This is a genomic window from Streptomyces sp. NPDC087270, assembly GCF_044744625.1.
In the GTDB taxonomy this organism is placed as follows: domain Bacteria; phylum Actinomycetota; class Actinomycetes; order Streptomycetales; family Streptomycetaceae; genus Actinacidiphila.
On record NZ_JBIUYR010000027.1, the window covers coordinates 1 to 56,749 of the forward strand.

Annotated in this window: 48 protein-coding genes and 1 pseudogene (1 of these 49 cut by a window edge); 25 read left to right on the plus strand and 24 right to left on the minus strand. The window is 73.9% G+C overall.

Annotated features, from left to right (window positions below):
* Window positions 1-284: 284 nt before the first annotated feature.
* From ACIPAE_RS36325 to ACIPAE_RS36350, 6 genes are all read left to right on the plus strand, one after another.
* A complete protein-coding gene (locus ACIPAE_RS36325) occupies window positions 285-740 on the plus strand; it encodes a MarR family winged helix-turn-helix transcriptional regulator (protein WP_328465342.1) in 456 nt (151 codons plus the stop codon).
* Between the two features lie 109 nt (window positions 741-849).
* Window positions 850-2,253: a glutamate decarboxylase gene (locus ACIPAE_RS36330; protein WP_329368086.1), complete on the plus strand. Its 1,404-nt coding sequence runs from the start codon at window positions 850-852 to the stop codon at window positions 2,251-2,253.
* Between the two features lie 35 nt (window positions 2,254-2,288).
* Window positions 2,289-2,504 carry a dodecin gene (locus ACIPAE_RS36335; RefSeq protein WP_328465346.1) on the plus strand — a complete coding sequence of 72 codons (216 nt, stop codon included), beginning with the start codon at window positions 2,289-2,291 and terminating at the stop codon, window positions 2,502-2,504.
* A 335-nt stretch (window positions 2,505-2,839) separates the two neighbouring features.
* Window positions 2,840-3,322 carry a hypothetical protein gene (locus ACIPAE_RS36340; RefSeq protein ID WP_329368082.1) on the plus strand — a complete coding sequence of 161 codons (483 nt, stop codon included), beginning with the start codon at window positions 2,840-2,842 and terminating at the stop codon, window positions 3,320-3,322.
* Between the two features lie 11 nt (window positions 3,323-3,333).
* The gene (locus ACIPAE_RS36345) at window positions 3,334-4,374 is read left to right on the plus strand and encodes a rod shape-determining protein (RefSeq protein WP_329374204.1); all 1,041 of its coding nucleotides are present in this window, start codon (window positions 3,334-3,336) and stop codon (window positions 4,372-4,374) included.
* A 142-nt stretch (window positions 4,375-4,516) separates the two neighbouring features.
* Window positions 4,517-4,885 (plus strand): VOC family protein, encoded by a 369-nt coding sequence (locus ACIPAE_RS36350; protein WP_329368080.1) that lies wholly within the window; start codon window positions 4,517-4,519, stop codon window positions 4,883-4,885.
* A 210-nt stretch (window positions 4,886-5,095) separates the two neighbouring features.
* Here the strand turns inward: ACIPAE_RS36350 and ACIPAE_RS36355 are convergent, their stop codons facing one another.
* Together ACIPAE_RS36355 and ACIPAE_RS36360 are read right to left on the minus strand one after the other, a co-directional pair.
* A complete protein-coding gene (locus tag ACIPAE_RS36355) occupies window positions 5,096-6,124 on the minus strand; it encodes a DUF2786 domain-containing protein (RefSeq protein ID WP_402451241.1) in 1,029 nt (342 codons plus the stop codon).
* An 82-nt stretch (window positions 6,125-6,206) separates the two neighbouring features.
* A complete protein-coding gene (locus tag ACIPAE_RS36360; RefSeq protein ID WP_329368076.1) occupies window positions 6,207-6,728 on the minus strand; it encodes a hypothetical protein in 522 nt (173 codons plus the stop codon).
* 261 nt (window positions 6,729-6,989) lie between these two features.
* Here ACIPAE_RS36360 and ACIPAE_RS36365 point away from each other — a divergent pair, with 261 nt between their 5' ends.
* Complete coding sequence (locus tag ACIPAE_RS36365) at window positions 6,990-9,911, plus strand: BTAD domain-containing putative transcriptional regulator (protein ID WP_402451244.1); 2,922 nt, start codon at window positions 6,990-6,992, stop codon at window positions 9,909-9,911.
* A gap of 591 nt (window positions 9,912-10,502) precedes the next feature.
* Here the strand turns inward: ACIPAE_RS36365 and ACIPAE_RS36370 are convergent.
* Window positions 10,503-11,423, minus strand: a complete 921-nt coding sequence (locus ACIPAE_RS36370) for a M56 family metallopeptidase (protein WP_329368072.1) — start codon at window positions 11,421-11,423, stop codon at window positions 10,503-10,505.
* Between the two features lie 122 nt (window positions 11,424-11,545).
* Window positions 11,546-11,923, minus strand: a pseudogene (locus ACIPAE_RS36375) (BlaI/MecI/CopY family transcriptional regulator); the annotation flags it as partial.
* 117 nt (window positions 11,924-12,040) lie between these two features.
* Between ACIPAE_RS36375 and ACIPAE_RS36380 the strand changes: the two are divergent.
* Window positions 12,041-12,754 (plus strand): DedA family protein, encoded by a 714-nt coding sequence (locus tag ACIPAE_RS36380; protein ID WP_402451248.1) that lies wholly within the window; start codon window positions 12,041-12,043, stop codon window positions 12,752-12,754.
* The gene (locus tag ACIPAE_RS36385; RefSeq protein ID WP_329368065.1) at window positions 12,751-13,353 is read left to right on the plus strand and encodes a phosphatase PAP2 family protein; all 603 of its coding nucleotides are present in this window, start codon (window positions 12,751-12,753) and stop codon (window positions 13,351-13,353) included. Before ACIPAE_RS36380 ends, ACIPAE_RS36385 begins: the two co-directional genes overlap by 4 nt.
* A gap of 512 nt (window positions 13,354-13,865) precedes the next feature.
* Here ACIPAE_RS36385 and ACIPAE_RS36390 read toward each other — a convergent pair.
* From ACIPAE_RS36390 to ACIPAE_RS36405, 4 genes are all read right to left on the minus strand, one after another.
* The gene (locus tag ACIPAE_RS36390; protein WP_402451251.1) at window positions 13,866-18,809 is read right to left on the minus strand and encodes a DNA repair ATPase; all 4,944 of its coding nucleotides are present in this window, start codon (window positions 18,807-18,809) and stop codon (window positions 13,866-13,868) included.
* A complete protein-coding gene (locus ACIPAE_RS36395) occupies window positions 18,806-21,001 on the minus strand; it encodes an SPFH domain-containing protein (RefSeq protein WP_402451253.1) in 2,196 nt (731 codons plus the stop codon). Before ACIPAE_RS36395 ends, ACIPAE_RS36390 begins: the two co-directional genes overlap by 4 nt.
* Window positions 21,002-21,100: 99 nt before the next feature.
* Window positions 21,101-21,910 (minus strand): hypothetical protein, encoded by an 810-nt coding sequence (locus tag ACIPAE_RS36400; protein ID WP_402451255.1) that lies wholly within the window; start codon window positions 21,908-21,910, stop codon window positions 21,101-21,103.
* Between the two features lie 344 nt (window positions 21,911-22,254).
* On the minus strand, window positions 22,255-22,806 hold the full coding sequence (locus ACIPAE_RS36405) for a YceI family protein (RefSeq protein ID WP_329368057.1): 552 nt from the start codon (window positions 22,804-22,806) through the stop codon (window positions 22,255-22,257).
* A 106-nt stretch (window positions 22,807-22,912) separates the two neighbouring features.
* Here ACIPAE_RS36405 and ACIPAE_RS36410 point away from each other — a divergent pair, with 106 nt between their 5' ends.
* The gene (locus ACIPAE_RS36410) at window positions 22,913-23,464 is read left to right on the plus strand and encodes a MarR family winged helix-turn-helix transcriptional regulator (RefSeq protein WP_402451258.1); all 552 of its coding nucleotides are present in this window, start codon (window positions 22,913-22,915) and stop codon (window positions 23,462-23,464) included.
* Window positions 23,465-24,331: 867 nt separating this feature from the next.
* On the opposite strand, the gene ACIPAE_RS36415 is transcribed toward ACIPAE_RS36410, so the two are convergent.
* The 3 genes from ACIPAE_RS36415 to ACIPAE_RS36425 all read right to left on the minus strand — a co-directional run bounded on the left by ACIPAE_RS36415 (window position 24,332) and on the right by ACIPAE_RS36425 (window position 26,847).
* On the minus strand, window positions 24,332-25,390 hold the full coding sequence (locus tag ACIPAE_RS36415; protein ID WP_329368054.1) for a helix-turn-helix domain-containing protein: 1,059 nt from the start codon (window positions 25,388-25,390) through the stop codon (window positions 24,332-24,334).
* A gap of 311 nt (window positions 25,391-25,701) precedes the next feature.
* On the minus strand, window positions 25,702-25,983 hold the full coding sequence (tatA, locus tag ACIPAE_RS36420; RefSeq protein ID WP_329368053.1) for a Sec-independent protein translocase subunit TatA: 282 nt from the start codon (window positions 25,981-25,983) through the stop codon (window positions 25,702-25,704).
* Between the two features lie 531 nt (window positions 25,984-26,514).
* Window positions 26,515-26,847, minus strand: a complete 333-nt coding sequence (locus tag ACIPAE_RS36425; RefSeq protein WP_329368051.1) for a cupin domain-containing protein — start codon at window positions 26,845-26,847, stop codon at window positions 26,515-26,517.
* Between the two features lie 531 nt (window positions 26,848-27,378).
* Between ACIPAE_RS36425 and ACIPAE_RS36430 the strand changes: the two genes are divergently transcribed.
* The gene (locus tag ACIPAE_RS36430; RefSeq protein ID WP_402451261.1) at window positions 27,379-30,780 is read left to right on the plus strand and encodes an AfsR/SARP family transcriptional regulator; all 3,402 of its coding nucleotides are present in this window, start codon (window positions 27,379-27,381) and stop codon (window positions 30,778-30,780) included.
* A 16-nt stretch (window positions 30,781-30,796) separates the two neighbouring features.
* Here ACIPAE_RS36430 and ACIPAE_RS36435 read toward each other — a convergent pair whose 3' ends face one another.
* The 3 genes from ACIPAE_RS36435 to ACIPAE_RS36445 all read right to left on the minus strand — a co-directional run bounded on the left by ACIPAE_RS36435 (window position 30,797) and on the right by ACIPAE_RS36445 (window position 32,829).
* Window positions 30,797-31,477 (minus strand): hypothetical protein, encoded by a 681-nt coding sequence (locus ACIPAE_RS36435; protein WP_402451263.1) that lies wholly within the window; start codon window positions 31,475-31,477, stop codon window positions 30,797-30,799.
* A gap of 298 nt (window positions 31,478-31,775) precedes the next feature.
* Window positions 31,776-32,042: a DUF6295 family protein gene (locus ACIPAE_RS36440; RefSeq protein WP_329368047.1), complete on the minus strand. Its 267-nt coding sequence runs from the start codon at window positions 32,040-32,042 to the stop codon at window positions 31,776-31,778.
* Window positions 32,043-32,049: 7 nt separating this feature from the next.
* Window positions 32,050-32,829 carry a dienelactone hydrolase family protein gene (locus ACIPAE_RS36445; RefSeq protein WP_402451266.1) on the minus strand — a complete coding sequence of 260 codons (780 nt, stop codon included), beginning with the start codon at window positions 32,827-32,829 and terminating at the stop codon, window positions 32,050-32,052.
* Between the two features lie 50 nt (window positions 32,830-32,879).
* On the opposite strand from ACIPAE_RS36445, the gene ACIPAE_RS36450 reads away from it, so the two are divergent.
* Window positions 32,880-33,434: a MarR family winged helix-turn-helix transcriptional regulator gene (locus tag ACIPAE_RS36450; protein ID WP_402451268.1), complete on the plus strand. Its 555-nt coding sequence runs from the start codon at window positions 32,880-32,882 to the stop codon at window positions 33,432-33,434.
* Between the two features lie 232 nt (window positions 33,435-33,666).
* A complete protein-coding gene (locus ACIPAE_RS36455; RefSeq protein ID WP_329368042.1) occupies window positions 33,667-35,331 on the plus strand; it encodes an MFS transporter in 1,665 nt (554 codons plus the stop codon).
* Window positions 35,332-35,458: 127 nt separating this feature from the next.
* On the opposite strand, the gene ACIPAE_RS36460 is transcribed toward ACIPAE_RS36455, so the two are convergent.
* Both ACIPAE_RS36460 and ACIPAE_RS36465 read right to left on the minus strand, forming a co-directional pair.
* Window positions 35,459-36,355, minus strand: coding sequence for a sigma-70 family RNA polymerase sigma factor (locus ACIPAE_RS36460; protein WP_402451270.1), 897 nt, complete (start codon window positions 36,353-36,355; stop codon window positions 35,459-35,461).
* Window positions 36,356-36,564: 209 nt separating this feature from the next.
* The gene (locus ACIPAE_RS36465) at window positions 36,565-37,101 is read right to left on the minus strand and encodes a hypothetical protein (protein ID WP_402451273.1); all 537 of its coding nucleotides are present in this window, start codon (window positions 37,099-37,101) and stop codon (window positions 36,565-36,567) included.
* A gap of 382 nt (window positions 37,102-37,483) precedes the next feature.
* Between ACIPAE_RS36465 and ACIPAE_RS36470 the strand changes: the two genes are divergently transcribed.
* The 3 genes from ACIPAE_RS36470 (at window position 37,484) to ACIPAE_RS36480 (ending at window position 40,304) form a co-directional block, all read left to right on the plus strand.
* Window positions 37,484-38,227, plus strand: a complete 744-nt coding sequence (locus ACIPAE_RS36470; RefSeq protein WP_402451275.1) for a hypothetical protein — start codon at window positions 37,484-37,486, stop codon at window positions 38,225-38,227.
* Between the two features lie 110 nt (window positions 38,228-38,337).
* Window positions 38,338-39,567 carry a sensor histidine kinase gene (locus ACIPAE_RS36475; RefSeq protein ID WP_402451277.1) on the plus strand — a complete coding sequence of 410 codons (1,230 nt, stop codon included), beginning with the start codon at window positions 38,338-38,340 and terminating at the stop codon, window positions 39,565-39,567.
* Window positions 39,564-40,304 carry a response regulator transcription factor gene (locus ACIPAE_RS36480; protein WP_366412789.1) on the plus strand — a complete coding sequence of 247 codons (741 nt, stop codon included), beginning with the start codon at window positions 39,564-39,566 and terminating at the stop codon, window positions 40,302-40,304. Before ACIPAE_RS36475 ends, ACIPAE_RS36480 begins: the two co-directional genes overlap by 4 nt.
* Window positions 40,305-40,495: 191 nt before the next feature.
* Here ACIPAE_RS36480 and ACIPAE_RS36485 read toward each other — a convergent pair whose 3' ends face one another.
* The 3 genes from ACIPAE_RS36485 to ACIPAE_RS36495 form a co-directional block, all read right to left on the minus strand.
* Window positions 40,496-40,960, minus strand: coding sequence for an SPW repeat protein (locus ACIPAE_RS36485; protein WP_329368030.1), 465 nt, complete (start codon window positions 40,958-40,960; stop codon window positions 40,496-40,498).
* Between the two features lie 163 nt (window positions 40,961-41,123).
* Entirely contained in the window at window positions 41,124-41,840 is a 717-nt protein-coding gene (locus ACIPAE_RS36490; RefSeq protein WP_402451280.1) for a TetR/AcrR family transcriptional regulator, read from the minus strand.
* Between the two features lie 105 nt (window positions 41,841-41,945).
* Window positions 41,946-43,277 carry an MFS transporter gene (locus ACIPAE_RS36495; protein ID WP_402451282.1) on the minus strand — a complete coding sequence of 444 codons (1,332 nt, stop codon included), beginning with the start codon at window positions 43,275-43,277 and terminating at the stop codon, window positions 41,946-41,948.
* 192 nt (window positions 43,278-43,469) lie between these two features.
* On the opposite strand from ACIPAE_RS36495, the gene ACIPAE_RS36500 reads away from it, so the two are divergent.
* The 6 genes from ACIPAE_RS36500 (at window position 43,470) to ACIPAE_RS36525 (ending at window position 49,931) form a co-directional block, all read left to right on the plus strand.
* Window positions 43,470-44,432 (plus strand): DNA polymerase ligase N-terminal domain-containing protein, encoded by a 963-nt coding sequence (locus ACIPAE_RS36500; protein ID WP_402451285.1) that lies wholly within the window; start codon window positions 43,470-43,472, stop codon window positions 44,430-44,432.
* Between the two features lie 197 nt (window positions 44,433-44,629).
* Window positions 44,630-45,562, plus strand: coding sequence for a non-homologous end-joining DNA ligase (ligD, locus tag ACIPAE_RS36505; RefSeq protein ID WP_366412794.1), 933 nt, complete (start codon window positions 44,630-44,632; stop codon window positions 45,560-45,562).
* Between the two features lie 37 nt (window positions 45,563-45,599).
* Window positions 45,600-46,319, plus strand: coding sequence for an MgtC/SapB family protein (locus ACIPAE_RS36510; RefSeq protein ID WP_328465403.1), 720 nt, complete (start codon window positions 45,600-45,602; stop codon window positions 46,317-46,319).
* Between the two features lie 286 nt (window positions 46,320-46,605).
* Entirely contained in the window at window positions 46,606-47,238 is a 633-nt protein-coding gene (locus ACIPAE_RS36515; protein WP_329368023.1) for a MarR family winged helix-turn-helix transcriptional regulator, read from the plus strand.
* A complete protein-coding gene (locus ACIPAE_RS36520; RefSeq protein ID WP_329368022.1) occupies window positions 47,239-48,927 on the plus strand; it encodes an MDR family MFS transporter in 1,689 nt (562 codons plus the stop codon). It begins immediately after the preceding gene.
* Between the two features lie 176 nt (window positions 48,928-49,103).
* The gene (locus ACIPAE_RS36525; RefSeq protein WP_402451288.1) at window positions 49,104-49,931 is read left to right on the plus strand and encodes an SDR family NAD(P)-dependent oxidoreductase; all 828 of its coding nucleotides are present in this window, start codon (window positions 49,104-49,106) and stop codon (window positions 49,929-49,931) included.
* 74 nt (window positions 49,932-50,005) lie between these two features.
* Here ACIPAE_RS36525 and ACIPAE_RS36530 read toward each other — a convergent pair whose 3' ends face one another.
* Both ACIPAE_RS36530 and ACIPAE_RS36535 read right to left on the minus strand, forming a co-directional pair.
* Complete coding sequence (locus ACIPAE_RS36530; RefSeq protein WP_329368019.1) at window positions 50,006-50,791, minus strand: hypothetical protein; 786 nt, start codon at window positions 50,789-50,791, stop codon at window positions 50,006-50,008.
* A gap of 248 nt (window positions 50,792-51,039) precedes the next feature.
* A complete protein-coding gene (locus tag ACIPAE_RS36535) occupies window positions 51,040-51,564 on the minus strand; it encodes a hypothetical protein (RefSeq protein WP_328465408.1) in 525 nt (174 codons plus the stop codon).
* Between the two features lie 190 nt (window positions 51,565-51,754).
* On the opposite strand from ACIPAE_RS36535, the gene ACIPAE_RS36540 reads away from it, so the two are divergent.
* The gene (locus ACIPAE_RS36540; RefSeq protein WP_329368017.1) at window positions 51,755-52,408 is read left to right on the plus strand and encodes a TMEM175 family protein; all 654 of its coding nucleotides are present in this window, start codon (window positions 51,755-51,757) and stop codon (window positions 52,406-52,408) included.
* A gap of 37 nt (window positions 52,409-52,445) precedes the next feature.
* On the opposite strand, the gene ACIPAE_RS36545 is transcribed toward ACIPAE_RS36540, so the two are convergent.
* Window positions 52,446-53,090 carry an RDD family protein gene (locus tag ACIPAE_RS36545; protein WP_402451292.1) on the minus strand — a complete coding sequence of 215 codons (645 nt, stop codon included), beginning with the start codon at window positions 53,088-53,090 and terminating at the stop codon, window positions 52,446-52,448.
* Between the two features lie 398 nt (window positions 53,091-53,488).
* Here ACIPAE_RS36545 and ACIPAE_RS36550 point away from each other — a divergent pair, with 398 nt between their 5' ends.
* Complete coding sequence (locus ACIPAE_RS36550; protein ID WP_402451358.1) at window positions 53,489-53,563, plus strand: putative leader peptide; 75 nt, start codon at window positions 53,489-53,491, stop codon at window positions 53,561-53,563.
* A 235-nt stretch (window positions 53,564-53,798) separates the two neighbouring features.
* The gene (locus ACIPAE_RS36555) at window positions 53,799-54,869 is read left to right on the plus strand and encodes an LLM class flavin-dependent oxidoreductase (protein WP_402451295.1); all 1,071 of its coding nucleotides are present in this window, start codon (window positions 53,799-53,801) and stop codon (window positions 54,867-54,869) included.
* Window positions 54,870-54,930: 61 nt separating this feature from the next.
* Here ACIPAE_RS36555 and ACIPAE_RS36560 read toward each other — a convergent pair whose 3' ends face one another.
* Together ACIPAE_RS36560 and ACIPAE_RS36565 are read right to left on the minus strand one after the other, a co-directional pair.
* Window positions 54,931-55,563, minus strand: coding sequence for a response regulator transcription factor (locus tag ACIPAE_RS36560; protein WP_366412793.1), 633 nt, complete (start codon window positions 55,561-55,563; stop codon window positions 54,931-54,933).
* Window positions 55,563-56,749: the 3' portion of a sensor histidine kinase gene (locus ACIPAE_RS36565; protein ID WP_402451297.1), read on the minus strand. It continues 112 nt past the right edge of the window; 1,187 of the gene's 1,299 nt are visible here — the last part of the coding sequence; the start codon falls outside the window, past its right edge; its stop codon occupies window positions 55,563-55,565. Before ACIPAE_RS36565 ends, ACIPAE_RS36560 begins: the two co-directional genes overlap by 1 nt.

Genomic DNA, 56,749 nt, shown 5'->3' on the forward strand with positions numbered 1-56,749 from the left:
CCCCAACAGGGGCGCGGGGAACTGCGCGCCCCATCACAGACGGACCGACAGACAAACACGCACCGCAAGGGGCACCCACCCAGGGGCGCGGGGAAATGCGCGAGCAACCGGCCACTGGGCAGCACCCGGGGACGAAACGGCACCCCCACGGCGGGGAGCCGTAAGGACACCGCACCCTGTTGAAAGGGAGGGTCCCGGGGCGGGAAGGAGAGGGGCACCCGGGGGGGTCAGGGGCGGCCACTCCGCAGGAGGTACGTGCGGGATGCACGGGCTAAGCTGAGGGGATGACCGAATCCACCGCCGGAGAGCAGATCGCCGAGGACTTCGGGGACATCGTCCGCCGGGAATCGCGCGCCGTGGTCTACGGCGAACTCACCGCGGGCCTGGGCCCGGCCCTGGACGAGGCCACCTACCCCGTGCTGAGCGGCCTCGCCAGGGGCGGCCCCCGCAGCGCCGCCCGCCTGGGCCACGCCATCGGTCTGGACCGCTCCGTGGTCAGCCGGCACGCCGACCGGCTCCAGGGCGCGGGCCTGCTCCGGCGCGAACCCGACCCCTCCGACCGCCGCGCCAGCCTGCTCGTCCTGACCGCCGAGGGCGAGCGCGTCGTGGCCCGGATGCGCGCCCGTCTGGCCGAGCGGTTCGACGCCTACCTCGCGCACTGGCCGCCCGCCGAGGCCGAGGCGTTCGCCCGCGCCCTGCACCGCTTCACCCAGGAAGCCCTGCTTCCACGGGAGTCGTAGGGCCTGCGGGCCGCGCGGATAGCCCGTAACGTCGTGCGCGTACGGCGGTAGGACCGTACGGGCCGGACGGCCCGACCGGTCACCGCTCCGCTGCCGGGAAGGTCCCCGCATGTCGCTGCACAAAGGTTCGGGCTCCCCCCACGAGGTCTCCGTCAATCCGTTCTACCTCGGCGCCGCCGATCCGATCGGCGCCATGCAGACCGCCCCGCCCAAGCACCGCCTGCCGGACGGTCCGATGACGCCCACCGCGGCGTACCAGCTCGTGCACGACGAGCTGATGCTCGACGGCAACTCCCGGCTCAACCTCGCCACGTTCGTGACCACGTGGATGGAGCCGCAGGCCAACGTGCTGATGGCCGAGTGCGTCGACAAGAACATGATCGACAAGGACGAGTACCCGCGCACGGCCGAGCTGGAGCGGCGCTGCGTGTCGATGCTCGCCGACCTGTGGAACGCCCCCGACCCCGGCTCGGTCGTCGGCTGCTCGACCACCGGTTCCTCCGAAGCCTGCATGCTCGCCGGGATGGCGCTCAAGCGCCGCTGGTCCAAGCGCACCCCGGGCTACCCGGCCACCGCCCGGCCGAACCTGGTGATGGGTGCCAACGTCCAGGTGTGCTGGGAGAAGTTCTGCACCTTCTGGGAGGTCGAACCGCGGCTCGCGCCGATGAGCGGCGACCGGCTGCACCTGGACGCCGAGGCCGCGCTGGCGCTGTGCGACGAGAACACCATCGGCGTGGTGGCGATCCTCGGCTCCACCTTCGACGGGTCGTACGAACCGGTCGCCGAGATCTGCGCGGCCCTGGACGACTACGAGCAGCGCACCGGCACCCACATCCCGGTCCACGTGGACGGCGCCTCCGGCGGCATGATCGCGCCGTTCCTCGACCCGGACCTGGAGTGGGACTTCCGGCTGCCGCGGGTCGCCTCGATCAACACCTCCGGCCACAAGTACGGGCTGGTCTACCCCGGCGTCGGCTGGGCGCTGTGGCGCGACACCGAGGCGCTGCCGGAGGAGCTGGTCTTCCGGGTGAACTACCTCGGCGGCGACATGCCCACCTTCGCGCTGAACTTCTCCCGCCCGGGCGCCCAAGTGGTCGCGCAGTACTACTCTTTCCTGCGGCTGGGCCACGACGGCTACCGCGCGGTGCAGCAGTCCAGCCGGGACGTGGCCACCACCGTCGCGAAGCGCTTCGAGTCGCTGGACGACTTCCGGCTCATCACCAGGGGCGACCAGCTCCCGGTGTTCGCGGTCACCACCACGCCGGAGGTGACGGCGTACGACGTGTTCGACGTCTCGCGGCGGCTGCGCGAACGCGGCTGGCTGGTCCCCGCGTACACCTACCCGGCGAACCGGCAGGACCTGGCGGTGCTGCGGGTGGTGTGCCGCAACGGCTTCTCCGAGGACCTGGCCGACCTGCTGATGGACGACGTGGCCTCGCTGCTGCCCGAACTGCGCCGCCAGGCGCACCCGTTGAACCGCCCCGAGTCGGTGGCCACCGCGTTCCACCACTGAGCGGGGCCGCTCCCCCACACGAAAGGGACATCGTCATGGCTGACCACACGTACCGCGTCACGGAGATCGTCGGCACCTCGACCGAGGGCGTCGACGCCGCCGTCCGCAACGGCGTCCGGCGCGCCTCGCGCACCCTGCGCGGTCTGGACTGGTTCGAGATCACCCAGGTGCGCGGGCACATCGTCGACGGCGAGATCGACCACTACCAGGTCGGCCTGAAGGTGGGCTTCCGCCTGGAGGACGCGGAGTAGCCCGGCGGATCGTTTCCCCCGCCCGTCTCCCCGGCCGTCTCCCCACCTGTCTCGGCGCACGTCTCCGCGCCCGTATCCGTATCCGCCTCCGGGCCCCCTCCGTATCCGCCTCCGCGCCGATTTCCCTCGCGCCCCCGTACCGCGCCGCGTTGCGCCGTACGGGGGCGTTTGCCCGTACGGCCGCTGCCCGTTCGGCGCAACATCTCTCGCCAAGACCGACAATCCGGCAAATCCTTTTGTCATGAAGGCAGGTTTTCGCCCGGTTCGTGCGGTTGGGCCGCATACTCGGCCGGGTGGGCCCGCCGTGGACGCCGACGCATTCTCGGGAGCCCGCCATGAGCCAATCCACCGCAGCCACCCCGCCTCCCGGATCGAACCCGCCAGGCTCCACCGGCGGCCGCGACCCCCGCGACGACTCGCGCAGCGCCTGGGCGGCCGGCGGCGCCGTCTTCGCCGGGCTGATGCTGATGATCAACGGCGTGCTGGCGATCCTCGAAGGAATCGTCGGCATCGCCAAGGACTCCGTCTACGTGCGCACCCGCGGCGACTACGTCTACAAGTTCGACGTGACCGCGTGGGGCTGGATTCACCTGGTCCTGGGCGTCATCGCCCTGCTGGTCGGCTACTTCCTGCTGCGGGGCCTGGCGTGGGCACGGTTCATCGGCATCTTCATCGCCGGCCTGAACCTGATCGCGAACTTCATGTTCCTGCCCTACCAGCCGATCTGGGCGATCATCATGATCGCGATCGACACGTTCGTGATCTGGGCGCTGGCCACCTACCACCCGCGGAAGCTGCCGTACGGGAGCGCGCTGTGAACCCCAACGTGCTGTCCCCCAGCCTCGACCAACTGCGGCGCTGCACCATCGCGGTGGACATCGGCGCCGCCCGCACCCGGGTCCACCTGCGCGGCAGCGGCCTCGTGGTCGACGAGCCGAGCGTCGCCGCGGTGGACATCCGCACCGGGGCGCTGATCGCCGTCGGCAGGCAGGCGGAGACGATGTCCGGCCGCACCCCCGACCACATCCGGGTGGCCCGCCCGGTGGCCGGCGGCGCGGTCGTCGACATCGAGATGGCCCAGCGGATGCTGCGGCACGTCCTCGGCGACAAGCTCGGCCGGCGCTGGCTGCGGCTGCGCGGCACCCCCGTGATGCGCGCGGCGGTGTGCATGCCGCACGGCAGCGCCCCGATCGCCCGCCGCGCCGCCGTCGAGACGATGTACGGGCTCGGCGCGCGCCGGGTGGAGATGGTGGACACGCTGATCTCCGCGGCGGTCGGCTGCGGGCTGCCCGTGGAGCACCCCGAGGCCACGATGATCGTGGTGTGCGGGGCGGGGACGACCCAGGTCGCGGTGCTCTCGCTCGGCTCCATCGTGGCCGCGGAGACCGTACCGGTCGGCGGCGACGCGATCGACCGGGCGGTGGTGGACCACCTGCGCAGCAACCACGCGCTGATGCTGCCGAGCCAGGCGGTGCGGCCGCTGCACAAGGTGCTCGGCACGGCCGAGTCCGGCGGCACCACCACCACCGAGGTCTACGGGCGGGACGTGGCCAGCGGGCTGGCCCGCTCGGTCCTGGTCGAGACCGAGGTGGTGCGCAGCGCGATGCGCACCCCGCTCAACGCGGTGCTCGACGCCATCACGAACGTGTTGCGCCGCTGCGCCCCCGACCTCGTCTCCGACCTGGCCGACCGCGGGATCATGCTGGCCGGCGGCAGCGCGCACATGCCCGGGCTCGACCTGATGCTCCGCGAGGCCACGAACATGCCGGTGAACGTGGCGCCCAACCCCGACACGGTCGCCGTCCGCGGGCTCGGCGCGATGATCGAGGGGAAGGTCAGGCCGATGGTGCTCAGCCCGCTCACCGCGTGAGGCGGCCGGCTCGACCCACGGGCGGCCCCGGAGCTCTCGGCTCCGGGGCCGCCCGCATGTTCCGGGCCTGCCCGCGCGTTCCTGGCCTGCCCGCATGTTCCGGGTACGCCCGCGCGTTCCGGGGCCGTGGAGAATGCGGGGCATGCTGAGAATCGGTTCGGTGGTGATGGGCGTCGGCGACGTGGCGCGGGCGTCGGCGTTCTGGATGCGAGCGCTGGACTACGTGCCGCGGGAGGAGCCGGAGGACGACTGGGTCGTGCTGGTGCCCGCCGCCGGGAGTGGGCCGCAGCTGTCGCTGGGGCTGAGCGAGACCCCGGTGCAGGAGTACCCCCGGGTGCACCTGGACCTGTACGCGGGGGACGCGGCCGACCAGGCCGCGGAGGTGGAGCGGCTGCTGGCACTGGGCGCGCGGCGGGTGGACTGGCACGACTATCCCGAGGACGCCGACTTCGTGGTGCTCGCGGACACCGAGGGAAACCGCTTCTGCGTGATCGACACCGGCCAGGGCTGAGGCACGATCACGCCGGCTGACGGCCGCCGGCTCCTAGGCCGTGTTTTGGAAGTAGCGCCGTCCGCCCAAAGGGCGGGGCCCGTGGCGTCTGGTGCGTGCGATCGCAAGGCGGAGGGTTGTCCTCGTAGTGGGCCTACTCGGACAAGCCCGACAACGAAGCGAGCGTGCGTGCCAGGCGCCACGGGCCAGGCGGGACTTCCAAAACACGGCCTACCCGTCGCGGAGTCGGGCGCGGTCGGCGGCGGTACGGCCGTGCCGCCAGCCGTCCGGGTCGCGGCCCTTGAGCCGGGTGGCGGTGGTCCGGGGGAACAGGCGCCGCGTGGTGTCGCGCACGGCGAGGTCGCGGGCGGCCAGGGCCGGCAGCAGTGCGGGGCCGGCCTCGCGGGCGGCCTCGGCGACCTCCGCGTCGGTGGCGGCGGTGAGGCGTTCCCTGACCCGGGCGGCGTACGCGATCAGGAAGGACTCGCGGAAGTCGCGGGAGCGGGAGGAGCGGCCGCGGTGCAGGGCGCGGTCGGCCTGCACCAGGAGCGAGGTGAACATCACCTCGACCGCTTCCAGGTCCGCGGGGTGCCCGACGACCGTGGCGAAGCCGAATTCCGAGGACCAGACGGACTCGCAGCGGTTGGCGGCGGCCACCGCGTCCAGGAGGAGCGCTTTCGCGCCTTCGTAGGGACGGTCCACGCCGATCCTGCGGGCGGCGGGTGCGTCGGGGCCGCCGCCGTGCGCGGCGGCCAGCGCGGCCGCGTCGATGCTGTGCCGGGCCATCAGGTGCTGGGCCTTCGCCGACAGCGCTTCGGCCTCCTCCGGGAAGCCGGTGGACTCCGCTTTCGCCAGCAGGGCGCGGATACGGGCGAGGGCCTTGCCGCCGGGCCCTCCTCCCCCCGGGTGGGGCGGCGGGGGGACGGTCAGGGCGGTGATCGGGGGGAGGGTGGCGTACAGGCGCAGCAGTTCGACGACGAGGAGGGCCGCCGAGAAGCGGTCCAGGCGTTCCCCGGCGACGAACTCGGCGATCCGCTGCCGCGGCCCGGGCCGCGCCGCGAGGGCCTCGGCCAGCCGGTGGTGGTCGGCGCCCAGCTCACGCCCGGCCATCCGTACCAGGTCCGCGTCCTGCCACCCCCGCGCCGCCGCTTCCCGTAGGACCCGCGCGTACGCGTCCGCCGCGACGGCCGCCCACTGCTCCCCCGCCCCCGCGAGCTGCGAAGCCGCGACCTCCGCTTCCCCCGTACCGAGCCACTCCATCCCCCCATCCTGCCGCACCGCCCGCCGCGGGCCGGCCGCCCACGGGTTCGGGCCGGCGGCCGGGCCGGCGGGGCATCGCCCGTCAGACGTCCTGGCAGTTCGCGTGGGCACCTTGGGGGCTGCCGTCCGCGTACTTCCAGCCCGTCACGGCGTAGCAGTCCGCGATGTGGCTGCCGGTCCAGTAGTAGAAGCTGGTGGAGGCGTCGAAGATCTCCTCATCGGGCTGCTCGACCGATACCGAGCCCGCGTCCCAGTACAAGTCCCCGCTGGGCAGGACGCTGTTCTTCAGCCGCGGTCCGCTGGGCACCCGGTCGGCGATCTGAATCCAGTTGTCCGTGTACGGGTCGGTCGAGGTGACCTCGCTCGACGCCTTCGAGCTGTCGAAGTGAAGCTCCGCGTAGGCGGTCTTGTTGCACTGGTCGAACCCCTGGTAGAACACGCCGATGTGCTGGTTGTCGGCGACCAGGTTCAAGACCGTGCCGACCGACCGCAGGCAGTCGGTGGCGCTCGCCGATCCGGCCGCCAGCACCGGCAGCGAGCATCCGGCCAGCACGGCGGTGGCGGTCAGGGCGAGGACTTTGGAACGCTTCTGCGTCGTCTTCATCGCTCCTCCTGGAGCATGGCAGCAGTCCGCCACCGGCACGAACCCGGGGCGTGGCCTGCTGGTCAGGTGGTCAGGTGCGGTCGGGTCGCTTCCTCAGCCCTCGCCATCGAGCGTCGCGCCGGGGTGGCGCGGTGGTGTCGGGCCCTTCTGCGGCGACCGTATGGACACTCGTCCGCCGGCCGTCCTAGATTCGTCCTAGTGCCAGGTCGGACGGGGGTTCGGCGCTGATCGTGAAGTGCCGGGGGGGACATGAGATTCGGCGTGCTGGGTCCGTTACACGCCCAGATCACCGGGCGCGAGGTCCGACTCGACGGACCGCGGCAGGCCAAGATGCTGGCCGCGCTTCTGATCGACGCGAACGACCTCGTCGCCATGGAGCGGCTCGTTGCCGTGATGTGGGACGAGAAGGTGCCCGCCACCGCGGTCCGCCAGGTCCAGGACGCTCTGTCCGGGCTGCGCCGCAACCTCGCCGCGTGCGGAGCGCCCCGCTCCCTGATCAGCACGCGGCGCGGCGGCTACCAGATCCACCTGGACCCGGACCAGCTCGACCTCCTGGAGTTCGACCACGAGCGGAACCTCGCCCCGCGGTACGGCGCTCCGATCGAGACGGCCGCCGGGCTGCGGCGCGCGCTGGCCTGCTGGCGCGGCAACGCCCTGACCGGCATCGCGAGCCGGGTCCTCCAGTCGGACGCGGTCCGCCTGAACGAGAAGCGCGCGGCCACGCACAAACGGTGTCTGGGTGTCGAACTCGACCTGGGGCGGCATCGTGAGGTCATCGAGGAGCTGGCCGCCCTGCTGCGCGAGCACCGCTATGACGAGCAGGTCGCCGAACACCTGATGGTCGCCCTCTACCGGTGCCGGCGCCAGGGCGAAGCGCTGGAGGTGTACGAGCGGCTGCGCCGGACGCTCGCGGACGAACTCGGCGTCGACCCCTCCCCGCCGCTCCAGGCGCTGCACCGGCGCATCCTCGTGGCCGATCCCGCGCTGGCGGCCGCTGTCCCGGCGAGCGGTCCCCCGGACGACCGGCCGGAAGAGCCCGGCGCCGCCGCCACCGGAGCGGTCATGGCGATGCCGGTGCGCCAGCTTCCGCTCGACCTGCCCGACTTCGTGGGACGGGCCGACGCGCTGGCAGAGGTGGCCCGGTTACTCGGCGGGTCGGCGCCGGACCGGTCCCCGGTGGCCGTCGTCGTGGGCGGTCCCGGTGTCGGCAAGTCCTGCCTGGCGACGCACGCCGCGCGGCTGGCGAGCGCCTCCTTTCCCGACGGGCAGCTGTACCTCGACCTCGCCGGGACATCGGACGAGCCGCGGGACCCGGCACTGATGCTGGCCGAGGCGCTGCGCGCGTTGGGGGTCACCGGCAGCGCGATCCCGAACGGGGTGTCCGAACGGGCCGCGCTCTTCCGCTCGTTGCTGGCGGGCCACCGGATGCTCGTGGTGCTGGACGACGCCGGGCACGCCGACCAGGTGCTGCCGCTGCTGCCGGGGGCCGACGGCTGTGCCGTGCTGATCACCAGCCGCACCCTGTTGACGCACCTTCCCGGCGCCCGGCACGTCGACCTGGACGTGCTGAGCCCGGCGGAGGCCCGGGAGCTGTTCACCGGCATCGTCGGGCGGCGGCGGATCGATCGGGAACCGGCGGAGGCCGACGCGATACTCGACTGCTGCGGCAACCTGCCGCTGGCGATCCGGATCGCCGGTGCCAAGCTCGCCGGCCGCCCGGCCTGGTCGCTGCGGGTGTTGCGGGAACGGATCGAGGACGAGTCCCGGCGGCTGGCCGAGCTGAGGATCGGGGACCTCAGCGTGCGGGCCAGCGTCGAACTGAGCTTGCGGCTGCTGCCCGCCGACGCGGTGCGCGCGCTGAGCCTGCTGGGTCTGCTCGGCGCCCAGACCCTGCCCGGCTGGGTGGTCGGCCCGCTGCTGGACCGCCCGGACGCCGACGAGGTGCTGGACGCCCTCGTCGACGCCAGCCTGGTGCGGCTCACCACCACCGACGCCCTCGGCCAGCCGCGCTACCGGTTGCACGACCTGATCAGGACCTGTGCCGTGGAGGCGGCCACCCGGTTGCCGGCGGCGGACAAGCGCGACGCGATGGTCCGGGTGCTGTCCACCTGGCTCGACCTGGCCGGGCGCGGCACCGCCCGGCTGCCGGCCGGGCTGCTGGTCGGCGAGCCCGGTTCCGCGCCGCGCCGGTCGCTGCCCGACGCGGTCGTGGCCCGGTTGACGGCCGACCCGGTCGGCTGGTTCGACGCCGAACGCGCCACCCTGCTCGGCGCGGTGAAACTGGCCGTGGACTGGAAACTGGACGAGCTGGCCTGGGAACTGACCGCCGGCACGGTGACCTACTACGACCACCGGTGCCTGTACCAGGACTGGGAGCACGGGCACCGGCTCGCCCTGGGCGCGGCCGAGACCGCCGGCAACGCACGCGGCGCATCGGTGCTGCTGCGCGGCCTTGGCCAACTGCACATCTATCAGGACGACTTCGACGAGGCGACCGGTGCCCTGGAGTCCGCCGTCAGGTTGTGCAAGGACGGCGGCGACAGGCGCGGCGAGGCACTATCGCTGGCCATGCTGAGCACGGTCAGCCGGGTGCGGGGCCGTTACGGCGAAGGCGCCGACCGTGTCGAGCACGCGCTGGCCATCGCGGTCAGTGAGGGCGACCGGCACCTCGAAGCGCAGCTGTCCGGTTCGATGGCCGTGATGCGGCTCATGCACGGTGACCTCGACGAGGCCGAGTCCTGGTTCGGCCGGGCCCTGCGCCAGGCCAGGGCGCTCGACGACGGGCACCGGGTCGCGGTCGTGCTGCGGCGGTTCAGCCGGCTGCACGACCGGCGTGGCGATCCGGACGAGGCGCTGCGCTGCCTGCGGCAGGCGCTGGCCACCTTCGAGGACATGGCCGACGAGCGATGCGCCGCGTACACGCTGCTGGAAGTCGGCCGCGTGTACGCCGGCCGGCACGACCGGGGCCGGGCGGGCCCGGCGCTGGAACGCGCGGCCGAACTCTTCCACCGGCACGGCGACCGCCACGACGAAGCCGCCTGCTGGCAACTGATCGGCGACCTGGACGCCGCCGCCGGCGCCCACGACCTCGCACGCCGGTACCAGGAACGGGCGCTGCGGTTATGGCAGACCATCGGTGACATGCGCCGGGCGAAGGCCCCGGCGCCACCGTCGTCACCGTGACGTGAGCGACGTCACGCCCCCGAGGGTCTGCGGGGTGACGCCGCCTCGGGCCGGCGGCCTCGGGCCTTGCCGCAGCCGCGGGCCTTGCCGCAGCCGTGGCAGCGCGTGGCCGCAGGCGCGCGCCGGGGTGCGGCGCGCCGGCGTGCGACTGGCCGGAGCCGGGTTCGGCACCCCTGGCGGCAGGCGCGCGGGGGTGCGACTAGCCGGAACCGGGTTCGACGCCCCTGACCGTAGACGCACCCGGCGTGCGACTGGCCGGAACCGGGTTCGGCACCCCTGGCCGGAGGCGGGCCGGGGCGCTCTTGGCCGGAGCCGGGCTCGACGCCCCTGACCGTAGACGCACCCGGCGTGCGACTGGCCGGAGGCAGGTTCGACGCTCCTGGCGGCAGGCAGGCCGGGGCGCTCTTGGCCGGAGCCGGGCTCGACGCCCCTGACCGTAGACGCACCCGGCGTGCGACTGGCCGGAGGCAAGTTCGACGCTCCTGGCGGCAGGCAGGCCGGGGCGCTCTTGGCCGTAGGCGGGTTCGGCGCCCCTGGCCGGAGGCGGGCCGGGGCGCTCGGGGGGAATCGGCCGGGTTTCTCCGTAGGAGGTCAGCGGGGCTCGCCCTGGGCCACCTCGATGTTGCCGTGGAGTTCGTAGGCGGCGTGGAGGGCGCAGCCGGCGGAGAGCGCGAGGGCGCCGGCGAGAAGAGCGGCGACCGCGCGGGGCGCACGGGCGGCCCGGGGGGAGAGGAGCGCGGAGACCCGCCGGGGCACGGGCCCGGTGGTGGCGGAGAGGGCGGCGTAGGGCCGCGGCAGGGCCCGCCCGGCAAGGGCCGCGTGCCCGATCGCGAGAGCGGCGACCCGACGGTCCCCGACGGCCTCGGCGGCGGCCTCGTCCGCGGCCCGCTCCAGCGCGTAGGACAGCGGCACCCGCAACAGCCGGAGCGCGGGATGGCAGGCACAGGCGAGCGCGAGTACCGCGAGGAAGAGGTGGTGCCGCCCGGCGAGGTGGGCCCGCTCGTGGGCGAGGAGCGCCTCCCGCTCGGCCGGGTCGAGCGCCCGCAGCATCCCCGAGGTGACGACGATCCGCCCGGGCTGCCCGAACCGCCCGGGAAGGGCGTACGCATCGGGCCGCGGGTCACTGAGCACCGTGAGGTCGCCCGCGGCCGTACCGGAGTCGTCCGCGCCGCGCCGGGCGCGGTCCGCGAGCAGGACGTGGCGCCGTACCGCCCGGACGAGCGCCACCGCGACGACGGCGAGCAGCCCGGCGGCCACGCAGGCGGCCGGCACGGTGACCTGGTCGCCGACCACGGGCAGCACGAGGTGGCCGAGCGCGGCCACCGGCGGCAGCCGCAGCGCGCCCGCCCCGGCGAGCAGCCCGAGCGCGGCGGTGCTGCACATCGCGAGCAGGGCCGCGGACACGGCCAGCAGCCACGCGGCGGTGCGCGGCGGCAGCGCGTCGGCGAGCCGGCGGGCGGCGGGCGCGGCGAGCAGCGGCAGCAGCAGGGGCAGCCAGACGGAGAAGTTCACCGGACCTCCTCGTCCCCCATGCGATCCCCCGCGTGGGAGCCGTTTCCGTGGACGCTTTCGCGACCGTTTCCGGTTCCGGCTCCGGTTCCGTGGCCGTGGCCGTCCCCGGCCGCGGCGGGCGCCTCGCCGGCCTGCGCCAGCAGCTCGCGCAGCACCTTCTCGTCGTCGGGCCCGAGCCCGGAGACGAACCGGGCCAGTACGGTGCCGCGGTCGTCGCTCGCGGACTTGTCCAGCTCGCTGCGCATCCGGCGGGCGGCGAGCCCCGGGGAGTCCTGGACCGGCAGGTAGGCGTAGCCGCGGCCGGAGCGGGCGCGGCTGACGGAGCCCTTCTCGTACAGCCGGGCCAGGATCGTGGTGACGGTGGTGCGCGCCAGGGCGGTGCCGAGTTCGCGCTGCACGTCAGCGGGGGTGAGTGGGCGGCCGCCGGCCGCCCACAGCGCGGCCAGGACGCTCGCCTCCAGCTCGCCCGACGGGCGGCGGCCCGCGCTCGGCTCCGGCATGGCTCGATCGCCCCTTCCGCCTCATTCGTCTACAGTGCTGTAGACCGTCTACATCACTGTAGTCGGTAGGGGTCGCCGCAGGCGCCCCCTGAACCATTATGGGAGGGCTCCACCGCCATGCCTCTGCCCGTGCCCGTACTCGTCGCCCATGCGGCGGCCGAACCGGCCGCGCACCTCGCCTTGAACCCGCTCAGCGCCAACTCCGTGCTCGCCTCTTTCGGCGCCCTCGGCATCGCGGTCGTGCTCTTCGCCGAAACCGGCCTGCTGGTCGGCTTCTTCCTGCCCGGCGACTCCCTGCTCTTCACCGCGGGGCTGCTGTGCGCGCCGGGCGCCTCGGGCGCGGTGCACCTCACGCTCTGGCAGGTGCTGATCGCCGCGCTCGCCGGTGCGCTGCTGGGCGCCCAAACGGGTTACGTGCTCGGCCGCAGAGCCGGTCCCGCGCTGCTGGCCAGGTCCCGGGGCCGGCGGCTGCACGAGGGCGCGGCGCGCGCGACCGACCTGCTTGCCCGGTACGGACACGCCAGGGCCGTGGTGCTGGCCCGTTTCGTCCCGGTGGTGCGCACCGTGCTCAACCCGCTGGCCGGGGCGCTGGCGGTGCCCGTCCGCACCTTCACGCTGTGGCAGGCGGTCGGCGGCGCGGTCTGGACGGTCGGGCTCGTGCTGGCCGGCTACGGGCTCGGCTCGTCCGTGCCGAACGTCGATCACTATCTGCTGCCGATCGTCGCGGTCGTGGTCGTCGTGTCGCTGGTGCCGCTCGCGGTGGAACTGCGGCGCGGGCGGCGTGAGCGGGCGCGCGGGCGCCACGCCGTCGTCCCTCCGGAGGGGTCATGAACGCCGGGTTCGACGCGGGCCTCTACCGCTGGGTCGTGCGTCTCTCGCAGCACACGCCCGGTCCGCTCGACAGCGTGGTGCGGCTCTTCAGCGATTACGGGGTGGGCGTGTTCGCGGTCCTCATGCTCTGGGCGTGGTGGCGGGCGCGGGGTGGGGGCGACCGGGCGCGGATGGCAGCGGTGCTGGCGGTGCCGGTGGTCGTGGTCCTCGCCTTCCTCGCGAACGACATCGTCAAGTCGATCTTCACCGAGCAACGGCCTTGCCAGACGCTGCATGTCGCTCCCACGGTCGAGGCGTGCCCTGCTCTCGGGGACTGGTCCTTCCCCAGCAATCATTCGGCGATCGCGGCGGCTTCGGCGGTGGCCCTTCTTCTCGCCGACCGGCGACTCGGGCGGATCGCGGTCCCGTTCGCCCTTCTTCTCGGGGCGTCCCGGGTGTGGATCGGCGTGCACTACCCCCATGACGTCCTGGCGGGGTTCGTACTGGGCGGGGTCGTGGCGTGGCTCCTCATGCTCGCGGTCCGTCGACTCGGTGTACGGCTCCCCACCGTCGGGGTTCCGATCCGTCCCCGCGGGCCCCTGCGGGGTGGCCGCCCCTGACCCCCCCGGGTGCCCCCGTCCTGTCGGCCCAGGGACCACCCGCCGGTGGTGGGCGGTCGCGCCCCCCTGCGGGGTGGCTGCCTCGCCCTCCTCTGACGGCCCGCTCTGGCTGGTCGCGCAGTTCCCCGCGCCCCTGGGGGTGCTCGCCCGCCGTCCCACAGTGCCCCGGCACCGTGGCTGGTCGCGCAGTTCCCCGCGCCCCTGGGGGTGCTTGCCCGCCGTCTCACAGTGCCCCGGCACCGTGGCTGGTGGCGCAGTTCCCCGCGCCCCTGGGGGTGGTTGTTCGCCGTCCCACAGTGCCCCGGCACCGTGGCTGGTGGCGCAGTTCCCCGCGCCCCTGGGTATGTGCGGCTGCTCCGCAGCGCGCAGGCACCCGTACCGGGCAGGGGGGGAACGGACACCCGACAACGGCGAGCAACCCCCAACAGGGGCGCGGGGAACTGCGCGACCAGCCACCCACCGGCCCGCGGACGAGGGCGAGGCGGCCACCCCGCAGGGGCACGCAGGGGCACTCAGGGCGAGGTGTAGGGGGATTTGAGGTGGGTCCAGCGGGCGGATTGGGTGGGGGTGAGGGTGCCTCGGAGGGCTGCCAGTTTGAGGAGAGCCGCCTCGGCGCCGTGCGCGAGGGTCTGGGCCTCGGCCCGGTAGTGGTCGGTGACGGCGGCGTCGAGCTCCGCGGAGTTCATGGTCGCGGTGATCCTCCCGGCGAGCCGGTTCATGTTGCGGTAGGACCCCTGTAGGAGGAACGGCGGCTCGGTGCGGGACGCGTCGTCCCGCCCCGCGGAGTCGATGTACGCCGCGTTGACGGTGAGCAGGACGTCCCGAGCCCGCAGCAAGTGCCGCAGCACCGCGAGGATCTCCGCCCGCTCGGCATCGGAGTAGGGGTGCGCCAGGTCCGCCGCGCGGGCGGTCGGATCGTCGGCGGCGAGCCGTACCAGCAGATCGAGGTCGGCCCGGTCGCGCCCGGCCAGCGGGGCGAGCACCGGGTTCGCGGTGAGCGCGTTCTCCACGTAGCTGAAGGCGAACAGGTCCTCCCGCCCGGTCAGCACATCCCCGAGGTTCCACACGTCGGCGCGGTTGGCGAGCATGTCGGGCACCCGGAAGAGCGCGCCGGACTCGGTGTATGGGTTGCCCGCCATGCACACCGCGAACCGCTTGCCGCGCAGGTCGTACGCACCCGCCGGGCCCTCGATCCGGCGCTGCGCGTCGCACAGCGGGATGAACTTCTGCAGGAACTCCGCCGAGGCGTGCTGGATGTCGTCGAGGTAGAGCAGCACGTTGGAGCCCATCTCCAGGGCGAGCCGCACCTTCTCCAGCTCGCGCCGGGCGGCGGCGTCGGGGGCGCGTTCGGGGTCGAGCGAGGTGGTGCCGCTGCCGAGGGCGGGCCCGGAGACGCCGACCAGTGCCAGGCCGAGGCTGCTCGCCACGTACTCCACCAGCGAGGTCTTGCCGTATCCGGGTGGGGACATGAGCATCAGCAGGCCGCCGGCCGGGCCGAACTGCTTGTCCAGGCTGTCGCCGACCAGCGGCAGGTACACCTCGTCCAGCAGCCGGTTGCGGACGAAGCCGGCCGGGGGGCGGGCCCGGTAGCCGTCGAGCGCGAGCCGGTCCCGCTCGGCGGCGACCACGGCCGTACGGTGCCGCTGGTACGCGCGGTACGCCGGCACCTCCTCGGCGGTGAACCTCCTTACCCGGGTGAGGAGTTCGTCCACCCGCAGGGTCATGGCGCCGTCCACGGCCCTGGGGTGCGCCGCGAGCAGCCCGCGCACCGTCACCTCGACCTCGGCGTCCACTTCGTACCGTACGGCCCCGGCGCCGCAGACCAGTCCGGCCGCGGCCTCCACCAGGTCGCCGACACCTGGGCCTTCGGCTCCGTCCGCACCGTCCGCACTGTCGGCGCCGTCGGCTTCGCCGGCGAACGGGCCGAGCCAGGCCCGGGCGAGCTGCCAGCGCGCGCCCAGACCGGCGTCCGACTCCCCGCCCAGCGCGTCGAGATCGGCGCTGAACTCCTTGTACGGCACCGCGTCCGGGCCGCCCAGCGCTTCGGTCAGCCGGGCCACGATCGTGCGGGCGCCGGGGCCGACCGCGAAACCGGCCTGCTCGGCGGCGAGTTCGGCGACCAGGTACTCCCCCAGCAGCAAGGCGTCGGTCGCCGAGTCCGGGGCCGGGCGGACCGGTTCCGGCAGGCCGGCGGCGAGCAGGAAGTCCCGTGCGGCGGCGCCGAGTTCGGTGGCAAGAGCGTCCAGCGCCCGCCCGGCGCCGGCCCCGCCGAACGTGGTCCGCGCCCGGCTGAGCGAGCGGGCCCGCGCCGTCCACGCGGCGCGTTCGGCGGGCCGGCTGCCGTAGGTCCAGAAGAGCAGGGCGCCCGCCCGGGTGCCGGCGGAGTACCGCAACAGCCCGGCGTGCGCGGCACGTTCGGCGAGCGCCGTGAGGAGCAGCACCGCGTCGTGGTCGTGCACCCCCCGCTCGTACCCTTCCGACGCGCGCTCGGCGACGGCCGCCCGTACCCTCGCGGGCACGTCGCCGGTGGCCGGGGCGCCCGAGGCGAGCTGGTCAAGCAGCAGCCCGCCGGCGAGGAACTCCGCCCGGGACAGCCGCGGGGACTCCGAGACCAGCGGCCGGGACCAGAAGGCGCGGGTGGCCGCGAAGGCGGGGTCGTCCACCGGGGCGAGGTAGTCGGTGCCGGTGAGGGTGAAGGCGAGGCCGTCGGCGTGCGGGACGAGCGCGAGGTCGAGGGGCTGGGTGTTGACCGCGAAGCGGTGCCGGCCCAGCCGGATCGCGGCGCCGCCGTCCTCGTACAGGTCGAGCCGGTCGCGCAGGGCGCCGATGGCGGCCTGGCGGGCGGCGGCCAGCGCGGAGCCGAGTTCCGCGGCCCGCGCGGGGTCGCCGAGCGTGCGCAACTCCTCGGCGATCCTGCGGTGTTCGGCGGCGAGCGGGTCCGAGGCGAAGTAGGTGTGGATCGCGTCGGCGGAGCCGAGGGTGGCCGCGCGGCGCCGGATGCCGTCCAGCAGCCGGGCCGCGCTGGCAGTCAACCGCTGGGCGCGCTGGGCGCGTTCGTCGGCGAGCGCCTGCTTGCGGGCGGCGAAGGTCTCCCGCACCTCCTCGCGGCGGGCGTCGAGCGCCGTGAGCCGTTCCTCGTCGGCGGCGAACCGGGTGGCGAGGTTCTCGATCTGCACCAGCAGGCGGCCGAGTTGCTCCTCGCACGCCTCGGGGGTGCCGGCCGCGTCGAGGGCCGCGCCGATGCTCTGGGCGAGCAGCGCGCTCTGCGCGGCGAACTCCGCGCCGGTCTCGGCGGCGAGCAACTCCCTTCTGCGGGAGGCGAGTACGGCCCTGGCGTGGTTGACCGCACCGAGCACGTCGGCGGCGGTGGCCAGGATGCGGGTGCGGACGGTCGCGTCGGTGATCTCCAGGGTGCCCGCGGTCTCGGTGACGGTGGCCAGGCCCGCCGCCTGCTCGTCGAGGGCCGCGGCCAGCGGCGCGGTGTCGGCGGCGGTGGCGGCCCGCGGGACCCGCGCGGCCACGTCGGCGACCCGCTGCCGGTAGCCGTCGAAGGCGGCCTCGTCGGCGAAGTGCGCGGCGGCGCGGGCCGCGGCCTCGGCCAGTTCCCTGGCCAGCAGCGCGTCCAGGGCGTCCAGCCGGGCCGGGTCGGCCTGCCGCATCTCCCGCAGCGTCGCCAACCGGCCCTGCACGCCGCGTAGTTCGGTGAGGCGGGTGACCCACTCGTCCGCGGACGCGGCGGCCTCGCCGCGTACCCGGCGGCCGAGCGCGGTGATCCGCGCCTCCGCCTCGTCGGCCGCCGCGGCGGCCCGCGCGGCCGACTCCCGGACCCGGGCGTACTCGGCGAGCACCTGGCGGGCGGTGTCGCGCACCTCGGTCAGCGGTCCGGCCAGGTCCTGCGCGGCCGGGTCGGCGAGCCAGTGGTGGCGGTCCAGAACGCGCTCGGCGGCGGCGGTCAGCGCCTCGTAGACGGCCGCGGCGGGCTCGGGCTCCAGGGCGGCGCGGGCCACCGACAGCGCGTCGGAGACCGCCCGGACCAGGTCGGGGTTGCCGATCCGGGCCAGCGGGCTGTCGCCGACCGGGCGGGCGGCGGCGTAGGTGTCGGACAGGAAGGGGGTGTGCCAGCGCTGGAGGGTGTGCACGCGGCCGGGCTCGCCGCCCTCGGCGGGCCGCAGCGTGATCAGGGTGCCGTCCTCGTACAGCGCGCTGCCCTGGACGTGCAGCGGGGCGGCGGCCTCCTTGCGGATGAGGTTGTACGGCAGCAGCAGCCGGTGGCCGTCGGCGGGGGCGTGGAAGACGTACAGCACGTCCTCGCCGTTGGCCGAGCGCACCGCGCGCTCGAACTCCAGCCGGGTGGCGGCCGCTTCACCGGCGGCGGGCGGCGTACCGGGGTCACCGGCTGGTTCGGCCCGGCCGGCGAGGTCGGCCAGGTCGAAGGTGCGGGTGCCGCCGGTGGCCAGGACGTAGCCGCCGGGGAAGACCACGCCCTGGTCGTCGGGCAGCCGCAGGCAGACCTGGCCGAGCGCGTCGATCCGCTCGATCTGCTCGGTGCGGGTGTTGACCGCGAAGTGCCGGTCGGCGGACTCCCGGTAGGGGCGTACCCGCAGCAGCACCAGCGGCCCGGCGCCGGCGAGCGCGACGTCGGCGTCGGCCAGCGACTGGAGGGCGTCGTCGACGGGCTCCTCGTGGACGGCGCCGCCGGTGCGCAGGGTGAGGGCGCCGCCGGTGGTGTCGAGGGTGAGGGTGCCGCCGTCGGGCGCGGTGAGCGCGATGTGCGGGCGGCGGCCGGGGACGTACGCCTCCCGGCCGACCGCGCTCCACCGCACCGTCTCCGGCGGCTCGGCGGGCTCCTCGCGAGCCGTGCCCTCGTAGGCGCAGCGGCCGTCGCGGCCGATCCGCCAGCCCAGCGCCTTCACGTCGTCGGGGCCGGCGCCGGTGCGGAAGACCGCCAGCACCCGGCCCTCCCAGACCCGCACCCGCACCACCCGGGTCTGCCGGTAGTACCGGTACAGCTCGTGGAAGTCGCGGACGAAGCCGGGGTCGTCCAGCAGCCCGGCCGGGCCGGTGTCCGGCGCGGTGGACGCGGCCGTATCGGCGCCGGCCGCACCGGCGCCCGTCCCGTCGCCGTCCAGGTCGTCGGCGCGGCGCACCCGGAACACGTCGGCGACGTCCTCGACGTCGGCCGGGTTCGCGGCGAACAGCAGGTAGGGCCCGACCGGGGCGATGTCGGCGGGCAGCGCCGGGCGGGCGGTGCGCAACCGCTCGGCGCCCGCCAGCCGCAGCTCCGTGGAGCCGAAGACCTCCTGCCGGGCCGCGTTGAGCGCCTCGGCCCGGCGGGCCAACTCCCTTGCCGTGCCGGACAACCGGGTGCGCAGCACCTGGTAGGCGTCGCCGGCCGGCCCGGCCGCTTCCGGTCCGGGGCCGGGGCCGGTGTCCGCCGTGGAGACCTGCTCGCTCACTTCTTCGCCAGTCCGTTCGCCTGCGCGCCGCCGGCCGCGCCCGAGGTGCCGTTCACCGCGGCCCCGGCGGCGACGGGTACCGCGGTGCCGGCGGCGTCGGACCCGGAAGCGCCCGAACCGACGGCGCCCGCGCCCGCGACCCCCGCCAGGGCGGTGTCGGCGATCCCCATCGCCCGTGCCTGGTCCAGCAGTTGCTGCAACCCGCCGGCCTGCGGGCCGCCGCTCGCGATCAGCCGGTTCAGCAGGCCGGCCACGCTCATACCGCCCATCCCCCCGCCGAGCGAGGACAGCACCCGGGTGGCGTCCTGCGTGAACCGCTCCGACCCGTCCAGCCAGGGCGCCGCCACCGCCTGGACCGTCTGGGAGTTGGCGACGAAGGAGTCCACCGAGCGGGCCGCGCTGACCGCGCCGAGCAGCCGGTCGAAGAAGACGTCGTCACCGCCGACGATGCTGATGTCCGCCTTCTCCAGCCCGGTGGCCAGGACGGTCGCCTGCGCCTCGGCGATCTGCCGCTGCGTGTCGAGCCCGGCCAGCCGGACGTCCTTCTCCGCGGCCAGCCGCAGCCGGTACTCCTCGTGCCCGCGCGAGGCGTCGTCGAGCGCCGCCATCGCCGCGGCCTTCTCGGTCAGCCCGGCCGCCTCCGCCTTCAGCCGCTCGCCGATCATCGCGGCGTCCGCGGTCGCCTGCGCGGCCGTACCCTCCGCCTGGGCAAGGGACTTGGCGCGGGCACCCTCCGCCTCGGCCTTGAGCCGGGCGGTGGTCGCCTCGGCCTCGGCCGCGCCGACCTTGGTGATCGCGGCCGCGCTGCGCTCGCGCACCTCGACCTCGGCCAGCCCCTGGGCCGCCGCCTCCGCGCGCAGCCCTTCGGCCAGCCGCACCTTGGCGTCCGCGTCCAGGTCCGCGGCGCGCTTGCGGGCCTCGGCCAGCGTCAGCGACTCGCGGGCCTTGTGCTGGGCGGCCTGCTCGGCGGCCTCGGCGGCCTTGATGTCCTTGACCAGCCGCTCCTGCGCCTGCGCCTCCGCGGTGATGATCAGCGCCTGCCGCTCCCGCTCGGCCTCCTGCACCATCCGGAGCTGCTTGATCGACTCCTCCTGCTCGGCGACCGTACGGTCCACCGCGATCCGCTCGCGCACCACGTCGGCGACGTCCCGGCGCTCGCCCTCGACCTCCTTCTCCTTGGAGATCCTGGCCAGTTCGGTCTCGCGCTCGCGGGCGATGACCTCCAGCACCCGGTCCTTCTCGATCCGCTCGTTCTCCACCGCGATGACCCGCTCGCGGTTCTTCTGCGCGACGGCGACCTCGCGGGCCTGGTTCTCCCGCTGCACCCCGAGTTGCTCCTCGGTGCGCAGGAACGCGCCCTGGGCGCTGAGGCGTTCCTCCTCCTGGACCTTGGCGGTGACCGCCTCCTCCTTGGCCCGCAGCGTGTCGACCTCGCGGCGCTGCTTGATCTCGGCCTCGGACTGGCGGCGTTCCAGCTCCAGGATGGTCTCCCGGGCCTCGACGTTCTGCCGGGTGATCTCCTTCTGCTCGGTGCGCTGGAACTCGTTGGTGCGCACGTGCTCGATCGCGGTCAGCTCGGTGATCTTCCGGATGCCCTGCGCGTCCAGGATGTTGGCCGGGTCGAGCTGGGTGAGCGGGGTCTGCTCCAGGAAGTCGATCGCGCAGTCCTCGAGGTGGTAGCCGTTGAGGTCGGTGCCGATCACCTGGATGATCTGGTCGCGGAAGTGCTCGCGGTGGGTGTAGAGGTCGACGAAGTCGAGTTGCTTGCCGACCGTCTTCAGCGCCTCGGAGAACTTCGCGGCGAAGAGCTTCTGCAACGTGTCCTGGTGGCTGGCGCGTTCGGTGCCGATCGCCTGCGCCACCTTGATCACGTCCTCCTTGGTCTTGTTGACCCGGACGAAGAACGTCAGATGGATGTCGGCGCGGATGTTGTCCTGGCAGATCAGGCCCTCGCGGCCGGTGCGCTGGATCTCGATGGTCTTCACCGAGATGTCCATCAACTCGGCGCTGTGCAGCACCGGGAGCACGACGGTGCCGGTGAAGGTCACGTCCACGTGCTTGGACTTGGAGACGATCAGCGCATGGCCCTGGGAGACCTTCCTGAACAGCTTCGTGACGGTGACGACCACGCCCAGGGCGATGAGCAGGAGGACGGCGACGAGCACGCCGATCCCGATGACGGTGGCATCCATGACGTACCAACCTCGATGCGGTGAAGCGGATATGAGTGGGTGTCAGATGTGCGGCGGGACATGGCGCGCCGCGGTCAGGACAGGACGGGACAGGTCGAGTCAGGTCAGGGACCGGGCACCCGGCGGCGGCGGTCCGGCGGCCGGGTCCTCGTAGGGTGCGGCCCAGAAGAACTCGCCCTGCGGGTCGTAGTCGTAGAGCAGCGCGCTGCTGCCGGCCGCGAGGGGGCCGCCGGTATCCTCTTCCGGCCGCCTGACCTGGACGATCGCGGTGGAGCCGTCGGGCGCGGTCACCTCGGCCTGGCCGAACCGGCTGGTGACGGTGCCGGTGCGGACCACGCAGATCCGGCCCACGAAGTCCGCGCGGGAGGGCGGCAGTTCGTACGGGAACAGGCGGCGCAGCGGCCGTACCAGGACCCAGGTGAGCAGCCAGGCGCCGACCAGCGCGGCGGCGATCAGGGCGACGTCGGCGACGGCGCGGCCGGGCCCGTGCAGCCCGGCGCCGTTCAGTGCCGCCGAGCCGGCCAGGCTCAGGAACCAGCCGAGCGCGATGAGCAGCGAGAACACCACGGTGACGGGTACGCCGTCGAGCCCTGCGGCGGCCAGCAGGCCGGAGTCGGCCGAGTGGTCGCCGTCGTCGTGGGCGCCGTCGTGGGCGCCGCCGTCGTGGCCGTGGCCGGTGTGGCCGTGGCCGGTGTGGCCGTGGCCCGCGAGCCCGTCGCCGGAGGCCGGGGCCGCTCCATGGGACCCCCCGTGTCCCATGGAGTGGCCGCCGTCGGCGCCGTGGTGGCCCGGGCCGTGCGAGTCGGCAGCGCCGACCAGCACCAGGCCCCAGAAGCCGACCACGACCACCAGCGCCCCCCCGAACAGGACGGTCGGAAAGCCGAGGCACACATCGACGAACTCCCCCATGCCGGGTGCGCCTCCCCCCTCTGCCGTTCCGTCCTGCCGGACAGATCGTGGCAGCGCGCGGGCGGGTACGGCATTTCCGCATCCCGGCAGACTTGGCGGCCTTCAGATGTCCTGGTCCACCTGCAACCGAAACGCGACGGCCGTCGTAGGCGCCGGATCAAGCGCCCACAACGGCCGTCGTCAGAAGGTGGAACCTGGGTGGAACGAGGGTGAATCGGGGTGGACCAAGGATGGATCGAGGGTGGATCGAGGCTGGTCCGGCGGCGGGCCCGGTGGTGAAGTAGGCCCGGTTCAGCGGCTGTTGCCCGGAACGATCAGCAACGGCCGGCCGGATCAGGGGTGCCTCAGGCCTCGACCTTCGCGGCCTCGATCTCCAGGGCGATCCGGATCTTGTCGCCGACCGCGGCACCGGCGGCGCCGCCGGTCACCCCGAAGTCGCCACGGCTGATCTCGGTGGCCGCGGAGAAACCGGCGACCGCGTTGCCGTCGAAGCCGGCGCCGAAGCCGTTCAGCTCCAGGGCGAGGGTGACGGGCTTGGTCACACCGCGCAGCGTCAGGTTGCCGTCGACCTCGAAGACCTCGGAGGACTTGGCCCGGATGCCGGTGGTGGTGAACGTCAGCTCGGGGAACTGCTCGACGTGGAGGAAGTCCTCGCCGCGCACGTGGGCGTCGCGGCCCTCGTTGTTGGTGCTCACCGAGTCCGTCCTGATCACGGCCTCGACCGTGGACTCCAGCGGGTTCTCGGCGGTGACGATGGTGCCCTCGAAGGCCGCGAAGTGACCGCGGACCTTCGAGACACCGAGGTGGCGGACGTAGAACGACACGTCCGAGTGCACAGTGTCGATCTTCCAGGTGCCGGCGACGTAGCCGTCGATCACTTCGGTCTGCGTGCTCATGGGGAGGGCTCCTCGAAACGGAACTGGGATGTATGCGAGATCATTGAGCTTTCACCGACCATACTGCTCTGGTGTTGAAAGTTCAACCACACGTATGCTGGATCGTATGGACGACGTGCGCTGGCTGACCGAAGAGGAGCAGGAGGTCTGGCGGGCCTACATGACGTCGAGCGTGGAGTTCTCCGCGTATGTCGATCGTCAGTTGCGCCGGGACTCCGGCATGCCCATGGCCTACTACGAGATTCTGGTCCGGCTCTCGGAGTCGCCGGGGCGGTGCCTTCGGATGAGCGAGCTGGCGGACGCGTCTCTCTCCTCGCGCAGCCGTCTCTCGCATGCTGTCTCCGCGCTGGAGAAGAACGGCTGGGTGCGTCGGCGCCCGGCTGACGGGGACCGCCGCGGGTGGGTCTGCGAGCTGACTCCAGCCGGCTTCGACGCCCTCGCCGCTGCCGCGCCCGGGCATGTCACCGCGGTGCGCGAGCACCTCTTCGACGTCCTCACGCCCGAGCAGCTCGATGCTCTGCGCGGGATCGGGCGCGCGATCAGTGCGGGGTTGCGCACGGAGTGCGATTCCGTGCGGGAGGAGGAGGCCGAGGCGGAAGCGGAAGCGTGCGAAGCCGCTGGCCGCGGCGGGGCTGACCCGGACGGCTGCCCGGGCTGAGCCTGCCCCGGTGGGTGCCTGCCCTTTCCGGTCGTCGTCCACCTTGCGGTGCGTGGGTGGCTGGTCGCCGCTTCGGCTTCCCCCTGCGGGGTGGCTGCCTCGTCCTCGTCCGCGGGCCGGTGGTGGGTTGCTCGCGCAGTTCCCCGCGCCCCTGGGTGGGTGCCCCTTCCGGTCGGTCGTTCACCTTGCGGTGCGTGGGTGGCTTGTCGCGCAGTTCCCCGCGCCCCTGTTGGGGGTTGCTCGCCGTTGTCGGGTGTCCGTTCCCCCCTGCCCGGTACGGGTGCCTGTGCGCTGCGGAGCAGCCGCACATACCCAGGGGCGCGGGGAACTGCGCGACCAGCCACGGTGCCGGGGCACTGTGGGACGGCGGGCAAGCACCCCCAGGGGCGCGAGGAACTGCGCCACCAGCCACAGTGCAGCAACACCCTGGGACGGCGAACAACCACCCCCAGGGGCGCGAGGAACTGCGCCACCAGCCACAGTGCAGCAACACCGTGAGACGGCGAACAACCACCCCCAGGGGCGCGAGGAACTGCGCCACCAGCCACAGTGCAGCAACACCGTGGAACGGCGAACAACCACCCCCAGGGGCGCGGGGAACTGCGCCACCAGCCACAGTGCAGCAACACCGTGGAACGGCGGGCAAGCACCCCCAGGGGCGCGGGGAACTGCGCCACCAGCCACAGTGCAGCGGCACCGTGGGACGGCGGGCGAGCACCCCCCAGGGGCGCGGGGAACTGCGCGACAAGCCAGAGCGGGCCGTCAGAGGAGGACGAGGCAGCTACCCCGCAGGGGGGTGCGACCCACCACCGGCGGGTGGTCCCTGGGCCGACAGGACGGGGGCACCCGGGGGGGTCAGGGGCGGGATCAGAGGGTGCGGGTGGGCCAGTCGAGGAGGCGGGCGCCAAGGGCCGCGGTTTCGAGGGTGTAGCGCTGAAGCGCGTCGTCCGGGTCGAACCCGGTGAGAGAGGCGATGCGTTCGAGCCGGTAGGACAGCGCGCGCACGCTGAGGTCGAGCCGGCGCGCAGCCTCCGCGTTGACGTAACCGGCGGCGGCGTACACGGAGATGGTCTCGACGAGCGGCTGGGCGCCGCCGCGGGCGTGGACGAGCGGACCGAGCACGGTGCGGACCAGGTCGGACATCGCGGCGCGGTCGCGCATGAGGACGGGGAAGACCAGCAGGTCCGCGGAGTTGAGCACGGACGCGGTCAGGCCCAGCCGGTGCGCGAGGTCGAGGGCGCTGAGCGCCTCCTCGTAGGAGCGCACCACTCCGGCGGCGCCGCTGTGCGGGCGGCTGATGGCCACCCGCCCGGCGGCGGCGAGCTTGACGAAGGCGTCGAGGGCGGGCCGCTGCTCGGTGGGGGCCACGCAGACCAGCCGGCCGTCCTTCGACGCGATGAGCAGGTCGTGGTCGCCGAAGCGCCCGGCGAGCTCGCGCTCGACGCGGTGCAGCAGCGGGTGCGTCTCGTGGTACGGCTCGTCGGCGGGCGGCGCGGCGACGGCGACGACATGGCGGTCGGCCAGCCGCAGCCCGAAGCCCTCGGCCTGCTCGGCGATCCGGCCGGGATCGCTACGGCCGTAGAGGAGGTCGTCGATGAACGTCCGGCGGGCCGCCTCGGCACGGCGCACCGCGTGCCGCTGGGCCCGTGCGTGCCCCTCGGCGAGGGCCGCGATCCCCGTCTCCAGCGCGGCCAGTACGGCGCCGCCGACCTGGCGCAGCTCGCCCGCGTCGCGCGCCGCGGCCACGCCCGGCAGGTGCGGCCAGGCCCGCCGGGCCTCGGCGAGGTGGACGGCGGTCAGTTCACGCAGCCCGAACCCGGAGTCGGCGGCGTGTTCGCCGAGTACGCGGCGGCTCTCCCGCTCCGCGCGGGTGAGGGTGCGGCAGCTGCGGGATATCTCGGCCAGCGTCTCGGGGAAGCCGGCCACGAACTCCGGGGGTACGGCGCCGTCGCCCGTCGCGTGCCCGGTCCGACCCGCGCGCCCCGAACCGCCTGGGTGCCCCGGCCCGTCCCCGCTGCCGTGCCCCGTGCTCGTACCCGCCCCCGACGACACAACAGGCCCCCTCGCTTCGCTTCCCGTACCCGGACGTCCTGAACGTACCAAGACTGCCGGGTCCCGGAAGCGGGGGGCCTGTCACGGGCGCGGGGACCTGCCGGAGCGCGCGGGGCGCGTCCGGTGCCGGCGCCGCGCTCCGCCGCCGGCGGTCACGGCCTGGGGTGCGCCCGCACCCCGGGCCGCTACTTCACCGAGCCGGTCGCGGGCTCCTGCGTCTGCGCCTCGTTGGCCGTCACCACGTCGCTGGGGGTGATCGCGTCGGGCGCCGGGGTGGTGGAGGCGTGCGGCGTGGCGCCGGCGGGCGTCGCGTCGTCGCTCTTCATCGCCTTCGCCTCGGACTTCAGGATGCGCATCGACTTGCCGAGACCGCGGGCGGCCTCAGGCAGCTTCTTGGAACCGAACAGCACGATGACGACGATCGCCACCACGATCAGGTGCCACGGCTCCAACCCGTTTCGCAACATGGGATGATCCTCGTTTCGTTATGGCCGACTCACAGCTCTCTAGTGTCGCATTGTCACCCGGCCACCGTTGCCGACGGCTACCCGGGTACTCAAAGCATGCGCAAAAAGCTGGTGAACGGGAAGACCCAGCCCCCCTTGTCCCGCGTGCCGGACACCCTCACCCCACCCCGCCACCCCCGCTCCGACCTGCGCGGAAGCGCTCGTACGCGACCGGACGGCGGGTTTCCGCAACGGCGGCGAGCGGCGCCGCGAATCCGCCCCAATCGGACAGGGCGGGGCCGGGCGAGGCGGCCGTCCGGCGGAGCGGAGGGCCGGGCGAGGCCGGGGCGGCGGCTCGTAGCGCCGGTCCAGGTCAGGCCGTCAGCCGTGTCCCGGGCAGCCGGTCGGCCGGTCCGGGTCAGCCCGTCAGCCGGCCCTGGGGCGGCGGGTCGGCCCGTCCAGGTCAGCCCGTCAGAGCGGTCAGGCGGTCAGGCGGTCAGGCGGTCAGGCGGTCAGGCGGTCAGGCGGTCAGGCGGTCAGGCGGTCAGGCGGTCAGCGGAGCGTCGCGACCGTCAGCAGGACCGCGCTGTCCTCCAGCGCCTCCAGGCCGTGCCGGGCGTGCGGAAGCACCAGCAGGTCCCCGGCCATCGCCTCCCAGACGTCGTCGCCGCAGGTGAGCCGGACCCGGCCGCGCAGCACCTGTAGCGTCGACTCCCCCTGGGTCTCGTGGTCGGCCAGAGAGGTGTGCGCGGTCATCGCGATGAGGGTCTGGCGCAGCGCCTGCTCGTGGCCACCGTAGAGGGTCTCCGCGCTGCGGCCGGTGGAAGCCTCGGCGGCCTGGCGGAGATGTTCGCGTACCTGGGCGTCCAGGGAGAATTTACGCATTCCCCGAGTCTGGCAGCGGCGGGGACCGGCGCCCCGCAACGCCATGCCGACGGCGCGGGGCGAGCGGCCGGCGGGCGGGTTCGGGACGCGGTTCGGGACGCGGTTCGGGACGCGGTTCGGGACGCGGGTGCGGGATGCGGTCCGGGATGTGGGTCCGGCCGCGACACAGGTGCCCCCGTTCGCGGAAGGTGGGCTTCCACGCACACCCGCAGCGGCCGAACCCGACTCCGTCATCATGCGGAAGGGCGCCAACCGACCGCTAACATATGGCTAACGTTTCGTCCCCACAGCGTCGGCCGTCCCCTCGGTTCCGACCCGGTGCCGCGTCGTCGCGCGCCACGGTGGACGTCCGGCGGGCGCACCCGGCGGCCGATCCGGGTACGGCAGCGGGCGGTCTGCCGCCCAGGAGCCACCGCCCCGAGGACGCGCGCGACGGCACGGAACGCGGCGAAGGCACGCGCGAGGTGGCGCGACATCGGCGTCCGGCGCCGCGGGCACGTTCGCGACTGATCCGGCCAGGGAGGCCCACGGATGCGGTTCGGCCTGCTCGGCACCGTCACGGTCGTCGCCGGCGGCGACCCGGGCGGAGGCATGAGCGGGAGCACGGGCGCAGACGCGGGCGGTGACACGGGCCAGGGCCTGCCCCGGCCGGTCGGGTCGGCGAAGGTCCGCGCACTGCTCGCCGCGCTGCTGGCCACCCCCGGCCGCGCCGTGCCGCTGCACCACCTCAAGTCCGCGCTGTGGGGCGACGCCCCGCCCATCACCGCCACCGCGTCGCTCCACAACCACGTGGCCAGGCTGCGCCGGGTGCTGCACGAGGAGGGCCGGGACGTCTCCCGGCTGCGCGCCGCGCCGCCCGGTTACGTCCTGGACATCGCCGACGACGAGGACGAGTTCGACGTCTGGATCTTCCTCGGCCACCACGCGGCCGCCCGCACCGCGCACCGCGCCGGGGACTGGGCGTCGGTGCTCGCCGAGTGCGGGGCCGCGCTGGCGCTGTGGCGCGGCGACCCGCTGTCGGACGTACCGCTGAGCTCCGACGCGCTGCGGGCGCTCGCCGCGCACCTCACCGAGGCCCGGCTGCTCACCATGGAGTGGCGCTTCGACGCGGAGCTGGCACTCGGCCGGCACCAGGGCATGGCCGCGGAGCTGGCCGGGCTGGCCGCCGCGCACCCGCTGCGCGAGACCTTCCACCGGCAGCTCATGCTCACGCTGCACCGCACCCATCGGCAGGCCGAGGCGCTCGCGGTCTACCACGGGCTGCGCCGCACCCTGGTGGACGAGTTGGGCGTGGAGCCGGACTCCGCGGTGCAGGCCACCTACCAGGAGATCCTGGCCGAGCCGGCGCAGACCCGGGCCGCGCCCGCTGCCCCGGCCGGCGAGCCCGCCGAGGCCACCGGTGGCGGTACGGGCGTGGTCGGCGGGGTCGGCGGGGTCGGCGCGGTCGCCGGGGTGACCGTCCCGGGTACGGGCCGGGGCTCCTCCGGCGGCGCGACCACCGAAGCGGCCGACGGCACCGCGGGACCCGGGGGCGTGCCCACGGTGCCCGGCCCGCCCGCGCGCTCACCCGCGCACCCGGCCGGGGCGTCCGGACCGCCCGGCACCGTCGCCGCGACGCCCGGCGGCGCCGTATCCGTGTCCGAACCCACGCGCGCGTCCGCGCCCGTGCTGCCGGTACCCGTGCCCGTGCCCGGATGGGACCGGCCGGCGCCGGAGCAGGCAGGTGCCGGGCGCACGTCCTCGCGGCCCGGGCAGGACCGCGCCACGCACCGTACCGAGGGCTCGGGTGACACCGGTGAAGGGCCCGGGGGCGGCGACGGCGACCGTCCCGGGGCGCACGACCGGCCCGCGGCCCCCGTCCGGGCGGCGGCCTCGGCGGGGCTCCCGCCCGCTGCCCGCCGCCGCCCCGCACCGGCCCAACTTCCCGCCGACACGCCGGACTTCACCGGCCGCGCCGCCGAGCTCGACACGCTGCTGGCCGCGTTGCGGGGCGGTGCGGACCACCGCGGCCCGCGGGTGGCGGTGGTCTCCGGGATGGGCGGGGTCGGCAAGACCGCGCTCGCGGTGCGCGCCGCCCACCTGCTGCGGGCCGAGTTCCCCGACGGCCAGCTCTACGCCGATCTGCGCGGGTTCGGCGCCGGTGGCGCCCGCAGTCCCGCCGACCTGCTGGCCCGCTTCCTCGGCGACCTCGGCGCGGACGGCCAGCCGCTGCCCGAAGACCCGGACGACCGGGCGGTGTTGTGGCGTGACGCGCTGCACGGCCGGCGCGTGCTGCTGATGCTGGACAACGCGGGCGACGCGGCGCAGGTGGTGCCGCTGCTGCCGGGCGGCGGCGACATCGCGGTGGTCGTCACCAGCCGCCGCACCCTCGGCGAACTGCCCGGCGCCGCGCGGCTGGCGTTGGAGCCGCTCTCCGCCCAGGAGCAGCGGGAGTTGCTGGTCGCGCTCTGCGGCAGGCAGCGGGTGGCGGCCGAACCCGAGGCGGCGGCGGGGGTGTTGGCCGCGTGCGGCGGGCTGCCGCTGGCGCTGCGGATCGCCGGCGCCCGGATGGCGGCCCGCCCCAACTGGCCGCTGACCGCGCTCGCCGAACGCCTCGACGGCCCGGGCGGCTCCCGGCTGCACGCCCTTTCCACCGGCGGCCTCGCGGTCCAGGACACCTTCGCGATGAGCTATGTCGCGATGCGGGACGGCCTGCTCGCCGCGGACCGCGCGGCTGCCCGCGCGTTCCGGACGCTGGGGGTCTGGCCCGGGCACGGGCTGGACCCGTCGGCGGCCGCGGCGCTGCTCGGCCGGACGTCCGCCGGCGCCGCCGACGACGTCCTCGAAGCGCTCGTCGACGCGCACCTGCTGGAGGCGCCGCAGCCGGGCCGGTACAGCTTCCACGACCTGGTCGGCGAGTACGCCGCGGTCTGCGCGCTCGCCGAACTCACCGCGGCGGAACGCCGGGCCGCGCTGCGCAGGATCACCGTCTGGTACGCCGCCACCGTCGCCGCCTCGCTGGCCGTACTCGCGCCCGAGGGGCACCCGTTGCCGCCGCTCGACGAGCAACCGGCGCTGCCGGTGGTCGAGTTCACCAGCGACGAGGAGGCGCTGCGCTGGTGCGTGCGCGAACTGCCCGCGATCAAGGAGGTGATCGCCACCGCGATCACCCAGGGCTGGCCGGAGATCGCCTGGCGCACCGCGGCCGGATTGTTCGGCTACGCGCAGGCGTACTGGTGGACCGGCGAGTGGACCGCCTGCCTGGAGGAGGCGATGGCCTGCGTCACCGCGCACGGCGACGTCCTAGGGCAGGCGTGGATGCACAGCAGGCTCGGCGTCGCGCACGGCATGGCCGAGCGGTACGACGTGAGCCTCGGCCATCTGCACGTCGCCCGCGCGCGCTTCGAGGCGGCCGGCGACCAGCGCGGGGTCGCCGCGATCCTCACCAACCTCACCGCCCTGCACCGCGGCACCGGCGAGTACGGCCTCGCGCTGGAGTACGGCCACCGGTCGCTCGAACTGCACCGCTCGCTGGGCGACTTCGACCGGGTGGCCACGGTGCTGGGCAACCTCGGCGACACCCACCTGTACGCGGGCGACCCGGTGGCCGCCGAGGAGTGCTTCCGTGACGCGCTCGCGGCGTGGCGCACCCGCGGCTCGATGGTCAGCATCGCCCGCACCCTGACCAGTCTCGGCGAGGCCCGGCTCGCCCGGGGCCGTCCCGCCGAGGCGGTCGACGCTCTCGAGGAGACGCTCGCCCTGCTCGACCGGCTCGGCGACCGCGCCACCGCGGCGGACGTCCTGGAGGTCCTCGGCCGCGCGCACCTGGCCCGCGGCGACCGCGCCGCGGCCCGCGCGTGCTGGGAGGAGTCGCTGGGCCTCGCCCGGGCGCACCGGCTGCCGGCGGAGGAGGAGGCCGCGCTGCGCGGCCTGGCCGGACTCGACACGGAGTAGGGTCCGGCGGCCGGTCTTACGGGTGGTACCGCTCGGCGACCGTGTCGGCACCGCCGGACGTGCGGTCCAGGGTGACCCGGACGGTCACGCTGCTCATCTTCGCGGCCTTCTCCAGCTGGCTCTCGGTGCACTTCGTGGTGCCGTAGTCGTCGCTGCCGATGGTCACGTTGCCGTCGGGGCCCGAGCAGATCGCGGCCGCGCCGAGGATCGTCGTCGCGTTGGAGACGTAGAACGCCTGATCCGTGCCGCCGCCTTGCGGCTTGACGATCAGCTTGCCGGGCGCGAGGTACTCCAGGGTGCCGACGACGGTGTGCGCGTTGTCCGCGTCGCCGCCACCGCTGCCGCTGCCGGTGGCGGTGGCGGTGGCGGGGGACGGCGATGGGCAACTGCCGGTCTGCTCACCGATGCTGTTGATCTCGGCGTTGGACCGCGGATCGCCCGCGTAGTCGATCCGGTCGGTGCACTTCTCCCCCGAGTTCCCGGCGGTGCTCGTCCCCGACGGCGCGGCCTGGGTGGAGCCCTGGCCGCTCGTGGCGGTGGGCGGGGTGGTGGCCTGCGTGGCACCCGTGGCGACCGGCGACGTGGTGGACGAACCGTCGGCGGAGTTCCCGTTGTCAGGTCCGCACGCGGTCAACGCCAGCCCCGCGGCCACGAGCACGGCAGTGGACAGACCCCAACGAGCGGTCCTGGTACGCATGTTGTTCCTCTTTCCCTCTCGACGCTGTCGTCCGCCGCGGTGGTGACGGGTTCGATCCCGCCCCCGGACGGGGCGACCACCCGCGGACATGACGACCTTGACATGGACAACTTCCCAAGTCAGCGCCTGTTACAGCTCCGTGGCGCAACGCCACACGCGTCACGACAATCATCACAGGAAGATCGCCAACGGCCGCGCCGGGCCGCTCGGACGGAGCACGCAAGGGGGCCCGGGACAGAAAGGAGCCCGGGCGCGGGGAACGGGCCCGCGCCCGGGCCGACGTGCCGGAGCGGAACGGTCAGACCTGCATCTCCGCCGGCACCGCGGCCAGCGCCTCCTGGATCGCGGCGACCAGCGTGCGCGCGGACTCCGCGGTCAGCTCCAACGCCACCCGGGCGGAGGGCCCCTTGGCCGGATCGGCGAAGTCGACGTTCAGGGTGTGCTCGGCCATCGCGTGGACCGGGTGGTCGAAGTAGACGGTCACGTCGGTGACGTGGAACCACGGGCTGCCGGGACCCTTGGCGCTGCCGTCGACGACGTCCTTGACGGTGGTGTAGGTGCACATGGTCGGGTCAGCTCCGCTCGCTGCCGGCGAGGTGCCGGCCGTAGAACTCCTCGATCCGCTCCCAACCGTCGTTCGCCGCCGCGACGTTGTAGTTGGGGCGGTTCACCGCGAAGAAGCCGTGGCCGGCGCCCGGGTAGGTGTGGAACTCGAAGGCCTTGTCCGACTCGGTGAGCAGGCGGCCGAGTTCGGCGACCTCGGCCGGGCCGGGGTGGGTGTCCTCATCGCCGAAGAGGCCGAGCAGCGGAGCCCCCAGGTCGGGGAGCCGGTCCACGAGGCTGGTGACCTTCATCGGGGAGCCCTCGGGCACCGGGCCGATGACGAAGGCGCCGTAGCAGTCCACCACCGCGTCCACGTCCGTGGCGCAGCCGGCGAGCACGGCCTGGCGGCCGCCCGAACAGTGCCCGATGACACCGACCTTGCCGTTGGAGGTGGGCAGCGCCCGCAGATAGGCGGCGGCGCCGGCCACGTCGCCGATCAGCCGCTCGTCGGGCACGCCGCCCTGCGCACGGGCCACGGCCGCCGCGTCGTCGGGGGCCGCGCCGGGGGCCTCCCGCGTGTAGAGGTTGGGGCAGACCGCGTCGTAGCCCGACTCGGCGAAGCGGCGGACCATCTCCTTCGTCTGCCGGTCGTATCCGGGCATGTGGTGGATGACGACGACACCGCCGCGGCGGGCGTCGCCCTCCGGACGGGCTAGGTACGCCTCGATCGCGTCGCCGCCGTGACCGGCGAGGGAGACGGTGGTCGCGGTCAGCGAGCCGGTGGAAGGTCCGGGGAGGGAATCGCTCATGGGCGTCAGCTATACCATAAGGCTGGACTGATCAGTTTATACTGAAGATCATGTCATCAACCGGCGGTCCTCCGACCGCGACCCCAGCACAGGAGCCGCCGCCGGACCCGCCGCCGCACCCGGCATCGGCCCTGACACCGGCTCAGAGTCCGGACCCGGCCCCCGCCGAGGCGCCGCCCGGCGGCCCGGCCCGTATCGCCACGGACCTGCGGGCCGCGCTCGGCCCGCTGACCCGGCGGCTGCGCACCGTCAAGCCGGACGGCGAACTGACCTTGTCCCAGACCTCGGCGCTGGTGCTGCTGGACCGGGACGGCCCGGCCACCGCGTCGGAGCTGGCCGCGCGCGAGGGGATCAGGCCGCAGTCGATGTGCACGATCGTCGGGGTGCTGGCCGAACGCGGTCTGGTCTCCCGCGCGCAGGACCCGCACGACGGCCGCCGGATCGTCGTATCGCTCACCGACAGCGGCCGCGACGGCCTGCACGGCGCCCGCCGCGAACGGGCCCGCCGGCTCACCCTCGCCATCGGCGAGGAACTGAGCCCGCGCGAGCAGGAGCAGTTGGCGGCCGCGATCCCCCTGCTGGAAAGGATCACCCGACGTGTCTGAGCAGCCGCCGTCCGGCAGTTCCCCCGGGGGACCCGGCCGAGGTCCGGGCGACGGTGCGGGAGGGGCCGCGGGAGGCGGAGCCGGCGATGGCGGGAGCGGCGGCGGTCGGAGCAGCGGCGGTCGGGGCAGCGGCGGTCGGGGCAGCGGCGGTCGGGGCAGCGGCGGGGGCGGCCGTCCCCGCGGTCCCGGCGGCAGCACGGCCGCCACCGTCACCGCCGAGCCGTCCGGCCCCATGGGTGAACGCCCCGACCGCTACAAGTGGGTGGCGCTGTCCAACACCAGCCTCGGAATGTTCATGGCGACGGTGGACGCGTCGATCGTCATCATCTCGATGCCCGCGATCTTCCGCGGCATCCACCTCGACCCGTTCGCAGCCGGGAACATCACCTACCTGCTGTGGATGATCATGGGCTACCTGCTGGTCACCGCGGTGCTCGTGGTGAGCCTCGGGCGGCTGGGCGACATCGTCGGCCGGGTGAAGATCTACAACCTCGGCTTCGTCATCTTCACGCTCGCCTCCATCGCGCTCTCCTTCGACCCGGCGCACGGCACGCACGGCGCGCTGTGGCTGATCTGCTGGCGGATCGTCCAGGCGCTGGGCGGCTCGATGCTGATGGCCAACTCCGCGGCGATCCTCACCGACGCCTTCCCGGCCAGCCAGCGCGGCATGGCCCTCGGCATCAACCAGATCTCGGCGCTGTCCGGGCAGTTCATCGGACTGGTGCTCGGCGGGCTGCTGTCCGCGTGGGACTGGCGCGCGGTGTTCTGGGTGAACGTCCCCGTCGGCATCTTCGGCACCATCTGGGCGTACCGCTCGCTGCGGGAGATCTCCGCGCGCAACCCGGCGAAGATCGACTGGTGGGGCAACCTCACCTTCGCGCTGGGCTGCGGGCTGATCCTCGTCTCCATCACCTACGGCATCCAGCCCTACGGCGGACACACCATGGGGTGGACCAGCCCCAAGGTGCTCACCGGGCTGATCGGCGGCGCCGTGCTGCTGGTCGTGTTCGGGCTGATCGAGACCCGGGTGAAGCAGCCGATGTTCACCCTCCGGCTCTTCCGCAACCGGAGTTTCGCCGCCGGGAACGCCGCCGCGCTGCTCGCCTCCATCGCCCGCGGCGGGCTCCAGTTCATGCTGATCATCTGGCTACAGGGCATCTGGCTGCCGCTGCACGGCTACGCCTTCGAGGACGCGCCGCTGTGGGCGGGCATCTTCCTGCTGCCGCTGACCGCCGGGTTCCTGCTGGCCGGCCCGGTCTCCGGGACGCTCTCCGACCGGTTCGGAGTGCGCTGGTTCACCACCGGCGGGCTGCTGCTCTTCGGTGCCAGCTTCGTCGGTCTGCTCCTGCTGCCGATCGACTTCCCCTACTGGGCGTTCGCGCTGCTCATCCTGCTCAACGGGATGGGCTCGGGGATGTTCTCCGCGCCCAACACGTCCGCGATCATGTCGAGCGTGCCGGCCACGCACCGCGGGGCGGCCTCCGGGATGCGGTCCACGTTCCAGAACTCGGGGACGTCGCTGTCGATCGGCGTCTTCTTCTCGCTGCTGATCGTCGGGCTCGCAGACCGCCTGCCGAGCACGCTCCAGGCGGGGCTGCGGGCCCAGGGGGTACCGGCGGGGGTCGCCCACCACGCGGCGACGCTCCCACCGGTGTCCACGGTGTTCTCGGCGTTCCTCGGGGTGAACCCGGTCGAGACGCTGCTGAAGCCCTCCGGGACGCTGGCGAAGCTGCCCGCCCACAACCGCGACGTCCTCACCGGGAAGGAGTTCTTCCCGAACCTCATCTCCTCGCCCTTCCACCACGGCCTGGTCATCGTCTTCGCGACCGCGGCCGGGATGTCCCTGCTCGCGGCCCTCGCCTCCGCGCTCCGCGGCACGCCGAGCAGCGCGGAGTAGCCGAAGCGGCAGGGAGCAGCCGGAGCGGCGGGGAGCAGCCGAAGCGGCGGGGAGCACCCCACTTCACTTCGGCGGGCGGCGCCCGACACCCGCCGCCCGCCGCTTGCCGCTTGCCGCCCGCGCGGCCCTAGTCCGTAGGGAGGTCGAGTGCGGCGAGGCGGTCGGGGTCGGCGAGCACGTGGATGTGGGTGATGCGGGAGTTCCGCACGGTGAAGGCGACGAGCGCCCGGGGGAAGCCGCCGGCCACCGTGAGGGTGCCCGGGGCGCCGTTGACGACGACCGGGCGCGGCGCGGCCCCCGCCCCGCGGAACAGCAGTGCCTGGCGGGCGACATCGGCGGCGCCGTGCACCTCCTGGGAGACGCCGCGCCCTCCCGCCCCGACGTCCGCGCGCAGCACGACCTCGGGGTCGAGCACGGCGACGAGCCCGTCGAAGTCGCCGTCCCGGGCGGCGGCGAGGAAGGCGTTCACCACCGCCCGCTGCCGGCCCGGATCGGGATCGGGCGTGGCCTCGGCGCCCTGGACGCGCCGCCGGGCCCGGCTGGCGAGTTGGCGCGCGGCGGCCGAGGTCCGGCCGACGACGGGCGCGATGTCGTCGAACGGCACGGCGAACATGTCGTGCAGCACGAACGCGAGGCGCTCGGCCGGGGCGAGGGTGTCCAGCACGATGAGCAGCGCCAGGCCGACCGAGTCCGCGAGCAGCGCCTCCTGTTCCGGATCGAGGTCGTCCGCCGCGCTCACCAGCGGGTCGGGCACGTGCGTGTCCAGGGAGTCCTCGCGGCGCGCGGCACGCGAGCGCAGCATGTCGAGGCAGACCCGGGCGGTGACGGTGGTGAGCCAGCCGCCGAGGTTGTCGATGCCGTCGGGGTCGGTACGGTTCAGCCGCAGCCACGTCTCCTGCACCGCGTCGTCGGCCTCGCTGAAGGAGCCGAGCATGCGGTAGCCGACCGACCGCAGATGGGAGCGGTACTCCTCGAAGTGGCGGGCCAGCAGGTTCGCGTCGTCGCTGTCGTCGCTCGTCGTCAAAGGGTTCACACCTCTCTGACGGGACGGGCGGCGCGGATGTGACCGCCCCGCCCGTCCCCGCCGCCGGCGGCCACCGCTTCCCCGTCCATGCCCGGCATTGTGTCCCCTCCCGGCGCCGATCCCGTGGCACGACCGGCCGCCGGGCACGATCCGGGCCCGCCGCCGGGTACGGCCCGCGCCACCGCCGGGCACGGCCCGGGCCACCGCGCTCAGGCCGAGGCCGCCACGGCCGGCCCCCGGTTCCGCCGGCGCACGGCCGCCGCCTGCGTGGCGAGCGTGAGCGTACGGGTCAGCGTCATCGCCACCGCCATCAGCAGCAGCGAGTCCGTGAGCGCGTCCACGGTGACCTGGTGGTGGATCATCCAGTGCCCGAGCTGCGCGGAGAACCAGTGCTCGGAACCGTAGGAGAAGGCCGCGCGGGCACCGATCACGGCGACCCACAGACCCGCGTAGGCGACGCCGGTACGGCTGACCGGCTTTCCGGTGCGGGGGCTGGCATAGACGTGGGTGAGGCCGGCCGCGGCCAGCCCGGCGACGACCCCGGCGACGACGGCGACCAGTTCCATGCCGAGCCCGTCCCCGTGGGTGGCGGGCGACGCGAGGAACAGCGGGACGATCGCGCCCGACGTCAACAGCGGCCGCAGGATGCGGAAGGCGCCGATCTTGCGGTGCGGCCCGAGGTCCGCCTCCAGGACGGCGAAGAGGACGACGGCGTTGATCACCATGGCTTGGGTGAGCGTGGACATGAGCGGAGTCCCTGTCTCGGAGTGCGCGGAGGTGGTTCGGGGTGGCCGGGGACGGTGGACGTGGTTCGGGGTGGTGGCGATGTCGGCCGGCTCGGCCTTGGAGCGCCGGGCGCCGGGCGCCGGGCGCCGGGCGCCGGGGGGTACGACCCGACCCCCACAGCGTCGGCTCCGCGCCGGTACGACCGCGCCGTAGCACGGGGCGATTCCCGGGGTGATCCGCGCCGCCCGCCCGTCACCCGGTCACCCCGTGCCTCACCCCTGGACGTCACCCCTGGACGTCACCCCGCGGCTCACCCCGCGGTGTGACGCCCGCGCCCGGCCGGCTCCGTAACGTCGCTGGTGGCAGGCCGGACCGGGCCGCCGCTGACCGGAGGAGCTTCCCGTGCTCGAGGTACTGGCCGTGATCGCGGTCGTGGTCTACGTCATCGGCCGCCAACTGCTCGGCGAGTCGCTGCGCGGCAAGCGGGTGCTGCTGCTGCCCGCGATCCTGGTGGTGGTCGGGCTGACCCGGCTGGGCGGCGGAAGCCACCATGTGCGCCCGGTGGACGTGGCGTGCCTGGTCGCCAGTGGCGTGATCGCGGCGGCGATCGGCGCCGGGCAGGGCGCGATGATGCGGCTGGAGAACCGCGAAGGCGGCCTGTGGGGGCGGATGCCGCCGCGCAGCCTGCTGCTGTGGGCCGCCCTGGTCGGCTCCCGGGTGGCCATGACGGTCCTGGCGAGCGCGCTCGGCGCCCACGTGGCCGCCTCGACCGCACCGATCGTGCTGATGCTGGGCGTCAACCGGCTCGGCCAGGCCGCGCTCATCACCCGCCGCGCCCTGGCGATGGGCATCCCGTTCGCCCGCGAGAAGGACGGCTCGGTCTTCCTTTCCGACCAGCTCTCCGGCCTGGGCGCCCGCCTCACCGGCCAAGGCGGTCAGGGCGGTCAGGGCGGTCACCCTCACCCCGGCCGCGACGGCGCCGACGACGGCCGGTACGACCCGTACGACGCTTACGGCCGGGACGACCGCTCCCGCCGCCGGGACACCTACGACCATGACCGGTACGACACGTATGACACGTACGACCGGGGCGACGCCGCCCGCCGTGACCGTACCGACCGCCGGGCCTCGCGGCGGTACCGGTGACATCGGCGCCCGCGGTCGCGCGCGGGAGCCGTACGGCGCTCCGCGGGCCGGGGGCCACCGGCCGGACGCACGGCTCGGGCGCCGAGCACGACCAGGGCTATCGTGCCGAGGTGCTGACTTCCGTGTCCTGGCTGATCCGGGCGCTCGCCTATGCCCTGTTCGGGGCCGACCTGTTCAGCCACCACTCGTACGGTCCGGTGGAACGTCCGGCGGTCGCGATCGCGTACGGCCTGTCCGGGGTGCTGCTCGTGCTGTGGGCGCTGCTGAACGTCGGCGACGGCGGCACCTCGGCGCAGCGGACGACCGTGCTGGCGCTGCTCGCGTCGGTCTCCGGCGCGGTGGCGGTGCAGCCGGGCGCGACCACGATCGTGGGCGTGGGCTTCATCGCAACGATCGACGCGGGCACCGGTATCCGGCGGGCCGAGGGCTGGTACGTGTTCGGCGCGGGGGCGCTGGCCGCGGAGGTCGGTCTGCTGTTCAGCAGCGCGGACCCGAAGGCCGCGCAGGGCGTCCCCCTGCTGTTCGCCTTCGCGCTGCTTGCGGGCTTCAACCGCCGCGCCTACCGGGTCCAGGCCGCACAGAGCAAGGCGCTGCTCGACCAGGCGGAGCGGCTGCGTTCCGAGCAGCGCCGGGTCGCCGTGCTCGACGAACGCACCCGGATCGCCCGCGAGATCCACGACGTGCTCGCCCACTCGCTCGGCGCCCTCGGCATCCAGATCCAGGCCGCCCGCGCCCTGCTGACCGACCACCAGGACACCGACCGGGCGATCGACGTGCTCACCACCGCGCAGCGGATGGCCTCGGACGGGCTGTCCGAGACCCGCCGCGCGGTGCACGCCCTGCGCACCGACACCCCGCCGCTCGCCGAGGAACTGGCGCGGATGGCGGCCACCCACGAGCAACGGCACGGGAGTACGGTGACGCTGACCGTGGTCGGCGGCGCGGCGCCGCTGCCCCCGGACCAGGCGCTGGCCCTGGTGCGCACCGCACAGGAGTCGCTGACCAACGCCGCCAAGCACGCGCCGCACCGGCCCGTGACCGTCGATCTGCGCTACGGGGACCACGACGTGACACTGACCCTCACCAACCCGCTCGGCCGCGGCACCCCGCCGCCCGCCGACCCGCCGCCGGACGCGCCGGACGCGCCGAACGCACCGGACGCGCCGGGCGCTTCCCCGGCCGGGCGGGCCGCCGGCTTCTCCACCGTCGACGGCGGCTACGGCCTGACCGGGATGCGCGAGCGGCTGCTGCTGCTCGGCGGCACCCTCGACGCGGGTCCGGCGGAAGGTCGCTGGAAGGTGACCGCGCGCGTGCCGAGGAACGGGCGGGCAGTGGCGTGAACCCCACTCCCCCGGCGACCGGAGAACCCGCCCTGCGGGTGGTGATCGCGGACGACCAGGCCGCCGTGCGCGAAGGGCTGGTGCTGTTGCTGGACCTGCTGCCGGGTATCGACGTGGTCGGCTCGGCGGCCGACGGCAGGCAGGCGCTCGCGGTGGTCGCCGAACAGCAGCCGGACGCGATCCTGTTGGACCTGCACATGCCGGTGATGGACGGCATCGAGGCCACCCGCCGGCTCACCGCCGAGCACCCGGACGTGGCCATCGTGGTGCTCACCACCTACGCGGACGACCGGTCGGTGCTGGAGACGCTCCGGGCGGGCGCGCGCAGCTACCTCACCAAGGACGCGGACCGGCTGCACATCGCGCAGACGCTGCGCAGCGCCACCGCCGGGCTGACGGTGCTGCACCCGCAGGTGCAGGCCACGCTGCTGGCCGCCGCCGAACCCGACCGGGGGACGGACGCCGGCGCCAGGGGGACGTTCGGTGACCCGGCGGGTTCCGGCCCGAACTCCGCTGCCGAGCCAGGCCCTCGCCCCGAACTCCCGGACGGGCTGACCCGGCGTGAGGCCGAGATCCTGGCGCTGATCGCCCGCGGCCGGAACAACGCCGAGATCGCCGGCGAACTCTTCCTCAGCGGCAACACCATCAAGACCCACATCAACCGGATCTTCGCCAAGACCGGCTCCCGCGACCGCGCCGCCGCCACCCGCTACGCCCAGCGGCACGGCCTGGACTGACCGGCTGAAGAGACCGCCCGGCCCGGCCGCCCGCGGCCCGACACACCTGCCCCGACCGCCTACTTGACGGCCTTTCCGGCCGCCGCCTCGCCCTCGACACACACGTGGGCGGCCCCTCCGGTGACGGAGAGGTCGCCCGCGCTTCTCTTCGTGCTCTGGTACTTCCTGGTGTCCGGTGGAGCGTCAGCCCGTCAGCTACGGACCCTCCGCTTCATCAGGCCCAGGCCCATCGTGGCCAGCCCAAGCAGGATGGCAACACCACCGACAATCGCGTTGTTCACGATCGCCTTGTGGATGTCGGCGTGGCCCGACACCGCCCAAGGAGCCGCTATCGTCCATGCGCCGATCGCAATCGCGACCCAGCCGAGTCCGTGGGTCCGCTCCAGGACGGAGCCGAACCCCATGGCCAGCACGGCCAGTGCGATACCCACCACCAGGTTGGTGACCCGCAGGCTGGTGAGGCCGGTGAAGCCCACCACCCAAGGCGAGATGGCCAGGTACAGACCGGTGAGGAGGCACAGACCCTCGATCAGGCCGGCCATCGGCTTGTCCGACACCGCGGCATACCGGTCCCGCAGGGACATGATGTCCGGGTGTTCCTCGATGGTGGAGCGCGTCGACGGAGAAGTCGGCGAATGGCTCGAATCGGTGGCCATGTAAGCCACCTCCCTTTCGCAAGAGCAGTCGCTTCTGACGCCGGATGTCCTTCGGTTCTCCATTCCGAAGCTGCCGCATCCTTACTCAGAGTAAAACTCCTGGCAGCCTTGTGGCCACCCGACGCCTGGACGGTTTGCCCGCATTGGCGGTTCTTTCGTCCCTCTACCCATGCACGGGGGGTCGAACACTCCCCAAATCCGCCCCAATCGCATGTTTTGCGATATTCGCGGCCGCCGCGCCGTCAGCCGCGGCCGGCTCCCTGTCCTGGGCCGATGCCATCGGCGCCGCGTCCACCAGCATGGCGGCGGCCTCGCGGGCGGCGGACGCGGCCGTGGGGTCGTGGTCCATCTTGGAGCTGAAGGTGGCGCCGTCGTAGAGGAGGTGCAACTGGCGGGCGAGGCCCTCCGGGTCGGCGACTCCCACCTCCGCGGCGAGCTCGGCGAACAGCGCGCGCATCCAGGCGCGGTACTCGTCGGACGCCTGCTCGACGGAGCCGCCGCGCGGCGCCTCGGCGCTGGCCGCGGCGAACGCGCACCCGTTGTAGCCCGGCGAGGTGATCAGCTCGCCCTGCGCGTCGAACATGCCGAGCAGCCGCTCGCGCGGGGTGCGGAAGCGGGTCAGCACCCGGGTGATCCGGTCGACGTTCCGCTCGCGCCGGTAGTCCAGGTACGCCCGGACCAGCCCCTCCTTGCTGCCGTAGCAGTTGTAGAGGGACGCCTTGGCCACGCCGGCGTGCTCGATGACGCGATCGATGCCGACCGACTGCACGCCCTCCGCGTAGAACAACTCGTTGGCGGCCAGGAGCAGGCGCTCCCGCGCGGAGGTCTTCGGCGCCTTGGACGCCTTCGCGGGCACCCCGGGCACGGAACTCTGCACCATCCCGATCACCTCTCAGACAACCCTGTCTAGTCTAACGCGGGCACCGTATCGGAGATATGACTCGGAAACGGGGATTCGACTCGGAGCCAGACCCTAGGGCACCCACTAGCTCTCCCGCACCGCCTGGGGAGCGCGGCGGCCGAGCAGCAGCCCGACGAGCGCCACCGCGGACAGCAGGATCACCGCGGCGCCGTACTCCCGCACGGTGTCCAGCAGACCGCCGCCGTGGACGACCAGGACGCCGGCGATCACCGCGGGCACCCCCATGCCGAGGTAGGAGACCACGTACAACAGCGAGAGCACGCCGGCCCGTTCGTGCGGCTGCACCAGCGGGAGCACCAGGCGTATGCCGCCCTGGAAGCCGGCCCCGAAGCCGAACCCGGCCACCGCGCTGCCGACGAAGAAGCCGACCTCGGAACCGGTGCCGCCCGCGCCCGAACCGATGGACAGCACGGTGACGGCGACGCCGACGATCAGAGCGCTCACCCCGCTCACCATCACCGTGCGGGTCGGCGTCTCACGCAGCAGCGGCACCGACAGCGCGGCGGCGCCGGCCAGCACGAACAGGCCCAGCCCGCCGTAGACCACCGAGTCGGAGTGCACCAGACGGCTGGTGATCGCCGGACCGAGCGAGCCGTAGAAGCCGGCCAGCGACCAGACCGCGAAGAGCACCGGCGCGGCGACCGCGATCGAACCGCGGGCGGCGCGGGGCAGCTTGATCTCGGGAACCATGCTGGCCAGCGCGCCCGGCTTGCGGGTCACTGGCTCCTTGAGCGCGGTCACGCCGAGCGCCTGGAGGGCGAAGACGCCGAGCAGCAGGTAGTAGACGAGGTGGGTCGGCGCGGGCAGGAACCGCACCACCAGCCCGGAGGCGAGGGCGCCCACCGCGGTGCCGATCGGCGGCGCGAAGGAGTTGGCGACCGAGCCCTTGATCCGGTCGATGTCGAGCAGGCCGGCGCCTATCGCACCGAGCGCGGCGCCCGTCGCGACCCCCTGGACCACCCGGCCGGCCATCAGCACGTCGACCCCGCCGGCGGTGGCGAACACCACCATCGCGGCCGCCTGCGCGGCGAGCGCGACGAACAGCACGGGCTTGCGGCCTATGTGGTCGGAGATCTTGCCGAAGACCAGCAGCGACACCAGCACCGCCACCGCGTAGACCCCGAAGACGATGGTGGTGGTGATCGGCGAGAAGCCCCACTCGCCCTGGTACACCGCGTAGAGCGGGGTCGGGGCGCTGGAGGCGGCGAGCAGGGAGACGATGATCGAGGCGAGCAGGATCAGCGCGGCGGTGGGGCCGAGACTGCGGCCTCCCGCGGAGGCGGGGGCGGGGCCGGCAGGGCCGACGGCACCGGCGGTGCCGGGGGCGCCCGAAGGCGCGGACCTCGTCGTGCGCCTTCGGCGGGCGACGGCCTCACTGGCCGGGGGGACGGGCATGGCTGCTCCCTCGATGGATGATTGAACAGACCTGTCTACTTCGGATTTCTGATGCTAGACAGACAGGTCTACCCAAGTCAAGCCGAGGTTTGTCCTCCATCCGAGTGGTGACCCGTCGGGGGAGGCTGGGTGGGGACCGGGCGGGGCCGGGGCCGGGGGCGAAGGGCAAGCCGCAGCAGCGAGGAGGGCGCCGTGGCCGCATCGGACACCTCGGGTACTCCGGACACCTCGGAGAGCGCCGGGAACACCGGGAACGGCGGGACCGCCGGGAGCACGGACGACCCGCGGGCGCCCGCACCGGAAGCCCCGGACCGCGGCCGGCCCGGGGCGTCCGGGCGCCGCGCCGCCCGCGGCAAGGACCGCCGGGACCGGCTCGCCGCGTACCACCGCAAGCGCGACTTCGGACGTACCGCCGAACCGCGCGGGACCCACGCCTCGGCGGACGGCGGCCCGGTGTACGTCGTGCAGATCCACGACGCGAGCCGGACGCACTTCGACTTCCGGCTGGAGGTCGACGGCGTGCTCAAGTCGTGGGCGGTGCCCAAGGGCCCCTCGACCGATCCGCGGGACAAGCGGCTCGCGGTGCCGACCGAGGACCACCCCATGGAGTACCGGGACTTCGAGGGCGTGATCGAGGCGGGCGAGTACGGCGGCGGGACCGTGATCGTCTGGGACGCGGGCGGCTACCGCAACGCGAGCACCGACCGGTCCGGCCGCGAGGTCCCCTTCGCAGAGGCGCTGGCGCACGGCCACGCGTCCTTCCGGCTGGTCGGCGGCAAGTTGCGCGGCCGCTGGTCGCTGACCCGTTTCCGCGCGGGCGAACCCGGCACCGAGGACGACAGCGGACACGCCAGGGGCGAGGCGTGGCTGCTGGTCAGGTCCGCGGAAGAGGGCCGCCGCGGCGGTGGCGGACGCGGACGGGCCGCCGCCCGCCGCGGCCGGGCGCGCGGAGCGGCCGCCGCCGGGGCGGGTCCCGGCGCGCACGGCCGGCGCGCGGCCGACCCGGACCCGCACGGCGCGGACCCGGGCGACTCCGCCGAGCAAGCCCGCGGCCGCGGCACCCCCGACCCGCATCTGGCCCGCAGCGCGCGCACCGGCCGCACCCTCGCGCAGGTGGCCGCGGCGGGCGGACCGACCTGGCACTCGAACCGTTGACCGCCTCCCGCGGCCCCTCACCCGGCCCGTCGCCCGCCTCCCCCCGCGGCGCGGCCCCTCGCGGCGCGGCCCCCCGCACCGCCTCGCCCGGCCGCTCCCCCGGCTCCTCCGCCTCCCCCGCCTTGAGCCCCTCCGCCGTACCCGCCCGCCTGCTGCGCCCGGTCCCCGCGCACCGCGCCGGCCTCCCGGTCCTCCCGATGCTCGCCACCCCCACCGACCGCCGCTCGTTCGACGGGAGTTGGCTGTTCGAGCGGAAGCTCGACGGCGTGCGGGTGCTGGCCGTACGCGACGCGGACGGCGTGCGGCTGCTCTCGCGCACCGGACGGGACGTCAGCGCGACCTATCCCGAGGTGGTGGCGGCGCTCGCGGCGCAGGAGTGCGCGGACTTCACGGTCGACGGCGAGGTGGTGGCGCTGCGCGCGGGGCGCACCGACTTCGCGCTGCTCCAGCAGCGGATGGGGCTCACCGATCCGCGGGCGGTGCGGGCCAGCCCGGTGGAGGTCCACTACTACGTGTTCGACGTGCTCGCACTGGCCGGCTGGGACACCTCCCGGGTGCCGCAGCGGACCCGGAAGGCGCTGCTGCGCGACGCGTTGGCGTACGGCGGGCCGCTGCGCTTCACCCCGCACCGCAACTACGCGGGCGACACCCCGGCGTTGCTCGCCGACGCCTGCGCGCGGGGCTGGGAGGGGCTGATCGCCAAGCGCGCGGACGCCGCCTACCAGCCGCGCCGCTCGCACGACTGGCTGAAGCTGAAGTGCGCGGCCGGGCAGGAGTTCGTGGTCGGCGGCTTCACCGAGCCGGCCGGCTCGCGGATCGGCTTCGGCGCGCTGCTGGTCGGCTACCACGACGCGGACGGCGCGCTGCGTTACGCGGGGAAGGTGGGCACCGGGTACCGCGACCGGGTGCTGCGGGAGGTGCGGGCGCGCCTGGACGCGCTGGCCCGGCCGGCGTCGCCGTTCGCCGACCCGGTGCGTGAACGCGCCGCGCACTGGGCGGAGCCGGTGCTCGTGGCGCAGGTCGCCTTCACCGAGTGGACCAGGGACGGGATGCTGCGCCACCCCCGCTTCCTGGGGCTGCGCGACGACAAGGACCCCGCCGACGTGGTCCGCGAGGCGCCGCCCGGCTGACGGCCCGGCGCACCGGCCGGTGACTACAGTGGCTGGGATGGAACTGGCGATGTGGGGCGAAGCGACCGGCCAGGGCTGGTCGCAGATCGGCGAGTTGGGGCTGGCGTTCGTGCTGTCGGCGGCGATCGGGCTGGAGCGCGAGGTACGCCAGAAGAGCGCGGGCATGCGTACCCACACGCTCGTCGGGCTCGGCGCCGCGCTGATCATGCTGGTGTCGAAGTACGGCTTCAGCGACGTGCTCGGCCACGACACGGTGCTGGACCCGTCCCGGGTGGCCGCGCAGATCGTCTCCGGGATCGGCTTCATCGGCGGCGGGTTGATCTTCGTACGCCAGGACGTGGTGCGCGGACTGACCACCGCGGCCGTGGTGTGGATGACGGCCGCGATCGGCATGGCGGCGGGCGCCGGACTGCCGGTGCTGGCCCTGGTGGTGGCCGGGGCGCACTTCCTGATCGTGCTCGGCTTCGCGCCGCTGGCCGCCCGTATCCCCGGCTCGACCCGCTCCCCCGCCTGGCTCCGGCTGGACTACGAGGACGGTCGGGGAGTGCTGCGATCCGCCCTGGAGTCCTGCACGAAGATGGGCTTCAACGTGGTCGACCTGTCGGCGGAGCACGACCACGAACCCGAACACCGCGGCACCGTCACGGTGCATCTGACCGTGCAGGGTCCGCGGCCGGTGGTGGAGCTCGCGTCGGCGCTCGCGGAGATCGACGGCGTGCACCGGGTGAGTACGACCCAGGACGACGCGATCGAGTAGCTTCCGCACGCCCCCGATATCAGTTGCTTGCCTCCAGCAAGTAATATAAGTTGCTGAAGGCAAACAACTGCTTATCGGACAACAGGGGGCGAGGGCGACGGACATCGAGGCCGTACCCGCGACCGACGGCGTCGCGCACGGGACTGACGCGACGCACGGGACGGACGGTACGCGCGTAACGCACCGGCCGGACGCGACGCACCCGGCGGAAGCAGCGCACCGGGCGGACGCAGCGCACCCGGCACACCCGTCGGACACGACGCACGCCACGCACGAGACCGAGGTCGTGCTGGAGAGTGCCACCGTCGGCGACCAGTTGTCGCGGCTGATGCGGCTGGTCGGCGCGTGGAAGCACCGGGTGCGGGACGAGGGGTGGGGCGACCGGCTGCTGCTGGGACGGCTCGCCGAGGGCGGCCCGCGGCGGGCCACCGACCTCGCCGCCGACACCCTGCTCGACCTGTCCACGGTGAGCCGGCAGATCCGCTCGCTCGTCGAACGGGGCCTGGTCGAGCGGCGGCCGGACCCGGAGGACGGCCGCGGCACCCTGCTCTCCCCGACCGAGCAGGGGCTCGCCGCGGTGGAGCGCTACCGCGCGCAGCGCGACCAGAAGCTGGCCGACGCGCTCGCCGCCTGGCCCGGCCCGGACCGCCGGGACCTCGGCCGCCTGCTGGCCCGCTTCAACGACGACTTCGCCGAACGGCACGTGCGGCCGGTGTGCGCTCCCGCGCAAGGACACGGCCACGCCCACGGGCACGCCCACGGCGACCCGCACGGCCACACCCACTCCGGCCCCTCGGGCCACGACCGCGACCCGGCAGCCGGACACGGCGCCGACGCACCGGGCGGCGCGACCGCCCCCCTCCCACTTCCGCACCACCGCCGGGCCCGCACCCCGGGTCAGATCCAGGAGACCACCTAAGTGAGCAGTAGCAGCCGGACCTCACCATCGTCAGGGGCCGCCCCGGAACCCGCGGCCCCCGCGGCCGACCTCGCACCGGGCGGCCTGACCCACCGTCAGATCCTGACCATCCTCAGCGGTCTGATGCTGGGCATGTTCCTGGCCGCGCTCGACCAGACCATCGTCAGCACCGCGATCCGGACCATAGCCGACGACCTGCACGGCCTGAACCAGCAGGCGTGGACCACCACCGCCTACCTGATCACGTCGACCATCGCCACCCCGCTGTACGGCAAGCTCTCCGACATCCACGGGCGCAAGCCGTACTTCATCGCCGCGATCAGCATCTTCATCGTCGGCTCGGTCCTGTGCACCTTCTCCACCTCGATGGTGGAACTGGCGGTCTTCCGCGCCTTCCAGGGCATCGGGGCCGGCGGTCTGATGTCACTGGCGCTGGCGATCATCGGCGACATCGTGCCGCCGCGCGAACGGGCCAGGTACCAGGGGTACATCCTCGCGGTCTTCGCCACCTCCAGCGTGGCCGGTCCGCTGATCGGCGGCTTCCTCGCCGGCCAGTCCACCATCCTGAGCATCGCCGGCTGGCGCTGGGTGTTCCTGGTCAACGTGCCGATCGGCATCATCGGGCTGTTCGTGGTCGCCCGGGTGCTGAACGTGCCGCACATCAAGCGCAACCACCGCATCGACTGGTGGGGCGCGGTGACCATCGTGATCGGCCTGGTGCCGCTGCTGCTCATCGCCGAGCAGGGCGAGGCGTGGGGCTGGCTCTCCGCGCGGGCGGTGCTCTGCTACGCGGTCGGCGTCATCGGGGTGGCCGCCTGGATCTTCGTCGAGCGCGGCATGGGCGACGAGGCGCTGATCCCGATGCGGCTGTTCCGCAACAACGTCTTCAGCCGCACCAGCCTGCTCAGCCTGATCGTCGGCATGGTGATGTTCGGCGGGCTGCTGATGATCCCGCAGTACCTCCAGATCGTGAAGGGCGCGAGCCCGACCAGGTCCGGCCTGGAGATGCTGCCGCTGATGCTCGGCATGATGGTCGCCTCCATCGCCGCCGGCCAGGCCACCTCCAGGACCGGCCGCTACAAGATCTTCCCGGTGGTCGGCACGGCGCTGATGTTCGTCACCATGCTGCTCTTCCACTACCAGGTGCAGTGGGACACCCCGCTGCCCAAGACCATGGCGTTCATGGCGCTGATGGGGGTCGGGCTCGGTCTGACCATGCAGACGCTGGTGATGTCCGTGCAGAACGCGGTGCCGCCGCAGGACATGGGCACCGCCACCGCGTCGGCGACGTTCTTCCGGCAGCTCGGCGGTACCGCCGGCACCGCGATCTTCCTGTCGGTGCTGTTCAGCACGGTCGGCGGCAAGATCACCACGGCGCTGGGCAAGGCGCAGTCGCACCCGGACTTCCAGAAGGCCGTCGCCGCGCATCCGCACGCGCTGTCGCCGCAGAGCGCGAAGTCCGTGGTCACCGACTCGTCGTTCCTCAAGCACCTCGACCCCGCGCTGGCCGCGCCCTTCAAGCAGGGGTTCGCCGACTCGATGCACCTGGTGTTCATCATCGTCGCCGGTGTGGCCCTGCTGGCGTTCCTGCTGATGCTCACCATCAAGGAGGTGCCGCTGCGCAGCCTCTCGGGTGCGCAGGCCCGCGCTCAGGCCGAGGCGGAGTCGGCGGCGAGCACGGAGTTGTAGGCGTTCGGGCGTCCCGTCGTCCTGGTTCCCCGCGCACCCTTTCGGAAGGGGGCGCGGGGAACCGCGCGTTCGCGGGGTGCCGCGGAGTGCCGCACGTTCGCGGGGCGCGCCCTCGGCCATCCGCGCACCCGTAAATCCGAGACGGAAAGTCTCGAAACAAGAGTAGGCTCGGGACCATGCGGGCCATCGAACAGCAGACGATCATGATCACGGGGGCGACGGACGGCCTCGGCCGGGCGCTGGCCCGTGAACTCGCCGCGCGGGGCGCCACGCTGGTGCTGCACGGCAGGAGCGACCGGAAGGGCGAGGACCTCCTCGCGGAGCTGCGCGCGGCCACCGGCAACGACCGGCTGAGCTTCCTGCGCGCGGACTTCGCGAACCTCGCCGACGTCCACGCGCTGGCCGAGCGCGCGGCCGGGCTCGACCGGCTGGACGTACTGGTCAACAACGCCGGGATCGCCTCCCCCGACCGCCAGGTCAGCGCGGACGGCCACGAGTTGACGTTCCAGGTGGACTACCTGGCCGGCTACGTCCTCGCGGTGCGCCTCGCCCCGCTGCTGGCCCGCTCCGCCCCCGCCCGCATCGTGCACGTCAGTTCGGCCGGCCAGGCGCCGATCGACTTCGCCGACCCGATGCTGACCCGCGGCTACGACGTGATGCAGGCGTACTGCCAGGCGAAGTTGGCGCAGATCATGCTCACCGTGGACCTCGCGGAGACGCTGGCGCCCCAGGGCGTGACGGCCAACGCGCTGCACCCCGCGACCTTCATGCCGACCAAGATCCTCATGGGCGTCGCCCCGCACAGCACCCTCGAAGAGGGCATGCGCAACACGCTGCGCCTGATCACCGATCCGGCCCTGGACGGCGTCTCCGGCCAGTACTTCGACGGCGCCCGCCGTACCCGCGCCGCCCATGACGCCTACGACCCCGAAGCGCGGCGCCGGCTGCGCGAGTTGAGCGAACAGCTGACCGGCGCCCCGTTCCCGGCACCGCCGAGGAACTGACCCCCTGGCGAACCGTCCCGCGGCGCCGCGGCGCCGCGGCGCGTCCGGCTCGTCTCCGGTGCGCGGCCACCGCACTAGCGGGTGGGAGCGGAGGCCGGGGCGGGGGTCTCGGTGGAGTGGTGGGGCTGGTCGGTGGGGGCGGTGGAGCGCTGGCGGGCGGCGAGCCACGCGACGAGGCCGGCGATGAGGACGGCGAGGACCAGGCTGACCGGGCCGGTGCCCCAACCGAGGCCGCCGTGGGCGGTGGAGGCGCCCATCCAGTCGGCGAAGGAGGCGCCGAGCGGGCGGGTCAGGACGTAGGCGGCCCAGAAGGTGGCGACCGGGTTGAGCCGGAAGCCGAGCCAGGCGACGGCGGGTACGGCGATCAGCGCCGCGAACATCACGCCGGAGGAGAAGTAGCCGAGGTGCAGACCGCCCGCGGTGAGGTCACCGACGGCGGTGCCCAGCGCGAAGGTGGCCAGCACGGTGCCCCAGTAGAACTTCTCGCGCCGCCGGGTGCGGATGCTGTGGATCGACAGGGTGCCCTCGCTGCGGTACCAGGCGATCAGCACGGCCGTGAGGATCACGGCGAAGGCCACGGTGGAGACCGCGTACGGGATGCCCACCACGACGTGCACGACGTCGGCGGCCATCGTGCCGAAGACGCTCACCATGACGATCGCCGACCAGTACGTCCAGGCCGAGTAGCGTGGCGCGCGGAACTGGAGCATCAGCGAGCCGACCAGCCCGAGCAGCCCGATCGCTCCGGCCCCGACCGGGCTCAGCACCCGGGCGAGGAAATCCGAGGTGGTCTCACCCATACCGGTGGTGAGCACCTTCGTCAGCCAGAACAGCACGGTCACTTCGGGTACCTTGCTCATGGCCGCGCCGGCCGCCCTCGCCGCGCCACCGCCGCCGTGTCGGGACCGCTTCACGAAGCCGCCGCCTTCCTGGCGCCACGCGGGCGCCGCCCTACGATCCATGTCTGACTACAGGACTGTAGACGGAAACGCTGCGGCGTTCGTTCCCGGGGGCCTCCCCGGAGCTCGTCGGGCCCCCTTGCGCCGGTCGGGGGACCGGCCTGGTCGGTGAGCGGCCTGGTCGGTGAGCGGCCTGGTCGGGCCCCGGCCTAGATCCAGTCGAGCCAGAAGAGGAAGACGTTCGCCAGCGCGCCCGGGGCGCCCGCGCCGAAGGCGATCACCAGGGCCTGGCCGATCGCCACGTCGGTCGGGTCGATGCCGGGCTGCCAGCGCAGGCGGGCGTCGAGCCCGGGGATCTCCCGGAAGGGCGAGTACGACCGCAGGGTGCCGTGCGCGGCGGCGATGGGCGTGCCGTCGCGCAGGAGGAGGGCGCGGCGCAGGCCGGTGGGCCGCAGTTCGTAGCCGCGGTCGCCGACCAGGGCGGTGCGGGTACGGCTCGCGCGGCTCATCGACCAGGCCCGGCCGGCGCGTTGGAGGGGTATCGGCCGGCCGTCGAACGTCATGCCGCCGAGGTCGCGGCCGGGCAGCGTCGTCACCGTCGGCACGTTCGGCCCGTCGAGCACCGCGATGACCGACGGCCAGCCGTCGTAGCTGATCCGGAGCTGCCCGAACGGGCTGTCGACGGTGCGGTGCCGGGTGAGGCGGACCTTGCGGCGGCCGCGGAACAGGGACACGTACGCTCAACCCCCCGGTATGAAAAGTGCGGCTCAGTCTGGCACACGGGCCCCTCCCGCCGCAGGGTCCTCGCCGCCCCGCGCCGATCCGCGGTGACACGCCGCGTACGGACCAATGGGCCGGACCCGGGCCGCCCGCACGGGAAGCTCTGGTTCTCCCAGGTACCCGGTGTGCGAGCAAGGCGGTGGCGTGGCGCAGGACAGGCACTCCCTGGGCCGGCTCACGGCCCTGACCGACGGGGTCTTCGCGATCGCCCTGACCGTCCTGGTGCTCCAGATCCCCGTGCCGCGGCTCGCCGACAGCGGCTCCGCCCGGCAGATGCGCACCGCGCTGTCCCGTCTGGAGGGCCAGTTCCTCAGCTACGCGGCCACGTTCGTCATCATCGCGGCCTTCTGGCAGCAGCACCGCCGGCTCTTCCACCTCTCCGCCTGGCACGACGAATGGGTGGGCCGCCTCAACTCCTTCTTCCTGCTGCTGATCGCGTTCCTGCCGTTCCCCTCCGCCCTGGTCGGACGGTACGGCTCCAACGCGGCGGCCGTGGTCTTCTTCAACCTCGCCGTGCTCGCCGTGGCCGCGGTCTTCGTTCTGCTCTGGCTACGGCTGCGCCACGTCGGCCACTTCACCGACTACCTCCCCATCGCCTACGGCCGCTGGGTGCTCGCCCGCACCCTCGCGGTGTCCGCCGCGCTGGCCACGTCTGCCGCCCTCGCACCGTTCGACACCGATGCGGCCACCTACGTGTGGATCGGCATCGTGCCTCTGATGCTGGCGGTGAACCTCCGCTACCGGAAGGCGATCTCCATCGCCAACGCGGCCGAGGACGACGGGGATTCGGAGGGCTGAGCGGGTCAGCGGGCCGGGGGTTCGGCGGGCCGGGGGTTCAGCGGGCCGGGCGGCGGGCTATGGCCGTACGGGCGGCGATGTCGATCACGCTGTGGTGGTAGGGGCGTTCGGTGAGGATGCGGAGGGGGCGGCTGAGGAACGCCACGAGGTTCACCAGCGGGATCAGCCAGCCCACGACCGTGAGGAGGCGCGCCCGCCGGAAGGACTGCTTCCAGGTCGGCCGCTCGTGGCCGTCCCAGAGCCGGACCACGCGCAGACCGGTCAGCAGCAGCCCGGGGGTGCCGCCCCACAGGGCCACGAACACGGCGCCGTAGAAGGTCAGCCAGACGCACCCGAGCAGCCAGAACGCGAGCAGGAAGTACCCCTGGCCGTCCGGGTCCACCGCGTACTGGATTCCGGACGCGAGCGTTCCCGGCGCGGCGAGCGAGATCGCGGCGATCGCCAGGTCGATCACCATGGCGGCGAACCGCCTTCCGGTGGACGCCAGTTCGACGGTCGCGACCTCGCCGCCGCCGACGGGTGCCCGGCCGGCCAGACCCGCGCAGGCGTACGCCGTCCGGGAGCCCTCCGGAGGCTCCGCCGTGAGCGGGTGCCTCATGCGCTGCTCCTCGCGGGCCCGTTCGCGCCGCGCGGCCCGGTCCATCGCGCCCGCGGCGGTGCGGCCGCCCTCCAACGTCTCCATCGTTTCCCGCCCTTGACGTGCACGGCAGTGCGCGCCTCGCACCGCGTTGTCGGCGGGGAGATCCTGACATGATCTTCGCAATGACCACACCATGAGTTCACCAAAGCTGCGCCAACTCGCCATCATCGGGGAACCAAAGAGGCGCCGCTGCCGTCACGGCGACCCGAGGACGCTGAGGCCCTGTTGAGGAAGTCCCACCCCCCTGACCTCGGCGGGGGAGGTCCTGCGATCTGGGGGGCGCCTCCCCCGTCGAAGCCTTTCGGGGAGCACCGGAAGCCGGTCCTTCACCCACGGAGAACCACACGACAGGCCCCAGCCGGGTGCCGCGCGCAGATGTCACACAGCCGTCACGCGTGCGCGCATTGCCAGCGGTCCGCGGGGCGCATAGCTTGGCGGGTGTGCGGCAAAGGACGAGGCTGGTGACCCGCGTGTACGTCGACCTGTTGCGGTCGGCAAGCGCGTTGTGTCGTTAGGCCCGCAGCCCCCTTCGCCCGTTCCGGGCCGTGCTCGCGCCCGCACCGGCAACCGCGCTTCCGAGGTGTTCCCGTCCCCGGCAGCCGCGGTGCCCCCGCTGCGCAACGCACCCGCCCGCGCCCGGGCCGATTCCGGTGCCCCGTAGGGACTTTCCCGGAATCCCGCCGGCTCCGCCGCCGCCCCACACGGAAACGCGCGGAAACGCACGATGACGCAACGAATCGGAGTCCCGCCGTGAGTTCGGAATTCCTCTGGTACATCCCCAACACCGTCGAACCCGGCCACCGGGGCGACGACACCACGACCGGCTGGGGCACGCTCGAATTCTCCACCGAACTCGCCCTCGCCGCCGAGGAGCACGGCTGGGGCGGCGCCCTCATCGGCGCGGGGTGGGGCCGGCCGGACACCTTCACCGTGGCCACCGCGCTGGCCGCCCGCACCACCACGTTCAAGCCGCTGGTGGCGGTGCGCCCCGGCTACTGGCAGCCCGCGCACTTCGCGAGTTCCGCGGCCACCCTGGACCGGCTCAGCGGCGGGCGGCTGCTGGTCAACATCGTCAGCGGCCTGGACAGCGCCGCCGCGTACGGCGACGGCGAGAGCGACCCGGCCCGCCGCTACGACCGCACCCGCGAGTTCCTGCGGCTCGTACGCCGGCTGTGGACCGAGGAGAACGTCACCTTCCGCGGCGAGTTCTTCGGCGTCGAGGACTCCACGGTGAGCCCGCCGCCGTACGGTGCCGAGGACGGCAGGACCCCGCGGCTGTACTTCGGCGGCGCCTCCGCGGCGGCGGAGCGGGTCTCGGCCGCCGAGGCCGACGTCCAGCTCTTCTGGGGCGAGCCGCTCGACGGCCTGGCCGAGCGGATCGACCGGCTCAAGGCACTGAGCACCTCGCTCGAACGGCGGCACGCCCCGCTGGAGTTCGGGCTGCGGATCACCACGCTGATCCGGGACACGACCGAGCAGGCGTGGCACGACGCCGAGGCGAAGGTCGCCGCGATGGCGGACCGGCCCGACACCACGGCCGCCTACTGGCACAGCGCCGTCGGGCAGCGCCGGCTGCGCGAACTCACCGAGCGCGGCGAGGTGTTGGACTCCTGCCTGTACACCGCGCCCGGCCGCGTCGGCGGCGTCGGCGCGGGCAGCAGCTGGCTGGTCGGCTCGCCCGACGACGTGGCCGCGGCGCTGCGCAGGTACGGCGAACTCGGCATCACCCACTTCGTGCTGTCCGACACCCCCTACCGCACGGAAGTGGCCCGGATCGGGGACCAGTTGCTCGGCCGGCTCCGGCAGCCCAGCGCCGTCTGACCCGGCCTGATCCGGTTCGGCGGTTCAGCGGCAGGCCGTCAGGACGGTGAGCGGAACGCCGTCAGGACTGGAGGAACGCCAGGACCGCCAGGACCCGGCGGTGGGTCTCCTCGGCCGGGGGCAGGTCGAGCTTGGCGAGGATGTTGCCGATGTGCTTGCCGACCGCGGCCTCGGAGACCACGAGCCCGCGGGCGATCGCGGCGTTGGAGCGGCCCTCGGCGACCAGCGCGAGGACCTCCCGTTCGCGCGGGGTGAGGCGTTCCAGGGGATCGCGGCGGTGGCGCAGCAGCTGGCGGACCACCTCGGGGTCCACCACGGTGCCGCCGTCGGCGACCTGGTGGAGGGCGGCCACGAACTCCTCGACCCGGCCGACCCGGTCCTTGAGCAGGTAGCCGACGCCGGTGCCGTCGCCGGTCTCCAACAGCTCGGTGACGTAGGAGCGTTGGACGTACTGGCTGAGCACGAGGACCGGGAGCGCGGGCGTCGCGCGGCGCAGGGCGACGGCGGCGCGCAGCCCCTCGTCGGTGAAGCCGGGCGGCATGCGGACGTCGGTCACCACGACGTCCGGGCGGTGCGCGGCGACAGCGGCGCGCAGCGCGTCGCCGTCGCCGACCGCGGCGACCACCCCGTGGCCGAAGCGCGCCAGCAGTCCGGTCAGCCCCTCGCGCAGCAGCACGCTGTCCTCGGCCAGCACTACCCGGAGCGGACGGTCGACGGCGTCATCTCGCACGGCAGCTCCACTCTCAGCAGGGTCGGTCCGCCGGGAGGGCTGGACAGTTCGAGTCTTCCATCCAGCACCGATACCCGGTCGGCGAGGCCGATCAGGCCCGAACCCCGGCCGGCCGAGGCGCCGCCGCGCCCGTTGTCGCCGACCTCGACCGTGAGGCGGCCCGCGGCGTACCTGCCCACCACGCCGGCCCGGGTCGCGCCGCTGTGCCGGGCGATGTTCGTGAGCGCCTCGCACACCACGAAGTACGCGGTGGCCTCGACCGCGTCGGGCAGCCGGCCCGGCAGGTCGAGGGAGACGTCCACCGGCACCGCCGACCGGTCGGCGACATCCGGGATCGCCGCCGGCAGGCCGTAGTCGGCCAGCACCTTGGGGTGGATGCCGCGGATCAACTCCCGCAACGCGAGGAGGACTTCGCCGGCCTCGTCGTGTGCCTTCGCGATCAGGTCCGCGACCGGACCCGGCGGGGCGTCCAGGCGGGCGAGGCCGAGGGTCATGGTCAGTGCCACCAGCCGCTGCTGGGCGCCGTCGTGCAGATCGCGCTCGATCCGGCGCCGCTCCGCCTCGAAGGCGTCCATCAACCGGCCCCGGGAGCTGGCGAGTTCCACGATCCGGCGGCCCAGCGCGTCGTCGCGCGGCGACGTGAGCAGCCGGGTGAGCCCGGCACGTGCGCCGGCCAGCGGGCCGAGCACGTATCCGACGACGCCGAGCAGCACCACCCCCAGCAGCGCCGCGCCGAGCGCCTCGGGATACGACGACACGCTCCACGTCTTGAGCACCCTGTACTGGCGTCCGTGGCCGGCCGTCGCCATCAGGACGGGGGTGGCGATCAGGCCCAGCGCCACGGCCAGCGCGACGCCCGCGGCCAGCAGGTCCAGCGGCCACAGCACGACCGCGAGCAGCAGCGTGTACGCCAGCTCCCGCCAGGTCGCCTGCTCCCGGTACCGGGTGCGCAGCAGCGCGACGACGCCCGGCCGGCCCGGCGGCCGGTGGCCGCTCGGCGCCGGGTCGGCGTCGATCAGCCGCAGCCGCCACCGTTCGACGGCCGCCACCGGGATGCCCACCAGGCCGAGCAGGGCCAGCAGCGGCAGCCCGACCAGCACCAGGGTCAGCCCGCCGGCGACCACCGCGTACCCGGCGATCACCACCAGCG

Coding starts and splice junctions, on each gene's coding strand:
- ACIPAE_RS36325 (WP_328465342.1), top strand. CDS start 285: ATGACCGAATCCACCGCCGGAGAGCAGATCGCCGAGGACTTCGGGGAC.
- ACIPAE_RS36330 (WP_329368086.1), top strand. CDS start 850: ATGTCGCTGCACAAAGGTTCGGGCTCCCCCCACGAGGTCTCCGTCAAT.
- ACIPAE_RS36335 (WP_328465346.1), top strand. CDS start 2,289: ATGGCTGACCACACGTACCGCGTCACGGAGATCGTCGGCACCTCGACC.
- ACIPAE_RS36340 (WP_329368082.1), top strand. CDS start 2,840: ATGAGCCAATCCACCGCAGCCACCCCGCCTCCCGGATCGAACCCGCCA.
- ACIPAE_RS36350 (WP_329368080.1), top strand. CDS start 4,517: ATGCTGAGAATCGGTTCGGTGGTGATGGGCGTCGGCGACGTGGCGCGG.
- ACIPAE_RS36355 (WP_402451241.1), bottom strand. CDS start 6,124: ATGGAGTGGCTCGGTACGGGGGAAGCGGAGGTCGCGGCTTCGCAGCTC.
- ACIPAE_RS36360 (WP_329368076.1), bottom strand. CDS start 6,728: ATGAAGACGACGCAGAAGCGTTCCAAAGTCCTCGCCCTGACCGCCACC.
- ACIPAE_RS36380 (WP_402451248.1), top strand. CDS start 12,041: ATGCCTCTGCCCGTGCCCGTACTCGTCGCCCATGCGGCGGCCGAACCG.
- ACIPAE_RS36385 (WP_329368065.1), top strand. CDS start 12,751: ATGAACGCCGGGTTCGACGCGGGCCTCTACCGCTGGGTCGTGCGTCTC.
- ACIPAE_RS36395 (WP_402451253.1), bottom strand. CDS start 21,001: ATGGATGCCACCGTCATCGGGATCGGCGTGCTCGTCGCCGTCCTCCTG.
- ACIPAE_RS36400 (WP_402451255.1), bottom strand. CDS start 21,910: ATGGGGGAGTTCGTCGATGTGTGCCTCGGCTTTCCGACCGTCCTGTTC.
- ACIPAE_RS36405 (WP_329368057.1), bottom strand. CDS start 22,806: ATGAGCACGCAGACCGAAGTGATCGACGGCTACGTCGCCGGCACCTGG.
- ACIPAE_RS36410 (WP_402451258.1), top strand. CDS start 22,913: ATGGACGACGTGCGCTGGCTGACCGAAGAGGAGCAGGAGGTCTGGCGG.
- tatA (WP_329368053.1), bottom strand. CDS start 25,983: ATGTTGCGAAACGGGTTGGAGCCGTGGCACCTGATCGTGGTGGCGATC.
- ACIPAE_RS36425 (WP_329368051.1), bottom strand. CDS start 26,847: ATGCGTAAATTCTCCCTGGACGCCCAGGTACGCGAACATCTCCGCCAG.
- ACIPAE_RS36430 (WP_402451261.1), top strand. CDS start 27,379: ATGCGGTTCGGCCTGCTCGGCACCGTCACGGTCGTCGCCGGCGGCGAC.
- ACIPAE_RS36435 (WP_402451263.1), bottom strand. CDS start 31,477: ATGCGTACCAGGACCGCTCGTTGGGGTCTGTCCACTGCCGTGCTCGTG.
- ACIPAE_RS36440 (WP_329368047.1), bottom strand. CDS start 32,042: ATGTGCACCTACACCACCGTCAAGGACGTCGTCGACGGCAGCGCCAAG.
- ACIPAE_RS36445 (WP_402451266.1), bottom strand. CDS start 32,829: ATGAGCGATTCCCTCCCCGGACCTTCCACCGGCTCGCTGACCGCGACC.
- ACIPAE_RS36450 (WP_402451268.1), top strand. CDS start 32,880: ATGTCATCAACCGGCGGTCCTCCGACCGCGACCCCAGCACAGGAGCCG.
- ACIPAE_RS36455 (WP_329368042.1), top strand. CDS start 33,667: ATGGGTGAACGCCCCGACCGCTACAAGTGGGTGGCGCTGTCCAACACC.
- ACIPAE_RS36465 (WP_402451273.1), bottom strand. CDS start 37,101: ATGTCCACGCTCACCCAAGCCATGGTGATCAACGCCGTCGTCCTCTTC.
- ACIPAE_RS36485 (WP_329368030.1), bottom strand. CDS start 40,960: ATGGCCACCGATTCGAGCCATTCGCCGACTTCTCCGTCGACGCGCTCC.
- ACIPAE_RS36490 (WP_402451280.1), bottom strand. CDS start 41,840: ATGGTGCAGAGTTCCGTGCCCGGGGTGCCCGCGAAGGCGTCCAAGGCG.
- ACIPAE_RS36495 (WP_402451282.1), bottom strand. CDS start 43,277: ATGCCCGTCCCCCCGGCCAGTGAGGCCGTCGCCCGCCGAAGGCGCACG.
- ligD (WP_366412794.1), top strand. CDS start 44,630: ATGCTCGCCACCCCCACCGACCGCCGCTCGTTCGACGGGAGTTGGCTG.
- ACIPAE_RS36510 (WP_328465403.1), top strand. CDS start 45,600: ATGGAACTGGCGATGTGGGGCGAAGCGACCGGCCAGGGCTGGTCGCAG.
- ACIPAE_RS36525 (WP_402451288.1), top strand. CDS start 49,104: ATGCGGGCCATCGAACAGCAGACGATCATGATCACGGGGGCGACGGAC.
- ACIPAE_RS36530 (WP_329368019.1), bottom strand. CDS start 50,791: ATGAGCAAGGTACCCGAAGTGACCGTGCTGTTCTGGCTGACGAAGGTG.
- ACIPAE_RS36545 (WP_402451292.1), bottom strand. CDS start 53,090: ATGGAGACGTTGGAGGGCGGCCGCACCGCCGCGGGCGCGATGGACCGG.